Origin of the sequence: Pseudoalteromonas sp. BSi20429 (assembly GCF_000238895.1) — a bacterium.
GTDB classification, from domain to species: Bacteria; Pseudomonadota; Gammaproteobacteria; order Enterobacterales; family Alteromonadaceae; genus Pseudoalteromonas; species Pseudoalteromonas arctica.
In genome coordinates, this window is sequence record NZ_BADV01000075.1 from 1 (window position 1) to 57,671 (window position 57,671).

Annotated in this window: 48 protein-coding genes and 2 tRNA genes (1 of these 50 running past the window's edge); 23 read left to right on the top strand and 27 right to left on the bottom strand. The window is 39.8% G+C overall.

Features of this window, described 5'->3' with window-relative positions; translation table 11 throughout:
- Positions 1–45: 45 nt before the first annotated feature.
- Entirely contained in the window at positions 46–1,371 is a 1,326-nt protein-coding gene (gene pssA, locus P20429_RS05560; protein WP_007585102.1) for a CDP-diacylglycerol--serine O-phosphatidyltransferase, read from the bottom strand.
- A 287-nt stretch (positions 1,372–1,658) separates the two neighbouring features.
- Here pssA and trxB point away from each other — a divergent pair, with 287 nt between their 5' ends.
- The 4 genes from trxB (at position 1,659) to infA (ending at position 4,429) form a co-directional block, all read left to right on the top strand.
- Positions 1,659–2,609 (top strand): thioredoxin-disulfide reductase, encoded by a 951-nt coding sequence (gene trxB / locus P20429_RS05555; protein WP_007585104.1) that lies wholly within the window; start codon positions 1,659–1,661, stop codon positions 2,607–2,609.
- Positions 2,610–2,706: 97 nt separating this feature from the next.
- Positions 2,707–3,423, top strand: coding sequence for a leucyl/phenylalanyl-tRNA--protein transferase (gene aat / locus P20429_RS05550; RefSeq protein ID WP_007585106.1), 717 nt, complete (start codon positions 2,707–2,709; stop codon positions 3,421–3,423).
- Positions 3,416–4,120: an arginyltransferase gene (locus P20429_RS05545; RefSeq protein ID WP_010552618.1), complete on the top strand. Its 705-nt coding sequence runs from the start codon at positions 3,416–3,418 to the stop codon at positions 4,118–4,120. The genes aat and P20429_RS05545 overlap by 8 nt, the downstream gene beginning before the upstream one ends.
- A gap of 90 nt (positions 4,121–4,210) precedes the next feature.
- Entirely contained in the window at positions 4,211–4,429 is a 219-nt protein-coding gene (gene infA / locus P20429_RS05540; RefSeq protein ID WP_002962494.1) for a translation initiation factor IF-1, read from the top strand.
- Between the two features lie 214 nt (positions 4,430–4,643).
- Here infA and clpA read toward each other — a convergent pair whose 3' ends face one another.
- Both clpA and clpS read right to left on the bottom strand, forming a co-directional pair.
- Positions 4,644–6,905, bottom strand: coding sequence for an ATP-dependent Clp protease ATP-binding subunit ClpA (gene clpA / locus P20429_RS05535; protein WP_007585108.1), 2,262 nt, complete (start codon positions 6,903–6,905; stop codon positions 4,644–4,646).
- 230 nt (positions 6,906–7,135) lie between these two features.
- Positions 7,136–7,444 carry an ATP-dependent Clp protease adapter ClpS gene (gene clpS, locus P20429_RS05530; RefSeq protein WP_007585109.1) on the bottom strand — a complete coding sequence of 103 codons (309 nt, stop codon included), beginning with the start codon at positions 7,442–7,444 and terminating at the stop codon, positions 7,136–7,138.
- Between the two features lie 209 nt (positions 7,445–7,653).
- Here clpS and cspD point away from each other — a divergent pair, with 209 nt between their 5' ends.
- A complete protein-coding gene (gene cspD, locus P20429_RS05525) occupies positions 7,654–7,872 on the top strand; it encodes a cold shock domain-containing protein CspD (protein WP_002962500.1) in 219 nt (72 codons plus the stop codon).
- A gap of 525 nt (positions 7,873–8,397) precedes the next feature.
- Positions 8,398–10,620 (top strand): NADP-dependent isocitrate dehydrogenase, encoded by a 2,223-nt coding sequence (locus P20429_RS05520; protein ID WP_007585113.1) that lies wholly within the window; start codon positions 8,398–8,400, stop codon positions 10,618–10,620.
- Between the two features lie 289 nt (positions 10,621–10,909).
- Here P20429_RS05520 and P20429_RS05515 read toward each other — a convergent pair whose 3' ends face one another.
- From P20429_RS05515 to P20429_RS05500, 4 genes are all read right to left on the bottom strand, one after another.
- Positions 10,910–12,157 carry an amidohydrolase family protein gene (locus P20429_RS05515; RefSeq protein WP_007585114.1) on the bottom strand — a complete coding sequence of 416 codons (1,248 nt, stop codon included), beginning with the start codon at positions 12,155–12,157 and terminating at the stop codon, positions 10,910–10,912.
- 12 nt (positions 12,158–12,169) lie between these two features.
- The gene (locus P20429_RS05510; protein ID WP_007585115.1) at positions 12,170–13,552 is read right to left on the bottom strand and encodes an amidohydrolase; all 1,383 of its coding nucleotides are present in this window, start codon (positions 13,550–13,552) and stop codon (positions 12,170–12,172) included.
- Between the two features lie 100 nt (positions 13,553–13,652).
- Entirely contained in the window at positions 13,653–14,438 is a 786-nt protein-coding gene (locus P20429_RS05505; RefSeq protein WP_007585117.1) for a hypothetical protein, read from the bottom strand.
- A gap of 123 nt (positions 14,439–14,561) precedes the next feature.
- The gene (locus tag P20429_RS05500; protein WP_007585118.1) at positions 14,562–15,254 is read right to left on the bottom strand and encodes a hypothetical protein; all 693 of its coding nucleotides are present in this window, start codon (positions 15,252–15,254) and stop codon (positions 14,562–14,564) included.
- A 125-nt stretch (positions 15,255–15,379) separates the two neighbouring features.
- Between P20429_RS05500 and P20429_RS05495 the strand changes: the two genes are divergently transcribed.
- Both P20429_RS05495 and P20429_RS19775 read left to right on the top strand, forming a co-directional pair.
- Complete coding sequence (locus P20429_RS05495; protein WP_007585119.1) at positions 15,380–16,252, top strand: fructosamine kinase family protein; 873 nt, start codon at positions 15,380–15,382, stop codon at positions 16,250–16,252.
- 103 nt (positions 16,253–16,355) lie between these two features.
- Positions 16,356–16,559 carry a CPXCG motif-containing cysteine-rich protein gene (locus P20429_RS19775; RefSeq protein ID WP_008166246.1) on the top strand — a complete coding sequence of 68 codons (204 nt, stop codon included), beginning with the start codon at positions 16,356–16,358 and terminating at the stop codon, positions 16,557–16,559.
- Position 16,560: 1 nt separating this feature from the next.
- Here the strand turns inward: P20429_RS19775 and P20429_RS05490 are convergent, their stop codons facing one another.
- Positions 16,561–17,187, bottom strand: coding sequence for a riboflavin synthase (locus tag P20429_RS05490; RefSeq protein ID WP_007585130.1), 627 nt, complete (start codon positions 17,185–17,187; stop codon positions 16,561–16,563).
- A gap of 128 nt (positions 17,188–17,315) precedes the next feature.
- On the opposite strand from P20429_RS05490, the gene P20429_RS05485 reads away from it, so the two are divergent.
- From P20429_RS05485 to P20429_RS05470, 4 genes are all read left to right on the top strand, one after another.
- Positions 17,316–18,686: an MATE family efflux transporter gene (locus tag P20429_RS05485; RefSeq protein WP_007585131.1), complete on the top strand. Its 1,371-nt coding sequence runs from the start codon at positions 17,316–17,318 to the stop codon at positions 18,684–18,686.
- A complete protein-coding gene (locus P20429_RS05480; protein WP_033027001.1) occupies positions 18,649–19,713 on the top strand; it encodes a DUF3080 family protein in 1,065 nt (354 codons plus the stop codon). The genes P20429_RS05485 and P20429_RS05480 overlap by 38 nt, the downstream gene beginning before the upstream one ends.
- A gap of 113 nt (positions 19,714–19,826) precedes the next feature.
- Positions 19,827–19,903 (top strand) — tRNA-Val (locus tag P20429_RS05475).
- A 121-nt stretch (positions 19,904–20,024) separates the two neighbouring features.
- Positions 20,025–20,101: transfer RNA gene (locus P20429_RS05470), tRNA-Val, on the top strand.
- Positions 20,102–20,376: 275 nt separating this feature from the next.
- On the opposite strand, the gene P20429_RS05465 is transcribed toward P20429_RS05470, so the two are convergent.
- The 5 genes from P20429_RS05465 to P20429_RS05450 all read right to left on the bottom strand — a co-directional run bounded on the left by P20429_RS05465 (position 20,377) and on the right by P20429_RS05450 (position 25,417).
- Complete coding sequence (locus tag P20429_RS05465) at positions 20,377–21,414, bottom strand: N(5)-(carboxyethyl)ornithine synthase (protein WP_007585133.1); 1,038 nt, start codon at positions 21,412–21,414, stop codon at positions 20,377–20,379.
- 495 nt (positions 21,415–21,909) lie between these two features.
- Positions 21,910–22,221 (bottom strand): hypothetical protein, encoded by a 312-nt coding sequence (locus tag P20429_RS19780; RefSeq protein WP_202799306.1) that lies wholly within the window; start codon positions 22,219–22,221, stop codon positions 21,910–21,912.
- 77 nt (positions 22,222–22,298) lie between these two features.
- Positions 22,299–22,727 (bottom strand): hypothetical protein, encoded by a 429-nt coding sequence (locus tag P20429_RS05460; RefSeq protein ID WP_007585140.1) that lies wholly within the window; start codon positions 22,725–22,727, stop codon positions 22,299–22,301.
- Between the two features lie 186 nt (positions 22,728–22,913).
- Positions 22,914–24,317 (bottom strand): sugar porter family MFS transporter, encoded by a 1,404-nt coding sequence (locus tag P20429_RS05455; protein WP_370494142.1) that lies wholly within the window; start codon positions 24,315–24,317, stop codon positions 22,914–22,916.
- A gap of 59 nt (positions 24,318–24,376) precedes the next feature.
- On the bottom strand, positions 24,377–25,417 hold the full coding sequence (locus tag P20429_RS05450) for a LacI family DNA-binding transcriptional regulator (protein WP_007585144.1): 1,041 nt from the start codon (positions 25,415–25,417) through the stop codon (positions 24,377–24,379).
- Positions 25,418–25,627: 210 nt separating this feature from the next.
- Between P20429_RS05450 and P20429_RS05445 the strand changes: the two genes are divergently transcribed.
- Positions 25,628–27,238 (top strand): glycoside hydrolase family 43 protein, encoded by a 1,611-nt coding sequence (locus tag P20429_RS05445; protein ID WP_007585147.1) that lies wholly within the window; start codon positions 25,628–25,630, stop codon positions 27,236–27,238.
- A gap of 94 nt (positions 27,239–27,332) precedes the next feature.
- On the opposite strand, the gene P20429_RS05440 is transcribed toward P20429_RS05445, so the two are convergent.
- Positions 27,333–28,289, bottom strand: a complete 957-nt coding sequence (locus P20429_RS05440; RefSeq protein WP_007585149.1) for a Gfo/Idh/MocA family protein — start codon at positions 28,287–28,289, stop codon at positions 27,333–27,335.
- A gap of 162 nt (positions 28,290–28,451) precedes the next feature.
- On the opposite strand from P20429_RS05440, the gene xylB reads away from it, so the two are divergent.
- The 6 genes from xylB (at position 28,452) to P20429_RS05410 (ending at position 35,796) form a co-directional block, all read left to right on the top strand.
- Positions 28,452–29,909 (top strand): xylulokinase, encoded by a 1,458-nt coding sequence (xylB, locus tag P20429_RS05435; RefSeq protein WP_007585151.1) that lies wholly within the window; start codon positions 28,452–28,454, stop codon positions 29,907–29,909.
- A 30-nt stretch (positions 29,910–29,939) separates the two neighbouring features.
- Positions 29,940–31,259: a xylose isomerase gene (gene xylA, locus P20429_RS05430; protein ID WP_007585153.1), complete on the top strand. Its 1,320-nt coding sequence runs from the start codon at positions 29,940–29,942 to the stop codon at positions 31,257–31,259.
- Between the two features lie 39 nt (positions 31,260–31,298).
- Positions 31,299–32,237 carry a transaldolase gene (gene tal / locus P20429_RS05425; protein WP_007585154.1) on the top strand — a complete coding sequence of 313 codons (939 nt, stop codon included), beginning with the start codon at positions 31,299–31,301 and terminating at the stop codon, positions 32,235–32,237.
- 58 nt (positions 32,238–32,295) lie between these two features.
- Complete coding sequence (gene tkt / locus P20429_RS05420; RefSeq protein WP_007585157.1) at positions 32,296–34,314, top strand: transketolase; 2,019 nt, start codon at positions 32,296–32,298, stop codon at positions 34,312–34,314.
- Between the two features lie 107 nt (positions 34,315–34,421).
- Entirely contained in the window at positions 34,422–34,805 is a 384-nt protein-coding gene (locus P20429_RS05415) for a hypothetical protein (RefSeq protein ID WP_007585159.1), read from the top strand.
- 13 nt (positions 34,806–34,818) lie between these two features.
- Positions 34,819–35,796 (top strand): aldose epimerase family protein, encoded by a 978-nt coding sequence (locus tag P20429_RS05410; protein ID WP_007585161.1) that lies wholly within the window; start codon positions 34,819–34,821, stop codon positions 35,794–35,796.
- Positions 35,797–35,864: 68 nt separating this feature from the next.
- Here the strand turns inward: P20429_RS05410 and P20429_RS05405 are convergent, their stop codons facing one another.
- Entirely contained in the window at positions 35,865–37,004 is a 1,140-nt protein-coding gene (locus P20429_RS05405; RefSeq protein WP_007585163.1) for an endo-1,4-beta-xylanase, read from the bottom strand.
- A gap of 157 nt (positions 37,005–37,161) precedes the next feature.
- On the opposite strand from P20429_RS05405, the gene P20429_RS05400 reads away from it, so the two are divergent.
- Together P20429_RS05400 and P20429_RS05395 are read left to right on the top strand one after the other, a co-directional pair.
- Positions 37,162–39,009 carry a DUF5060 domain-containing protein gene (locus P20429_RS05400; protein WP_007585165.1) on the top strand — a complete coding sequence of 616 codons (1,848 nt, stop codon included), beginning with the start codon at positions 37,162–37,164 and terminating at the stop codon, positions 39,007–39,009.
- 14 nt (positions 39,010–39,023) lie between these two features.
- Positions 39,024–39,461, top strand: a complete 438-nt coding sequence (locus tag P20429_RS05395; protein ID WP_007585167.1) for a cupin domain-containing protein — start codon at positions 39,024–39,026, stop codon at positions 39,459–39,461.
- Positions 39,462–39,647: 186 nt separating this feature from the next.
- On the opposite strand, the gene P20429_RS05390 is transcribed toward P20429_RS05395, so the two are convergent.
- Together P20429_RS05390 and P20429_RS05385 are read right to left on the bottom strand one after the other, a co-directional pair.
- Positions 39,648–40,154 carry a hypothetical protein gene (locus tag P20429_RS05390; protein ID WP_007585168.1) on the bottom strand — a complete coding sequence of 169 codons (507 nt, stop codon included), beginning with the start codon at positions 40,152–40,154 and terminating at the stop codon, positions 39,648–39,650.
- 265 nt (positions 40,155–40,419) lie between these two features.
- A complete protein-coding gene (locus tag P20429_RS05385) occupies positions 40,420–41,553 on the bottom strand; it encodes an endo-1,4-beta-xylanase (protein WP_007585170.1) in 1,134 nt (377 codons plus the stop codon).
- Positions 41,554–41,668: 115 nt separating this feature from the next.
- Here P20429_RS05385 and P20429_RS05380 point away from each other — a divergent pair, with 115 nt between their 5' ends.
- The gene (locus P20429_RS05380; protein ID WP_007585175.1) at positions 41,669–42,643 is read left to right on the top strand and encodes an SMP-30/gluconolactonase/LRE family protein; all 975 of its coding nucleotides are present in this window, start codon (positions 41,669–41,671) and stop codon (positions 42,641–42,643) included.
- 153 nt (positions 42,644–42,796) lie between these two features.
- On the opposite strand, the gene P20429_RS05375 is transcribed toward P20429_RS05380, so the two are convergent.
- The 9 genes from P20429_RS05375 to P20429_RS05335 all read right to left on the bottom strand — a co-directional run bounded on the left by P20429_RS05375 (position 42,797) and on the right by P20429_RS05335 (position 55,249).
- Complete coding sequence (locus tag P20429_RS05375) at positions 42,797–44,077, bottom strand: glycosyl hydrolase family 8 (RefSeq protein ID WP_007585177.1); 1,281 nt, start codon at positions 44,075–44,077, stop codon at positions 42,797–42,799.
- A 243-nt stretch (positions 44,078–44,320) separates the two neighbouring features.
- Positions 44,321–45,142: a ThuA domain-containing protein gene (locus P20429_RS05370; RefSeq protein ID WP_007585178.1), complete on the bottom strand. Its 822-nt coding sequence runs from the start codon at positions 45,140–45,142 to the stop codon at positions 44,321–44,323.
- Between the two features lie 7 nt (positions 45,143–45,149).
- A complete protein-coding gene (locus P20429_RS05365) occupies positions 45,150–45,893 on the bottom strand; it encodes a DUF6445 family protein (RefSeq protein ID WP_007585179.1) in 744 nt (247 codons plus the stop codon).
- Between the two features lie 5 nt (positions 45,894–45,898).
- Entirely contained in the window at positions 45,899–47,383 is a 1,485-nt protein-coding gene (locus P20429_RS05360; RefSeq protein WP_007585180.1) for a tryptophan halogenase family protein, read from the bottom strand.
- Positions 47,384–47,405: 22 nt separating this feature from the next.
- Positions 47,406–48,416, bottom strand: coding sequence for a cupin-like domain-containing protein (locus P20429_RS05355; RefSeq protein ID WP_007585181.1), 1,011 nt, complete (start codon positions 48,414–48,416; stop codon positions 47,406–47,408).
- Between the two features lie 10 nt (positions 48,417–48,426).
- On the bottom strand, positions 48,427–49,170 hold the full coding sequence (locus P20429_RS05350) for a SapC family protein (protein WP_007585182.1): 744 nt from the start codon (positions 49,168–49,170) through the stop codon (positions 48,427–48,429).
- A gap of 176 nt (positions 49,171–49,346) precedes the next feature.
- Positions 49,347–52,376, bottom strand: coding sequence for a TonB-dependent receptor (locus P20429_RS05345; protein WP_007585183.1), 3,030 nt, complete (start codon positions 52,374–52,376; stop codon positions 49,347–49,349).
- A gap of 387 nt (positions 52,377–52,763) precedes the next feature.
- Positions 52,764–53,831, bottom strand: coding sequence for a glycoside hydrolase family 43 protein (locus P20429_RS05340; RefSeq protein ID WP_007585184.1), 1,068 nt, complete (start codon positions 53,829–53,831; stop codon positions 52,764–52,766).
- Between the two features lie 62 nt (positions 53,832–53,893).
- Positions 53,894–55,249, bottom strand: a complete 1,356-nt coding sequence (locus P20429_RS05335) for an MFS transporter (protein WP_007585185.1) — start codon at positions 55,247–55,249, stop codon at positions 53,894–53,896.
- A gap of 364 nt (positions 55,250–55,613) precedes the next feature.
- On the opposite strand from P20429_RS05335, the gene P20429_RS05330 reads away from it, so the two are divergent.
- Complete coding sequence (locus P20429_RS05330; RefSeq protein WP_007585186.1) at positions 55,614–56,342, top strand: NUDIX domain-containing protein; 729 nt, start codon at positions 55,614–55,616, stop codon at positions 56,340–56,342.
- A 90-nt stretch (positions 56,343–56,432) separates the two neighbouring features.
- On the opposite strand, the gene P20429_RS05325 is transcribed toward P20429_RS05330, so the two are convergent.
- Positions 56,433–57,671, bottom strand: partial view of a PilX N-terminal domain-containing pilus assembly protein gene (locus P20429_RS05325; RefSeq protein WP_007585187.1) — the 3' portion only. Its footprint extends 684 nt past the window's final position; 1,239 of the gene's 1,923 nt are visible here — the last part of the coding sequence; the start codon falls outside the window, past its right edge; the stop codon is at positions 56,433–56,435.

Genomic DNA, 57,671 nt, shown 5'->3' on the forward strand with positions numbered 1-57,671 from the left:
GTATTTAAATTTCAGATTTATATAAACTTATTTAGATAAACTGGTTTAGATAAAACGCTTAATTATAAAATCTACTTTTACGCGCTTAGCTTGGCCAAGTAGTTTTTTAACTGGCTGCGGGTAATCATCCATCGTTTCTAAATCATCTGGGCCTGTTAAACGTCGGCAGTGTTGTAAAATTTCCTGCTTTTCGTTATCAATAGCATCCATAATTGTTTGCTCTGGATCTTCTATTAAAATACCGTTTTCGATATCAAGACCCCATGCACGCGGATTTAAGTTATGCCCGCTCAGTAAATGCTTTGTTCTATCTGAACAAATACCTTTTAAATGAAACGAATTGCTTTCATCTTTCCACAGGTACACATTTAAATTACCGTTATCGATATGACGCTTTTGCGTTTTTACAAATTTATGCAAAATAGTTTCGTATAAATAAGGTAATGCCCCTATTTTACTAAACGGCTCGCTTGGCGGTAAATAAAAGTCATTTGCTGTTTTATCGCCTACAACAATAGTCACTTGCTTGCCTTGCTTTAATAATCGGCGCAGTGATCGCATAAGCGGTGCCGGAAAATTGAAGTATGGCGTATACAACACAAGCTCTTGCTCTGTTGTATCAAATAACGCTTTTATTAAACGATTTAACTCGTTATTACGACGCCCGAGTCCTAAAAACAAACGAATACCTAATGCTTGCGTATTTAGCTGCTCTGCTGCGTTATAACTTGCGACTTTTAAATCGCGCATTAACTGCTTTTGATCAAGCTTAAAGTCGTGCAAACGCTTAAGCGGTCGAGTGTCAATGCGTGGCACGGCCACTGATGAAAGTAGCTTTGTCTCAATAAAATCAACTACTGAGTCACACAGTTCGCTCTGCGTTATCAAAAAGTAACGATCGAGCCTGTAGCGCTCGTTGTATTGCAAGTACACGTTATTTAAGCTTGCGCCGCTGTAAAGTAAGGTGTCGTCAATTACAAAACCTTTTAAATGCAATACGCCAAATAATTCTTTAGCTTTTACAGGTACGCCATAAACTTGTACGCTCGATTTAAACTTTTCTAAATCGTCACAGTATAAACTTGCGTTACCGTCTGATTTATCAGCGCCAATTAATCCACGTTGCGCACGATGAAAATCCACCAGCACTTTGACCTCAAGTGCGGGGTTTGCCAATGACACACGATGCAGCGCTTCTAAAATTTCGCGACCTGCTTCGTCATCTTGTAAATACAACGCAGTAATATAAATTCGTTTTTTTGCGTTCGCTATCAAGCGTAGCAATTGCGTTCGGTAATCTTGCGCATTGGTTAAGACGTTAACGTCTTTTGAAGTCAACCCGAATGCGGGTTTTTCCTGCCAAAATAACATAGTTGCCTATTTGCTTAGGTCACATAATCTATCAGTGACAAATAAAATTAGGTAAAACATAACAAAAAAAATCAAAGGGGTCATGAAATAACGCTGTTTTGTTGCCTGTTAGTCTATTTATTGAGCTACTTAGGCATTTTAACTGTAAAAGCACAGAGCTCTAGTACACAATACTGCACAGCTTTTCGATTTGATAAAAAAAATAATCGCGGATTTTGTTTACATCTGCCTTGTTTTTCTTAGAATCGAGCGCATTAAAGACCGTATTAAACGTTTAGGAAAAAATAATGACTGAAGCAAAACATTGTAAGCTACTAATTTTAGGCTCTGGCCCAGCTGGTTATACTGCCGCAGTATATGCAGCACGTGCAAATTTAAACCCTGTTTTAATTACAGGCATTCAACAAGGTGGCCAATTAACAACCACAACTGAAGTTGAAAACTGGCCTGGTGATGCACACGGTTTAACAGGTCCTGCGTTAATGGATCGTATGAAAGAGCACGCTGAGCGCTTTGAAACTGAAATCATATTCGATCACATCAATAAAGTAGATGTATCTAAGCGCCCTTTCACACTAACTGGCGACCAAGGTACTTACACATGTGATGCATTAATCATTGCAACGGGTGCTTCTGCCAAATACTTAGGCCTAGAGTCTGAAATTAATTTCCAAGGCCGTGGTGTTTCGGCATGTGCTACGTGTGACGGTTTTTTCTATAAAGGTCAAAAAGTAGCGGTTGTTGGTGGTGGTAATACAGCGGTTGAAGAAGCGCTTTACTTATCTAACATTGCTGACGAAGTACATGTTATTCATCGTCGTGACAGTTTCCGCAGTGAAAAAATACTTGCTGACCGCCTTGCTGAAAAAGCAGCTAACGGTAACGTTGTAATGCATTACAACCGCACGCTGGACGAAGTATTAGGCGACCAAATGGGCGTAACCGGCGTTCGTATTAAAGATGCACACTCTGATGCAACTGAAGAGCTAGATTTAGCAGGCGTATTTATTGCTATTGGCCACAAGCCAAATACTGATATGTTTGTTGGTCAACTAGAAATGAAAGATGGCTACTTAGTTGTAGAGTCTGGTCTTCACGGTAACGCGACTCAAACAAGCGTAGAAGGCGTTTTTGCTGCAGGTGATGTGTCTGACCACATTTACCGTCAAGCAATCACATCTGCGGGTACAGGCTGTATGGCTGCCCTTGATGCAGAGCGTTTCTTAGATAATTTATAAGCAATTAAATAAATTATTATAGGGCTGATTATTCAGCCCTTTTTTTATGCCTAAAATATAGTTACACTTTTAAGATCAATTATAAAATAAGTACTGTATGAGAAATCAGCTATACCAATTAAGCGAAAACGATATAGCATTCCCCAATCCGGAATACGCATTAGAATCCCCTGATGGCTTGTTAGCAATTGGCGGAGATTTGAGTTTACCTCGCCTAAGTAATGCCTACAAAAGCGGAGTATTCCCTTGGTTTAGTGAAGATGAGCCTATTATGTGGTGGTCTCCCAGCGAGCGAGGCATTTTTGAGCTTAATGATTTTCATATAAGTAAGAGCCTGCGTAAGCATTTAAAAAAGCACCCTGTAAGAGTAACCATTAATAATGCCTTTGAAGAGGTGATAGAAGCCTGTCGCGATCAACGCCTTGATACCGATGGCACTTGGATCACCTCTGACATGCTCGACGCTTACGTTAATATACATAATGCTGGCATTGCACATAGTTTAGAGGTGTGGAGTAACGGAGAGCTTGCAGGTGGCTTATACGGCATTATGCAAAATGGTGTTTTTTGTGGCGAGTCGATGTTTCATCATCAAACCAATTGCTCTAAGCTTGCTATGTGGGCACTGGTAAATTGGCTTAAACGCCATAATGCACATTTTATTGATTGCCAGTTAGAAAACCCTTATTTAATGACCCTAGGTGCAAAAGTAATCCCCCGTTCCACATTTTTGACTAAACTAAAAGCTGCACATAACTATACTGTTAACCCTATTATGTGGGAGCCACAAGAACTTGACGCAATCTATGAATGAACAACTTCCTGCACGTGTTGGTTTAACCCAAGAGTTTGACTGTAGTTATTTACCCAACAGACAAGAGCAACTTTTAGTTATTCTTGATCCCAGTTGCTACAGCACCGATAAATTTGAGTCATTATTAGGCTTGGGATTTCGTCGCAGTGGTAACCAAATATACCGTCCGCACTGCCCAATATGCAGCGCATGCAGTTCTGTACGTGTATTAGCACAAGACTTTATGCCCTCAAAATCGCAAAAACGTAAACTAAACAAAGCAAAAACACAGTTTGAGGTAAAATATTCAACGCAAGAGCGACCTGAGTACTATCCGCTTTATAGCAAGTACATAACGATGCGTCATCAGGATGGAAGTATGTATCCTCCTGAAAAAGAACAGTTTCAAAGTTTTTTGCTTTGTAGTTGGCTCAAGATCACATTTATTGAACTGTGGCACCAAGATACTTTAGTCGCAGTTGCCGTAACTGATTGTATGAATAGCGCTATTTCTGCAATTTATACCTTTTTTGATCCCGACTTTGAACACTATAGTTTAGGCTCTGTGATGATATTAGAGCAGCTAAAGTTTGCTAAAGAGCAAAATAAGCAATACGTGTACTTGGGCTATCAAATTGATGAATGCGACAAAATGAAGTACAAAACTCAGTTTTTACCTGCTCAAAAACAGCTCAATGATGAGTGGGTGGCTATTTAATTTGCAAATATAGCCCCTGCGCCTTTACTTATTGGAGTATTTTGGGCAAAATCTGCAGCGTTTAACTATTAAAGAGGTGTTACGCTAAACATGGCGAAAGAAGACGTAATCGAAATGCAAGGGACAGTCCTTGATACTTTACCAAATACAATGTTCCGAGTTGAGCTAGAAAATGGTCACGTAGTTGTGGCTCATATTTCAGGCAAAATGCGCAAAAACTATATCCGTATTTTAACCGGCGATAAAGTAACGGTAGAAATGACTCCTTACGATTTATCAAAGGGTCGTATCGTATTCCGTGCTCGCTAAGTAAGTGCGTAAACGAGATTTAGTTTTTGGCTAGTGTTTTACTAGCTTTAAGCGTTTATTAAATGTAATTGATAGACATTGACTAGCAATTACATTTAATAAACAAAAAGCCCAGTTTTTGCTGGGTTTTTTGTTGCCTATAAAAAAAGCAAAAAAAATGGCCCGCTATTATGTAGCGGGCCATTTTATTTAACTAAATTATTTAATTAACGTTTTACGCTGGTGTTAAATTACTCTCGTAATCAAAGCGAATCTTCTTATCTTTAACCGATACTTTAACCGTACCGCCATCAACAAGTTCACCAAACAGTATTTCGTTAGCTAATTGCTTTTTAAGCTCTTCTTGAATAACACGTGCCATTGGACGTGCACCCATTGCTTTATCGTAGCCTTTATCTGCCAACCACTCACGTGCTTTAGACGTAAGCTCAAGGTTAACTGATTTTTTATCAAGCTGCGCTTGCAGTTCCACAATAAACTTATCAACCACCAGTAAAATAACTTCACGTTCAAGGTGATTAAACCAAATGATGTTATCTAAACGGTTTCTAAATTCTGGTGAAAATACTTTATTAATTGCACCCATTGCATCGTGCGTATGATCTTGCTCTGTAAAACCAATCGACTTACGCGTAGTTTCTTGTACGCCCGCATTGGTAGTCATTACAACCACTACATTTCTAAAGTCAGCTTTACGGCCGTTATTATCGGTCAACGTACCGTGATCCATAACCTGTAGCAAAATGTTGTAAATGTCTGGATGCGCTTTTTCAATCTCATCTAAAAGTACAACAGCATGTGGATTTTTAATAACTGCTTCTGTTAATAAACCACCTTGCTCAAAACCAACATACCCTGGTGGAGCACCAATTAATCGACTAATTGCATGGCGTTCTACATATTCCGACATATCAAAACGAATAAACTCAACACCCATACATTTAGCAAGTTGCTTAGTTACTTCTGTTTTACCCACACCGGTAGGCCCTGCAAACAAGAACGAACCCACTGGTTTTTCTTCGCTCGATAAACCAGAGCGAGATAAGCGAATAGCTGATGTAAGCGCATCAATAGATTGATCTTGCCCAAACACGAGCATTTTAAGGTTACGGTCTAAGTTTTTAAGCGTTTCTTTATCTGTCGACGAGACGCTTTGCGCTGGGATACGTGCCATTTTAGATATAATTAGTTCTATATCTGCCACGCCAATGGTTTTTTTACGTTTAGAGCTAGGTTGCAGACGCTGGCTTGCACCGGCTTCATCAATTACATCAATTGCTTTATCTGGCAAGTGGCGCTCATTAATGTATTTAGCACTGAGTTCTGCAGCTGCTTTTAGTGCTTTTTGAGTGTAACGAATGCCATGATGCTCTTCGTAACGCTCTTTTAAGCCGTTTAATATTTTAGTGGTATCGGCAACACTTGGCTCAAGTACATCAATTTTTTGAAAGCGACGTACTAATGCACGGTCTTTCTCAAAAATATTTTTATACTCGTTGTAAGTTGTTGAACCCATACAACGTAGCTTACCACTTGAAAGGAGTGGTTTAAGCAAGTTTGATGCGTCCATAACACCACCAGACGCCGCGCCGGCACCGATTATGGTATGTATTTCATCAATAAATAAAATAGAGCCTGGCTCAGCTTGCAGCTCTTTTAGTAAGCTTTTAAAGCGCTTTTCAAAGTCGCCGCGGTATTTAGTACCCGCAAGCAATGCCCCCATATCTAGCGAGTACACAACAGCATCTGCAATTACTTCTGGTACTTGCTTATTAACAATGCGATACGCTAAGCCTTCAGCAATGGCTGTTTTACCAACGCCCGCTTCACCTACAAGTAATGGGTTATTCTTTTTACGACGACACAATACTTGTACCGTGCGCTCTACTTCGCTGTCGCGTCCGATCAGTGGATCAATGTTACCTTCACGAGCTTGAACGTTTAAGTTAGTTGTAAAGCTGTCTAGCTTGCTTGCTTCTTCATTTTGAACTTCTTGCACTTCATCATGAATATCGTCGCTGTCGTTGCCTAATTCATCATCTGCTTTAGAAATACCATGCGAAATAAAGTTAACGATGTCTAAACGCGATACATCATGCTTTTTAAGTAAATATACAGCTTGGCTTTCTTGCTCAGAAAAAATAGCAACTAGCACATTCACGCCAGTGACTTCATTTTTACCTGACGATTGCACATGGAACACAGCGCGTTGTAATACACGTTGAAAGCCAAGTGTTGGCTGAGTTTCACGCTCTTCTTCTAAATCTGGAATGACGGGTGTTGTTTCGTCAATAAATTCTAATAATTCGGTTTTTAAACCAGAAATATTAACACCACACGCGTTTAGGGCTTCTCCTGCAGAAGGATTATCTAACAGCGCAAGTAAAAGGTGCTCTACGGTCATAAACTCATGACGGCGAGTGCGCGCTTCACGAAACGCGGCATTTAATGTGAGTTCTAAGTCTTTGTTTAGCATTGGCAACCCCTTACTGAGATAATAATTTATACCACAACAATCGGATGTTTGATCACCCTAATTGGTATTTATACCAATTGCATTAAATTCGTGGCCTATTATAGCGATGAGGAAATAACTTAGTAACAAGGCAAAAATTACAAATATAGTTGTTCTATATGAATAATTTTTAACGAAGTTAATAAGTAATTTAATCCGCTAAAATGATCATTTTTTAATAAAATTGGTATTTATTCCTGCTCACAACTACAAAGCAGTGGATGCTCGTTATCACGCGCGTAGCGGTTAACTTGTTCAGCTTTGGTGTGGGCTACGTCGGCGCTGTAAACACCACATATACCTTTACCTTTTTCATGAACCTGAAGCATCACGTCGGTTGCTCTATCGCTATCCATATTAAAAAACGTCGTTAAAACTTCTATTACAAAGTCCATCGGCGTGTAGTCGTCGTTATTTAAAACAACTTTATATTTTCGCGGCGGCTGTAGCTTTTGCTTTTCGCTGTCGCGAACTGTATCGATAACACCTGAATCTTTCATACCACTCATAATTAAATATAGTCTTGTCTTTGTAACTCAAGCAAACTTGAATAAAAAATAAATAAAATGTTAAAAAAATAACTCAAAACACTTGACTGGTTGGCTAAATAAACTACAGTCAAACGTAGATTGATTAAACCTTAGTCAGTCTAACAAATAATACAATTTAGAATAACTAAATTAGTCAACTTATTGAAGGATGTAGAAGTATGGCTTGCGGTAAAGTTAAATGGTTCAACAACGCTAAAGGTTTTGGTTTCATCGTAGAAGACGGCTGCGAGAATGATATTTTCGCTCATTACTCAACAATTGTAATGGACGGTTATAAAACGCTTAAAGCTGGTCAAGATGTAACATTCGAATTAGAACAAGGACCTAAAGGTCTACACGCTAAAAATATTGCCCCAGATGGTGACATTATTGAGTGACTATTGTTTTGTTCGACTAAAGCGAGTGACCTTTTAAGATCCTCGCTTAATTCCTTAAGCATACTAACTTATCTCTTCTCCCCTATTTATTGCCTCTTTTCATTCAAATTCAACCCTTTTCCTTGAATTTATTTTATATACCCCAATGTTCTAAGAGTTGATTGTTTAACTGCTTATTGGGCATGCTCAACCTCTAGCCCTTTTTATTTAAGCTTGTTACACTCTTGGTGCTAAAAATTGCGTATTAACGCAGCAACTAATCCAACTTGTCGCCTCTTTTATATGTACTAGGCTAAAGGCTGATTTATTTTTGTTAATTTTTTAGCTATAAATACAATTCCAGTTCGTCAGGTGTGACTATTCTGCTTTTATAAAAGAGCAACGCTGAGTACCAACACCTAACAAACTATTCATTACGAGCGTATGTATTCATTAACTTGTTTAATAATATGTACTCACTCATTAGTAATGATTTTCTTTGCATTGTTGAATAAGACCTTTTCGGTCTACTATCTAGGAATGATGATGACATCAAAAATTATCTATACAAAAACGGACGAAGCTCCGGCACTAGCAACTTACTCGTTGCTACCGATCATCCAAGCATATACAAATGCGGCCGGTGTTGAAGTTGAAACTCGCGATATCTCATTAGCAGGTCGTGTAATTGCTAGCTTCCCTGATTATTTAACACAAGAACAACGCATTGGTGATGCACTTGCTGAACTTGGCGAGCTTGCTAAAACACCAGAAGCAAACATCATCAAATTACCAAACATCAGTGCATCTGTACCACAGCTTCGCGCTGTAATTAAAGAGCTTCAAGCAAAAGGTTACGCTCTTCCAGAATACCCTGTTGAACCTAAAAATGATGAAGAAAAAGCAATTCAAGCTGCTTACGACAAAATCAAAGGCAGTGCAGTAAACCCAGTACTACGTGAAGGTAACTCAGATCGTCGCGCACCAGGTTCTGTAAAAGAATATGCACGTAACAACCCGCATTCAATGGGTGCGTGGAGCAAAGATTCAGAGTCTTATGTTGCAAGCATGAGCGAAGGCGACTTCTTTGGTTCAGAAAAGTCTGTAACTGTTGATACAGCCACTGATGTACGTATTGAACATGTTGCAACTAACGGCGACGTTTCTGTACTTAAACAAAGCACGCCTCTTTTAGCTGGCGAAGTTATTGATGCATCAAGCATCAGCGCTTCTAAACTTCAAGCTTTCTTAGCTGCTGAAATTGACGCTGCTAAAGAAAAAGGTGTTTTATTCTCGCTTCACATGAAAGCGACAATGATGAAAGTATCTGATCCAATTATCTTTGGTCACGCTGTAAAAGTATTCTACAAAGATGTATTTGCTAAACACGGTGAGCTTTTTGAAGAGCTAGGTGTTGATGTAAATAATGGTTTAGGCGATGTATATTCTAAAATTCAAACATTAGACGATGCTAAGCGCGAAGAAATTGAAGCGGACATTCAAGCTGTTTACGCTAGCCGCCCTGCTATTGCTATGGTTGATTCTGACCGTGGTATTACAAACCTACACGTACCAAGTGACGTGATCATCGATGCTTCTATGCCTGCTGCAATCCGTTCAAGCGGTCAAATGTGGAATAACGATGGTAAATTACAAGACACTAGCTTTGTAATTCCAGATCGTTGTTACTCAGGTATTTACCAAGCAACTATTGATTTTTGTAAAGTGAATGGTGCGTTTGATCCAACAACTATGGGTAGCGTACCTAACGTTGGCCTTATGGCTCAAAAAGCTGAAGAATACGGTTCACACGATAAAACGTTTGAAGCTAAAGCAGATGGTTCTATCCGTGTTGTTGATGCAAATGGTAATACATTACTTGAGCACAGTGTTGAGCAAGGCGATATTTGGCGCATGTGTCAGGTTAAAGACGCACCAATCCAAGATTGGGTTAAGCTTGCAGTAAATCGTGCACGCGCAACAGGCGTTCCAGCTATTTTCTGGTTAGACGAAAACCGTGCACATGATGCAGAGCTAATCAAAAAAGTAAATAAATACCTACCAGATCACGATACAGCTGGCCTAGATATTCAAATTTTAGCACCGCTTGAAGCAACATTGTTCTCACTAGCGCGTATTAAAGAAGGTAAAGACACTATTTCTGTAACAGGTAACGTTTTACGTGATTACCTTACAGATTTATTCCCAATTTTAGAGCTAGGTACGAGTGCTAAAATGCTTTCAATTGTTCCACTTATGAACGGTGGTGGATTATTTGAAACTGGCGCAGGTGGTTCTGCACCTAAGCATGTTCAACAATTCGAAAAAGAAAACCACTTACGTTGGGATTCTTTAGGTGAATTTTTAGCACTTGCTGCATCGCTTGAACACCTAAGCGTAACTACGGGTAACAACAAAGCACAAGTACTTGCTGATACACTTGATAAAGCGACAGGCACTTTCTTAGCAGAAAACAAGTCTCCTTCACGTAAAGTGAAAGAAATTGATAACCGTGGTTCTCATTTCTTCCTATCTTTATTCTGGGCACAAGAACTTGCTAAGCAAAATGATGACAGTGAACTTAAAGCACAGTTTACTCAAATTGCTAGCGACCTTGAGTCTAATAAAGAACAAATCGTAAGTGAACTTAACGATGCGCAAGGCCCTGCAGTTGATTTAGGCGGTTACTTCCAGCCTAACGATGATGCAGCCTTTAAAGCGATGCGTCCAAGCACTACATTTAACGATATTCTTGCTAAATTAGTATAAATATTAGTTTAAATTTAAAAGCCGCTTACTTGTAAAAGTAAGCGGCTTTTTTATGTCTAAATTTTACAAACAAAAAGGCCGCTATTTATAAAATAGCGGCCTTTGAATAATTAAATTTATTTATTTAATTAATTATTTAGTATCATACCAATTCGCTTAATTAAGTGATCAACTTTGAGGCAAGAAAATCTTGTCGATAACAAGGCAAAAATTTCGTTATTTAGTTGCTCTATATCAGAAATTTTTAACGCAGTTACCGTCAGATTTAATCCCTCAAATTGATTAAGTATTATTGCGGGTTGGTATAAGCCCGTGGCATTTTTGAATCTGTCGTATAACGGTCACGCAGTTTATCTTGGCGAGATTGTGTAGAAACCTCAACCCCATTGATAAACATTTTGCTCACGTGGCTGCTTAGTTCAAACGGGTCATTACTCCACATTACTACATCAGCAGCTTTACCTACTTCAAGACTACCTGCATTAATGCCAAATACATCAGCAACGTTTGATGTAACCGCTTTTAACGCACCTTCTTGGCTCATACCATACGATACTGCATTACCAGCATCAAAACGCAGCTGGTAAATGTTGTGGCTTGCATCACCACCTACCGTTAATAATACTTTAACGCCTGCTTTTTCTAGCACACCTGCATTATCTAAACTCGCATGAAGCGAATCAAAACTTGCTGGTAAGCTGTCCATTGCACTAATAATTACTGGGATATTTGCTTTAGCAACGCGCTCTTTAACTACAACAGCGTCTTGTGCGCCGTTAAGTACTAAGTTAATACCAAATTGCTCTTTTACTTTAATAAGCTCAATAATATCTGCCGCACGTGATACACCAACCACTAATGGCATTTCGCCACTAAGGACTTTCACCATTACTTTGTCTTCAGTACTTGGCTTGTCGTCATCTTTTTTAGCTTTTTTACCAGCTTTAGTTTTGTGCTCATCAAGTTTATTAATCAGTGTTTGCAAAGTAAAAGCACGAGAGCCTTTACTGCGCTCACCTAAGTAAACAATTAAAGCCGCTTGTTTTTGCATGTCGCTATCAAAACTACCACTTAAATCAACAACACTCGCAAGGCCTGAAAAAATGCTATCGCCGCCATGAGGGGTAATTACATCGCGTGTTACACCGCCTTTACGAGCGTAAGGGATTAAGCTTGAATGTGCGTTGTAAGCAAGACTTACGTCAAAATCAATACCGGCTTTTTCCTCGCCAGCATCGCGAGAGCCTGCAACTGCACTTACTTCAACTAAACCAAGTTGATTAATACTTGCAATAAAGCCAGGGGTTACAATTTGGCCCTTTGCATCAATAATTTGATCTACTTTAATTTCAGTTGGGTTAATCGCTGTGATTTTACCATCTGTCATTACAATGCTTGCCGCTTCTAATACACCTTGATCAGATGACGTATGCAATGTTGCATTAATAATTGCTAGCGATTGTGCGCTTACAGCACCAGATGCTAATAATCCTGCAGCAACCAGAGAAAGCGAAAACGAACGTGATAAATTTTTCATTCTGGGTGCTCCTTATTGTTGACCTAACATAAAATCACTTGTTGCTTGATACGCGCTGTCGTTTCTATCGTAAACTTTTGCACCATCAACAAACACTTGTTCAGCTTTAGCATAAACACTAAATGGGCTTTGATTCCAAATAACAACATCGCCCTGCTTACCTGCTTCTAGTGAACCTGTTTTGTCATCAATACCTAGCGATTTAGCAGCGTTAGCCGTGATCCATTTAATAGCGTGTTGCTCAGAAATATCAAAACCGTTTTCGTTAGCACGGTACATAACCTTGCCAGCTTCTTGGTTTAAGCGCTGAATAGTGGTATCTGAATCTGAGTGAACAACCGCACATGAATTTTTAACAGCATCAACAATAGCTACGTTTTCTTGAACCATGTCGTAGGCTTCCATTTTAAAGCCCCACCAGTCTGGCCAAAGTGCAGCACACGAGCCATTTTCGGCAAGTAGGTCAGCAATTTTATATGCTTCTACACCATGATGGAATGTACCCGCGTCGTAATTAAATTCTTTTGACAGGTCAATCATCATTGCCATTTCTTCAGCTTTATAACAATGATTATGAATACGTACTTCGCCCTCAAGCACACCACGAAGCGTATCGTGTTTAATATCACGTACTGGTGCTTCTGGGTTTAAACCTGCTTCATAATCGGCATCGTACTTATCCCACGCACGTTTGTATTCAGCGGCTTCAGCCCATGCCATACGATAACCTGCCATATTACCCATACGAGTTGAAGGCAATACACCTTGACGACCATAAACACGTTTAGGGTTTTCACCACACGCCATTTTTAAACCATACGGCGCCTCTGGAAATTTCATACCTTGCATAGTGTGTGCAGGGACGTTTTTAAGCGTAACGCCGCGTCCACCAAATAAGTTAGCTGAGCCTGGTAAAATTTGTAGAGAAGTAATGCCGCCTTCGCGTGCGCGATTAAAGCCAGGATCTTGTGGCCAAACAGAATGCTCAACCCACACTTCTGCAGTGTTAGGGCTGGTCATTTCGTTACCATCTTGATGCGACTCAACCGACGGGCTTGGGTATGCACCTAAATGTGAATGTACGTCAATAATACCCGGTGTTACCCATTTGCCTTGTGCATCAATTGTAATATCAGCAGTAGCAGTTAAGTCTTTACCAACTTGTTGTACTTTGCCGTCAACAAGTAATACATCAGCTTCATCTAAACGCTCACCAGTACCTGTAAGTACTGTTGCATTTGTAATAAGTGTGCTTGATGTAGAAACGGGCTGATAAGTGCTTGGGTAAGGATTTTTGTTGATTGTTATTTTATCGTCTTGCGGGCCGTTTTCTTGGCAACCTACAAGTGCAGCAGCTAAGCCAACTGCTAATAAAGAAGGTGCAAATTTTTGCATGTTGTTTGGATCTCCTGTTTTTTTGCTACTTTAGCGAAAGCTAAGGAATAAAGCCAAAAAAACAGGTGAAAACGCAGTTAATTAAGATGAATATCTGTAATTATTTCTTTATATAATTGTTATACAACTTTTCAAGCGCACCTTCGGTTGTAAGCGATGGATCTTTACTAATAAAGTGCTTAACCGTACGCGTTACAAAATCAGAGTTTTGCTTATGTAACTTAGAAAAATCTTTAATAATTGTATTACCGTCTTTAGCCGCTGTCACTTTGTCATGACGGTGACGATACTGGCTTAGCGCTTTATTAAAATCCCCTTGGTAGTCTTCAACCAAAATTTTATAAAAGTCACTTTTTTGTACGTTTAAATCATTAATGCAGTAATTTAGCGCCTCTTTAAAGTCGGTAAATATCATGCCTTCTACATCAAACTCTTTTGTTTTTTCACGTACTGCTACTTTGGCATCTTCTGTGGCATAGCTAAAACCAGTAAACGCTAAACGCTCAGCGGCTTCTTTTCCTAATTTCATACCCGCTTGAATACTATGCGCAAACTCATCGCTCATATCGCCAAGTTCGTTTTCTTCCCACATGTTATAAACACGCAGAGGTTTTGCGTATTTAGTGGCAAGCTTTTTCTTCATTTTAGTGAAACGCTCATCAATCGTCATCAGCCTTTCGTTATGTAAAAGTGCATGACACTCATAACACGCAGGAATAGATATAAAATCAGCTTCTTCACCTAAATCAACAATGCTTTGTAGCATATGCAGCGGCGGACAATGGTCGCGCTCTGTCGCTTCACAGCCACAATAAAAACACTGGTTAAAATGCTGCTGATCGCAAGCGTATGCTTGCTGATAATAACTGGCTAACGTTTTGCTCACCGTTGCTCCTAAAAAACACGACTAAATTATGGGGGCGATAATAACAGCCTGAAAAAATAAGTCAGCCGCAAAAAAGCATTTAATTTAATTATTTTACAGATATCACTTAACACAAAACAGCGCTTAAATAAGCGCTGCAATTAAACCAAATAAACCACCAAACACACCACCCCACACAACAAGCCAGCCTAAGTGCTCGCGGATCATGGTTTGAATAATCTCTTTAACCATTTTGGGGGTAAGCTCATCTAGGCGCTCATCAACTAATTTAAGTACTGTTTTATGTAGGCTCTCTGCACTATTACCTTGTGAAAGCGTTTGGGTTACTAATGCTTTAAAGTCGTCAGTTTGAGAAATCTCACTAAGCGACAATTGCATTTTTTCAATAAACTTTTCACGCATAGGCTCTATTGCTGCAGTGCCGCCAAACATACCTAACATGCTACCAAACTGAGATTCTTCAATAACGACAAGTAAATTGTCGAATGCAGGGTTTAGATCAACATTACTAATTATCGGCTCAAAATCGATATTGGGCTGCGCTTTATTAAGTAAATTATTAATTTTTTGCTCTGAAAAAAACTCCGTTAATATTAGGTTTCTTATAGCTACTTTAAAGCTTTCAAACTTAAGCGCTATAACGCCTGAGCCATATAAAAACGGGACTTTTTCGAACAACATATGAATAGCTAATAAATTAGTTACCGCGCCAGAAAGTGCAAATAAACCAACTGATAACACAATTGCTTGGTTAAACATAAAACCTACAACAACACATAAACCCGCTAGCAAATTGGTTATTAAACTTTTGTTCATTTTTACTCCATTACAGTAAGTGTAATTTTTATGCAATATAGTCGTTAATTTTACAACGTTTAGATTGTTAAATTAATACCTTTTTGCCATAGTTTAAGTATCTGTTTAAAAGGCGAGCAATTGTTATGTGGAAAACAGTAAATGAGCACATCAGCCAAGCCATTAATTTTGACTTTAAACACACCTATAAACGCCAATTACAAAGTACAAATAACGACAAACTATTTCATATTACCAATGGTACGCATAACTTCTTCGTTAAAATAGCATTAAAAAGCGAACTCGAGCGTTTAGAAAGTGAATTTATTGGCTTAAAGCTTTTAGCGCAAAATAGTAATTTTAAAGTCCCTGAATGTATTACAACCGGTGCAAATATAGAGTTTTCGTTTATTGTTTTACAGTGGCTTGTTTTGGATAAACAACCTCACGACACGTGGGCAACTATGGGAAGCAGCCTCGCTAAAATGCATCAAAAACACGACCAAGCCATGTTTGGTTTTGATGTAGACAACTACATAGCCACTACCATACAACCTAATCGCTGGCATAAAAAATGGGATGTATTTTACGCCGAAGAACGTATAGGGTGGCAATTACAGTTACTCGCTGAAAAAGGCATTAACTTTATTGAACCCGAGCGCTTAATTAATGCCGTTAAAGAACAGCTGCATAGTCATCAAGTTGAGCCCTCATTACTGCATGGCGATTTTTGGCGAGGAAATATGGGCTTTTTAAAAGCAGAGCCAACGGTATTTAACCCCGCTTGTTATTATGGTGATCGGGAAGTGGATATTGCAATGAGCGAACTATTTGCGCCACTGCCAAAAGACTTTTATAGCGCCTATAACCAGCACTACCCGCTTTCTCAAAATTACGAAAAACGTAAGTTAATATACCAGCTATACCCTATTTTAAATCACGCTAACATCTTTGCCGGTCACTATCTTACTGAAGCTAAACAACATATAGAAAAGCTGGTATTTGAAGGTATAAAATAAGTGTCATAAGCTGCATTTCAGCACTATATTTAATGAGTAAGTAGGCGTTCATCTGTAAGCGATTAAGTTGAATCTAACTTAATTATTTATAACTGGAGTGATTATGAAAGATTTTTTATCACAACGAATAACGTGCCCACACTGCGGACACCACATACATTTAGACTTAGACGCAAGCATGGGCGATCAAGACTACATAGAAGATTGCACTGCCTGCTGTAACCCAATTCATTTAAATATGCATATAGATCATGCTAACAATAAATTAGAGCTACACGTAGACAGCGACGACGAACAAATATTTTAACTTAAGCCTGATGGCGTAAGTAGTTTTCTACCGTATTTACAATAGTGTAAGTTTGCTGATCAACTTCAATATTAAACTTGTCACCCACTTGCGCTGCACCAATGTTTGTAATGGCGAGCGTTTCCGGAATTAGGTGTAACCAAAAACCTTGTTCATCAACTTCGCCCACGGTTAAGCTTGCGCCATTTATCGCAACAAACCCTTTATATAACACATACTTTTGCCACTCTTTTGGCAAGCTGAGTTGTATTTTGCAGTTATTCTCAAGCTTCACTATTTGAGAAATTTGTGACGTACAATGAATATGCCCAGACACTATATGCCCACCTAGCTCAGTACCAAACGTAACAGAGCGTTCGTAATTAACTAAACTACCTAACTCAAGCAGTCCTAAATTAGTTAACTTTAGGGTTTCGTCAATCACATCAAAATGCACTTGCGCTACCACATCGTGATTACTTAGCTCAACTTGCACAACTGTTAAACAACAGCCATTAATAGCAATACTTGCGCCTAAATCTAAATGCTTAACGTACTCATCGCTCACCGATACAACTAAGCGTAAAACACCGTCTGTTTGAGTCTTAGAGACCACCGTAGCTTGCGTTTGCACTATTCCTGTAAACATAAAATCACTTTAAATTATTACAAAGTGCTAGTTTAACGTATCAACTCATAAAATCATTCACTACTGTGATTTTTATTTAAACCCCAATAGATTACAATTACGCCCTATTTTATCAACTAGCTGTTTTTATGACCTTTTGCAATTGGGAAGCCAAGCGTTTACTTTCCCTCGCTTTACCTGTTTTTTTAGCGCAAGTTACACTTATTTTAATGTCGGTCGTCGACACAATTATGGCAGGTCAAGTTAGCCCTACTGACTTAGCTGCACTGTCTATTGCAACAGGAATATGGAACCCATTATTACTTGGCCTTCAAGGCATTTTATTAGCGCTTACCGGTATTATTGCGCAGTTTTCGGGTAGTGATGACCGCAAAGGCATTAGCCACTATTTTCAACAGGCGCTTTATTTAACCGCTATTTTGAGCTTTACAGGCTTTGGAATTGCCCATTTAGCAGATGCTATTATTTTTAAGCTCGATACAACGCCTGCAATTGCAAACCTTGCCATTGACTACATTCACTTTGTGAAATGGGGTGTATTTGGATTTTTAATTTTTACGGTATACAGAAACGTTACCGAAGGCATGGGAATGACCAAGCCCGCGTTTTACATAAGCCTATTAGGTTTAGCTGTTAATATTCCGGTAAATTATATTTTCATAAATGGCTTATTTGGTTTTCCTGCTTATGGCGGCGCAGGCTGTGGCATTGCCACTGCAATTGTTTTAACTGTTATGGCAATAGCGCAAGTCACTTACTGCCAAATGAGTAAAAAAGTAGATGCTAAAGGCCTGCTTTCATCATTCGAAAAACCTAATTTCACTACCATTGGTATTATTACTAAGTTAGGTATACCAATTTCACTCGCCACCTTTTTTGAAGTCACTTTATTTGCCTGTATACCGCTATTTATAGCGCATTTAGGTGCAGTAGCTATATCAGGGCATCAAATAGCAGCCAGTGTAACTACATTGCTGTTTATGATGCCGCTGAGCCTATCAATCGCTATCAGCATTCGTATAGGTAACTTATACGGCCAAAAGAACATGACTCAATTAAAAGTTGCGGTTTCTACCAGCTATATTTTAGCCATTGCTGTGGCGTTATTTTTAGCGCTTATTACGTTTGCCGGTCGTGATTTAATTAGCCAACTGTATACCGACAGCCCCGCTGTTATGGCATTGGCTTCATCAATTATGATTTTAGCGTGTATTTACCAATTACCTGATGCACTGCAAGTTGCAGCAAATGGCATACTTCGTGGGTTAAAATACACCACGCCTATATCGTATATTACGTTTATATCGTATTGGTTAATCGGCTTTTGTTTAGGTTACGTATTGGCAAGAACAGACATAATTGTGCCAGCTATGGGGCCACACGGTTTCTGGACTGGGATAATAGTAGGTCTTAGTGTCGCTGCTATTTTATTAATGCTAACGGTAAAAAAACGTCTAAAATATGAATTTCTTAAAATTGATGCACTCAATCAAAACTAATAAACTCAGCCTTAAAACATTACCAGCTGCTTTGCTGGTAATGTGTTTTTTAACACTTACTGGCTGCAACAAATCACAAAGTAGTATAAACGTTACTTATATTGAACGCTTAAGTAGTACAGTTGATACAAGCCCAACACAGCCTGCGCCACTCAAGCAACTCCCCTTACTGCAGCCTACCCCAATAGCACAAAGTGACTTAACACTGAGCATTGTTGAGCTTGCAGGCATTAGCCAATGTAAGCTTAACGTGCTTATAAGTGAGCACAATAACCAATTAGGAAAAACCGCCAGCGCTGCTGGGCAATTAAAATATCAAATAAACTTTATTAAAAGTGCACAGGTTTGCTTAAACACGCTTGATAAAAATAGTCCTAGTTACACAAAAATACTCGCAGCCAAAAACTACAAAGAAACACACCTAATGCACTTTTTTAACACCATGTTATTTAAAGAGCCTGAGCTAAATCGTACCTGGCAACTTACCTCAAACGAGCTTACCACTGAAACCGCTGGTTTTAGCGATACCGTACTTGCGCTAAAGCAACTTGTACTCATTAAGCAACAAATTAACGCTAAAGAATTTAGTGAAATTAATAGCGATTCTATTTTTAGTGCACTCGAGCAGCTTAATAAATTTCAATTTAACCAAGCACTCATTCAATCAGTCCGCAAGCAGGTAGTGTTAAATAACAACGCCACACAGTTTGTAAAAACACTAAACTTGAATACGTTGTGCCCTCAGGATAAAAATAATAAAAACGCAAAAATCATAAGCAACGTATTTCAAAAGTTTTACCTAAAAGAAATTCAGCCCTATCAAGCGCAATTAACTGGTTATCTAGAGGCACTACAACCGCTTTATAATGAGCTTTGGTTTAACGAAAGTATCTCAAGCCCTCAAATTAATAACTTAGTCAAAACGGACTCAGCAAGTAACTTACTGAACTTACTTAAAAGCTCAGCTAAAAAACATGTGGTTTGGTGGCAAGTATTTTATAAAACGTGTGAAATAAGCCCAATATGAATAAAAAAACGGCAAATAAACTCAAAAACAACAAACTTGCTTGATTCACCAACCGCCACGCTATATATTAGCCGCCGTTGTTAAGCAATTAACACCTACTTAAATAAAGTAATACGACTGTAGCTCAGTTGGTTAGAGCACTACCTTGACATGGTAGGGGTCGGTGGTTCGAATCCACTCAGTCGTACCAACATTAATGAAACGTATAATTGAAGGAAAGAGCACTACCTACTCTTGACCACCCGGTCCAAGGGTCAGTAGTTCTAATCCATTTAGTCGTACCAACATTTAAGTAAAACCTCAAAAATTGTACGACTGTAGCTCAGTTGGTTAGAGCACTACCTTGACATGGTAGGGGTCGGTGGTTCGAATCCACTCAGTCGTACCACTTCAAAGTAATCAAAAAAACTAAAAAAACCGAAGAAAAGCACTCCCTACTCTTGATCACCCAGTCCAAAGATCAGCAGTTCGAATCCACACAATTGTTAAGCATATCAGGTAGCCTTATAAATTGTGGGTGTTCGTTTTATCAAAACTTTTAAGATTTAAGTTCTCCAGTTTTACTATCAATCAACAAACACTTCGCCTTAAAATTGCTAGCATTAAGACGAAGTGCACACCCCTAATTAATCTAATGTAAAATTAGATTAGAGATAGATTTAATCATTGTGTTATTACGTTATAAGGGTAAATATTTTCGCGGTTTTGGAATGCCAAAATAGCCGTATTTTTAATTATTCCTTGCTCAATGTTTATTGCACGGCGAATGGTTTCATCTTTTTGCCACTGTAAAGCACCTTTAAGTATCGTTTGTAAATATACAATGAGCGCCGCAGAAATTGAACGCGTCGCGCTTTCCCATAAATAACTCGGTGTATGATCAACGCCATAATAATCCGTGTTGTTATATCGAAATAAAGGGTTTTTAAACGTTGTCGGCTTTGCAAAAAAGAATCCCATCCCCTCATCACAGCTAACGTCAATAATTAAGCTGTTTGGTTTTAAGCAGTCGGCTTCTGATTCAATTACAAAGTTAACCGGATGAGCTGTTTCTTGATAAGTCCCGTTCACGATAATATCGGCTTCGCTAATTAGATCGCCAAGAGGTCGATTAGTTCCATCATGCTCAACAACCATCATGCGAGCCTCTCCTTCAAGACCTTCTCGTACCTTAACATAATGACAATCTAATATTTCTTCACGCACTTCGTGATCAGGGCGCTGAATACAAATTGTAATATCTCTAAAACCATGCGCTTTAAGAGCGTAAATTGCGCCCCTACTCACTGCACCAAAACTAAATATAATCGTTTTACGTTGATCGCCATAATGACCATCAATACCCTTAAGTTGCAAAGCATGTATTACAGCGCAATACCCTGCCATTTCATTGTTTTTATAAAAAGTATGGCGCCCTGCATTTCCTTGTGGTGACCACACATACATATCTTCAAAAGCAATTAAGGTAAGTTTACGTTCAATTGCCACTTGTGTTATTTCATGCTGTTGAACGCAGTGGGCATAGCCCCAAATAGTGCCTCCTTCGCGCATTTCTTCTAAGTCAGCAAGTACAGGCTTTGCAATAATGGCCGTGCCAATATGGGTAAGTATTTCGCTGCGAGATGCAATGCCACCCGTTAACGTTGCAATATATTCATCGCTAACATTAAAAGCGGTGCCATAGCCTTGTTCAAACACCATTTGTTTTCTAAGATTTTCGGGAATTCGTAATAAATGCTCTGGGTGAATAGGATACCGTCTTTCATCTGTCTTGCGGGATGTTCCGATAACGCCGATAGTTAATTCACTCATGCTAAGTCCTGTTTATAAAGTAAGTACGCTTGAGTTCATCAACGAATCATCATACTTCGCCAATAAACTTAGGCGGTGTTTTTTCTGTACGTTTTTGGCTCGGATGAACCAATTCTATTTTACAAAGGTGTAATTTTGACAATAAATAATGAAGAGCAGTGAGTTAACTTGCATTGAGTTGCAAGCTGAAGACTATTACCTTTTGAGTAAAAGTGCTGACTGAGTATATCAGAAATAAGTATTACTAACTTGAGTATCTCAAACTGAAATAAAGGGAGTACTCGCTAATTACTGAGGTTTTACCCTAGTGATTTACTCTGTAGAGCAGGTTTAATCTGCTTTGTATTGGGTTAGCTGAACGTTTGGCTTTAACATCAACTCCGGCTATGTGCCATAAATGGACGGTGGGAACCTTATTCTCTTGTATGTGTACATTTGCGTTCGAGAAAAATCTACTTTCCAAATATCCAATTCGTATAAATTGCCTTGCTTATCTATATTTAACGATGCAGATACAGGAGTACCATCAAGGTCCTTGAATATATATTCAACTACCTCTTGACCAAGTTGACGATTCTCATAGTTATCACCGATAGCTAAGCTCCCCATTCCACCATCATTAATTGGATTGACAAGTAATAGAGAGATATCTATTTTCAACAACTTAGTCATTATTTCAATTTCAGTTGAGTTCAAATTCCGCATAAAAGATATACCTAACATTTACAATAAGCGGTTTGACAGCACTTTGTGGCAAATCCACCTTAATTTTTTTATCCTTCAGTTGCTGACCACTCGTCAAATCTTTTTTTCAAAATCGGTGATAATTTATCGAAAGCACTCCAACTGTCTTCGAAATGGTACAAAGTTTCTAGATCCTCGTCAGAGGTCGACTCGTAATCTTCATAAAACATACCGTCTTTGGATTCATAGTAATATTCAGCAAACCTATTACCAATAACGTTAAGGTCTTCATCAGTAAATTTTTCGTCGCAATTGTCAATGAACCATGTCGTTGGAGATACCTTTCTGGTTTTTAGCTGAGTAAGAGATTCTGGAAACTCTTCGGCATGAATTGAGCCTGCAAGATTATTCAATAAACACCACGAAACAAACATCGCCATGTGCGTTGCACCTTTTTCACAGGGCAAACCCTTTGGAAAGTCGCCGCCGTAGTGCCAAGATGCATCATCATATTTCATTACAGTTTCCTTGAAGGATAACAACTTACTCAGCCCCATTTGGGGGGTATAACACACCTAAACGGCGTATATTACATCCCTAATAATTTCATTAATAATTACCTTTGTAAACAGCTAAAAACCACAGCTTGTTATCTTGAGACAAAACTATTGCTTTAGTTGTGGCGCTTATTAAAGGGATAATATTTACCCTTTCATTTGTTCAAGCTCTTTGCCTTTGGTTTCGTGTAAAAACTTAAATACAAATATGACTGAAACAAACGCGCAAAATGCGTAAAAACCATAAGCCCCAGCTAAACCAATGCCTGTGAGCATAACAGGGAACGACCAGGTAATTAAAAAGTTAGCTATCCACTGGGCAAAGCCGGTAACTGCAAGGCCAGAGCCGCGAATTTGGTTAGGGAACATTTCACCTAGCATAACCCACATTACAGGGCCCCACGATAAGTTAAAAAAGAACACATACGCATTAGCGGCTATTAAAGCAACTATGCCCAGCTCTCCTAATTCTAAGTTGCCTGTTGAGCCAATATCTGCATTTAAAAAGGCATAAACGATAACCGAAAGCGTCACCGTCATACCAATTGAGCCTGTTAACAAAAAAGGTTTCCTGCCAATTTTGTCTATAAAACACATGGTAATAAACACCGCTAAAATACTTACAAAGCCGCTTATTATATTAATAAGTAACGCGTCAGATTCAGTAAAACCGGCTGCTTGCCAAAGTACCGCGCCGTAGTAAAAAACAACGTTAATGCCGACTAATTGCTGAAATGTAGCTAAGCCAATTCCTATCCAAACAATGGGGCGTAAACGTTTTTTAGGTTTATCAATAAGATCAGATAATTTAGGTTGGTGTTTATCGCCAGCAAGAGACTCTGCTATTTCATTTAATTTAAGAGCGGCAGTTTCAGCACCATATAATGACGATAAAACACGTGCAGCAGCGTCTTTTTTACCAGCCATAATTAGGTATCGCGGGCTTTCGGGGATAAAAAATAAAGCTATTAAAAACAAGCATGCAGGTAATAATTCAACCCAAAACATCCAACGCCATGTTTCAAAGTCGAGCCAAAATAAAGCCGTAGAACCGCCAGCCGTATTTGCTAAAAAGTAGTTACTCACAAATGCGCTAAATAAACCAAATATAATAGCCACTTGTTGCAGTGTAGAGAGCGTGCCTCTGTATCGTGCGGGGGCAATTTCGCTAATATAAGCTGGGGTCATAACCGATGCAGCCCCTACAGCTAAGCCGCCTAAAATGCGATAAATCACAAATTCAAACGATGTGACTGACACACCCGAGCCCCAAGCACTTATAATAAATAAAGCAGCGGCAAAAAGTAAAATTAGACGCCGACCAAATTTATCAGCCAATCGACCTGCGCAAAACGCACCAATGGCACAACCAATTAGCATGCTCGATACGTTAAATCCCGTACCCGCACTACTGGAGCCAAACGCCGTTTGGAGTCCATCAACAGTGCCGTTAATTACGCCGCTGTCAAAACCAAATAAAAAACCGCCAATGGTCGCAACAAAGCAAACCAGTACTATTAAAAGTACATTTTCTTTCTCGTTCATAAGTATCCATATTGTGTGTTGTTGTTATTTTATATAGATTTTGAAGCTCAAAAGGGTGTGCTTATTTAGTTGTTTTTATTCGTTGAGCTTGATTCTCTTTCTATTAATTCAAAATCTAAAATATGTCTTAAGTCTAAGCTTTTTACATTGCTTAAATCGTTATACTGACCCGATGCAAGTAAAGTAATCGCAAGCTCAGCCATTTCATTAATGGGCTGTTTTACCGTAGAAATATTTGGCCAAACTATGGTTGCAAGTTGCGTGTCATCAAAGCCAACTACCGACAGTTCGCTTGGAATATTAATACCTTGTTTTTGAGCTATTGAGATTACAGCGGCTGCCATATCATCGTTAGCTGCAAAAATAGCTGTTGGTTTATCATCAAGCGAAAGTAATTTTATTGCCGCTTCCATTCCCGATTGATAGGTAAAACTGCCCTGCTCTATATACTCAGGTGGCGTTATTATTTTATTAGAGCGCAGCGCATCTAAATAACCTTGGTAACGCAAACGGCTTACACCTTGTTTAGTGTCGCCAATAATATGTGCAATTTTGCTATGCCCTTGATTTATTAAATGCTCTGTAACATCAAACGCCGCTTGATAATCGTCCATGCATATATAAGGGGAGCGATTTAATTTTGTATCTGGCGTTATTCTTACAAATGGCACTTGAGCTTTAGTAAGCACATCTAAAACCTGTTCGTTATCGCACATAGGAGGCAGTAAAATCATGCCATCAACCTGTGTAACATCAATAAGTTGCTTTACCGATTCAATTGTTTTGTCAATATCGGTATGCGCTTCGTCAACAACAAGGTGGTAGCCCAGTGCGCGGCATTTTTTAAGCGCTGCCAATAAAAATTGGCTTATGTAAGAGTCACTTGGGTTATCGTATAAAAGTCCTAAAAAGAATGACTTAGTACTAGCAAGGCGCCTAGCAGACACATTTGGCCTGTAATTTAATTGCTCAACAACCGCCATTACTTTTTCGCGGGTTTTGTCGCTTACTTTTTTGTCTTGGTTGAGCACGCGCGAAACCGTCATCATTGATACACCAGCCTGCTCGGCTACATCTTGTATTCTTGCTCTTTTAGGATCGGCCATTACTGTTATTACCTACTCACAATCAGTGGATTGTTATAATTAACTTTCTTAATTTTCATTATACATAATTGTAAAGCTTGATATTGTTTACAGCGCGTTTTAAATGATTACTTATTGACAAAGTCTTATACTACACTGAAAATGTTAGCGCTAACAACAAATTTATAATATTCACACCCAATAATATAAAAACTTAAAAAGGCCTATATTATGAGCATGCTGCAAAACCCAATTCTAAGAGGCTTTAACCCAGACCCAAACATTGTCAGAGTTAATAACGACTACTACATAGCCACTTCAACATTTGAATGGTTTGGCGGTGTGCAAATTCACCACTCTACCGATTTAGTAAATTGGCGAGTTATAGGCCAAGCACTTAACACCGTAGAGCGACTCGATATCCGAGGAGTGCCCGACTCTTGCGGCGTATGGGCACCGCAACTTAGTTACAATAATGGCCGTTTTTATTTGGTATATACCAATGTAAAAAGCTTTGATGGCCCTTACAAAGACACACCAAACTATTTTGTATCAACCACTGATATTACCGGTAACTGGTCACAAGCGACTTACTTAAACTCTAGCGGTTTTGATCCGTCTATTTTTCACGATGATGACGGTAAAAGCTATTTGCTAAACATGCTGGTTGATCACCGCAACAACGCACTATTTGGTGGCATAGTAATGCAAGAGCTTTGCCTAAAAACCAATAAATTAATAGGCGATGTTAAACCTATATTTTCAGGCACAAAACTTGGTTGCACTGAAGGCCCACATATTTTAAAACGCGGCGCTTACTACTATTTAATTACCGCTGAAGGTGGCACTGGGTATGAACACTGCATTAGTGTAGCGCGTGCTAAAAACGTATTTGGCCCTTACCAAGTACACCCGCACAACCCCGTTATTACAGCAGCCTACGAGCCGAGTAATACGCTACAAAAATGTGGCCATGGAGATTTTTTTCAAACACAAACCGGTGATTGGTACACGGTATTTTTAACATCAAGACCGCTGTCTGAGCGTGGCCGCTGCATTACAGGGCGTGAAACAGGGATTGAGCAAATAATCTGGAAAGATGATGGCTGGCCTTATGCAAAACACACAAATAAAGCCCCCAGAATAAACGTACCCGTTGAAGGTTTAATGCTAAACCCACAGCCTCAACCCTCAACACATATTGATTTTAGTAAAGATGATCTGACTGTTGATTTTCAGTCATTGCGTATACCCATTTGCAAAAGCTGGGTGTATAAAAATACTCAAAAAGCATCGCTCACCCTAGTGGGAAAAGAGTCTTTAAGCTCATTGCATCAGCAAAGTTTTATTGCCAGGCGTGTACAGGCTCATCATACTGTTAGCAGCACATGCGTTGACTTTGCGCCAAGCAGTTTTCAACAAATGGCGGGGCTAGTATGTTATTACAACACCGCGCATTACTACTATTTGCATATAAGCGGCGGCGATGTAGGCGATGAAACCACACCGCGTTATTTAAATATAATAAACTGCGATAAATACCAAACAAGTACGCCTGTTGCACCGCTTTTGCTTAAAACAAACAAACCTGTTTACTTAAAAGCTGATTTTAATGGCGCTCAGCTGCAGTTTTACTACGCTACCGAGAAAAACTGCTGGATAAAGTTTGGTCCAGTGCTCGATGGCAGCATTTTATCTGATGATTATGTGCAGCAATCACCGCAAGGGTATCGCCCGTGTTTTACCGGCGCTTTTGTTGGTATGGCCTGCCAAGACTTATCGGGACAAAATAAAGAAGCTCACTATTCATTTTTTAATTATGACGAACCTAGCGGCGAATAAATCGCCGCCAGTTAAGTTTACTAGTTGATTGAAAGCTTTTTGAAACTGCTTTAAAGCTCATTCAAAACTCTTTTAAAGTTCTCTTAAAACTATTTTAAAACAGGGCTTTAATACGCTCCATTTGCGATTGTAAAAGTAAACTTTGAGAGTGGCTCATAATGTCACTCTCTCGTTTATTTTCGCTCAGTAAGCGCCCTACTTCTTGGGCTTCAAAGCTATAACCTTGTGACTGCCTGCCATCTTCAAAATGCTCAATTAAATCATCAAGCTCATACAAAAAGCACTCATAAGCTCTAAATGCATCGGGTATTTTTATATAGCCTTTGTCGCCAATAATATACGCGTCATTCCCTAACCGGCATTGAAATGACGTTGCTAAGCTCACCATTACATCGCCACAATTAGCAGTAATAAGTACATCGTCTTCCACGCCTTTATAGCGAATATTTGCTCTTACGTGTAAGTTTTCAAGGTCGTTATTTAAAAAGTAATTGGCAATGGCAAGCGGATAAATTCCCATATCAAGTAAACAACCGCCCGCTAAATCTGGGTTGTATTCACGCCCGTCGGGGTTAAAAGGCACAGGGTAACCAAAGTCAGCTTTAACATGTTTAATAGTGCCAATTCGCCCTTGCTCTACCCATTGTTTTGCTTTTTGTATTGCAGGTAAAAAGTACGTCCACATGGCTTCCATTAAAAATACGTCGTGCTTTTTAGCCAGTAAAGACAACTGCTTACACTCTTCAGCCGAAACCGTAATGGGCTTTTCGCACAATACATGCTTACCTGCTTTAATAGCATCGCTGGCATTTTTAAAGTGAAAGTTATGCGGGGTCGCAATGTAAACTACATCAACGTTTTTATCGTCAAATAATGCTTGGTACCCTTCGTAGGCATTTGCCGCACCATACTTGCTCGCAAAAGCGGTTGCATCTTCCCCACTTCTTGCTGCAACTGCGTACGCAACACCATTATTTGTATGTGCTAAGTCTTCACAAAATTGTGCAGCAATTCGTCCACAACCAACAATACCCCAGTTTATTTTTTTCATAGTGTTTCCTTATGATCTTAAAAAGAAATTTAAGTGAACTCCAACAACCAAGCAATAAACTTGCAAATTAATTGTTAAACATAGTTTAAAACTAGCTTGACTTAACAATATCAAATCATTAATGTTAGCGCTAACACTAAAACAACATTAAGTATCACATTTATGTTCCTTGGTATCGATTTAGGCACTTCAGGTGTAAAAGTAATTATTTTAGACGAGCAAGACCAATTGCTTGCTCAAGCAAGTGGATCTTTAAGCGTTTCACGCCCAGCACCACTTTTTTCTGAGCAAAACCCTTCAGATTGGTGGCTTGCTACCTGTAGTGCAATCGAGGAGCTTAAAAATACTCACCCTGCATTACTAAAATCGGTAAAGGCTGTGGGCCTTTCTGGGCAAATGCATGGCGCAACGCTGCTTGATAAAAACAATAATATTATTCGCCCAGCCATTTTATGGAACGACGGGCGCAGTGCTGCACAATGTGTAGAGCTTGAAAAACGCGAACCTAACTCTCGTAATATTACCGGCAACATAGTAATGCCTGGTTTTACTGCGCCTAAATTGGTGTGTTTAAAAGAGTTTGAGCCAGCAAATTTTGCAAAAGTAGCCAAAGTATTATTACCAAAAGACTACCTACGCTTTTTAATGACCGGTGATTTTGCATCAGACATGTCTGACTCAGCAGGCACATTATGGCTGGACGTAGAAAAAAGAGCATGGTCGCAAAAAATGCTTAGCGCTTGCGACTTAACAGAGCAACACATGCCCACCCTTTTTGAGGGCACACAAATTACTGGCAAATTAACAGCCCAAGTTGCTGCTAAATGGGGTATGGAGCAAGTGCCTGTTGTTGCAGGTGGTGGCGATAATGCCGCAGGCGCTGCTGGTGTTGGCGTAGTAAGGCCTAAACAAGCGTTTTTGTCATTAGGTACTTCGGGCGTTTACTTTGTAGCTAACGATAAATACCTGCCTAACCCAGAAGGTGCTGTACATACTTTTTGTCATTGCATTGAAAACACCTGGCACCAAATGTCAGTGGTGTTAAGCGCAGCAAGCTGTTTAACCTGGGTCACTAAATTAACCGGTTTTAAAAACGAAAGCGCATTGCTTGAACAAGTAAGTAAATGCGATTTTAGCAAACCAAGCTCAGTCATATTTTTACCTTATTTAACTGGCGAGCGTACGCCGCATAATAACCCCGATGCCAAAGGCGTATTTTTTGGTTTAGACAGCGATACCGATGCAGCAGCTCTTGGCCGTGCAGTACTCGAGGGCGTTGCTTTTGCCTTTGCCGATGGCCAACAAGTACTGCTTGATGCTGGCGCACAAATTGACGATGTAACCGTTATTGGTGGTGGCGCTAAAAGCCCACTGTGGGGAAAAATCATCGCAAGTGTACTCAACCGCCCCCTAATTTACCGAGAAGGCTCAGAGGTTGGCCCCGCATTTGGCGCAGCAAGACTTGCCCGAATAGCAGTAACACAACTCCCTGCACAACAAGTGTGTGTTAACGGCAAAGTAACGCAAACAATTGAGCCAGACCCAGTCATGCAAGACTTTTACGCACAGCAATACACTACATACAAAGCACTTTACCAAAGTGTAAAAACATACTTTTAATACACTATTATAAAATTAACGGAGCACATTATGAGCGAACAATTTTTTACAAACGTTGAAAAAATCAAATTTGAGGGTAAAAACTCTAAAAACCCATTTGCATTTCGTTATTACGACGAAAACCAAGTAGTGCTTGGCAAAACAATGAAAGAACATTTACGTTTTGCAGCCTGTTACTGGCATAACTTTTGTTCTACAGGGTTTGATATTTTTGGTGAAGGTACGTTTGACCGTCCTTGGATCCAACCTGTAGGCAATCAATTAGAACTTGCTGAACAAAAAGTAAAAGTAGCCTTTGAATTTTATGAAAAATTAGGCGTTCCTTACTTTTGTTTTCATGATGTTGATATTGCCCCTGAAGGCAAAACACTACAAGAAAGCCACGATAACGTAACGCACATAGCTAACATTATCGAAAAAGAAATGCAGCGCACAGGTGTAAAACTACTGTGGGGTACTGCTAACTTATTCTCAAATCAGCGTTTTTGTGCCGGTGGTGCAACAAACCCTAATCCTAATACGTATGCATATGCAGCAGCACAAGTTAAACATGCAATGGAAATTACGCATCGTTTAGGCGGCGAAAACTACGTACTTTGGGGTGGTCGTGAAGGTTACGACACGCTACTAAATACAGACCTTGCACAAGAAAGCGAACAGTACGCACGCTTTTTGAAAATGGTTGTAGAGCACAAGAAAAAAATTGGTTTTAAAGGCACATTATTAATTGAGCCAAAACCACAAGAGCCAACTAAGCACCAGTACGATTACGATACAGCAACGGTTGCAGGCTTTTTATACAAGCACGGCTTACAAGACGAAATTAAAGTAAACATTGAAGCAAACCACGCAACACTTGCGGGTCATAGCTTCCACCACGAAATTGCAGTTGCTTGCGCAGAAGGCATTATGGGTAGTATTGATGCTAACCGTGGCGACATGCAAAACGGTTGGGATACTGACCAATTTCCTAACGACGTAGCTGAGTGCACACTTGTTGTTTACGAAATTTTAAAAATGGGTGGTTTTACAACGGGCGGCTTTAACTTTGACACTAAACTTCGTCGTCAATCGTGTGAGCGTGATGACTTATTCATTGGTCACATTGGCGGTATGGATACGATGGCTAAAGCATTACTCAATGCAGCAGCAATGATTGAAGGCGGCGAGCTGACTGATTTTGTTGAAAAACGTTACGCTGGTTGGAAAGAAGACCTAGGTCAAAGCATTCTAAATGGTGAGCAATCGCTTGAGAGCCTTTCAGCGTTAGTACACGAGAACAACATCGATCCTAAGCAAGTTTCTGGTCGCCAAGAACTGCTTGAGAATATTGTTAACCGCTACGTATAAGGACATCGCCTCGGTTATAAAGCCGAGGCGTACATCATTATGAACTTGTTAGAACAACTCAAAAAAGTAACCACGGTCGTTGCCGACAGTGGCGATGTAGAGTCAATCAAAGCCCTACAACCGGTTGATGCAACAACCAACCCTTCGTTAATTTTACAAGCTGCAAAATTACCTCAATATAAACATTTAATTGAAGACGCTATAAATAAAGCTGGCAACAACGTTGACGCTATATGCGACCAACTTATTGTTAACTTTGGCTGTGAAATACTAAAAGTAATACCTGGGCGTATATCGACCGAAGTAGATGCGCGTTTATCGTTTGATACCCAAGCAAGTATTGCCAAAGGGCGTAAGCTTATTTCACTTTACGAGCAAGCGGGTATTTCAAAAGACCGCGTACTTATTAAACTTGCTTCAACATGGGAAGGCATTAAAGCCGCCGAGCAGTTAGAAAAAGAAGGCATTAAGTGTAACTTAACGCTGCTTTTTTCGATGGCTCAAGCCATTGCCTGCGCACAAGCTAACGTAACGCTTATATCTCCGTTTGTTGGTCGTATTCTTGATTGGTACAAAGCCCGCGATAATAAAGAATACACCCCAAGCGAAGATCCTGGTGTGCAGTCGGTTACAGGTATTTATCAGTACTATAAAAAGTACGATTATAAAACCGTGGTAATGGGCGCAAGCTTTAGAAACATTCAGGAAATAATCGAACTTGCTGGCTGCGATTTACTGACTATCTCGCCATCACTACTCAATTATTTACAAAGCCAAGAAGGTGAACTGGTTACAAAGCTTGACGCTGCAAACATTGCCAAAGCACCGCAAAGTGACTTAACCCCACTCACCCACGAGCAATTTTTATGGCAGCACAACGAAGATCCAATGGCCAGCGAAAAGCTCGGTGAAGGTATTCGTAACTTTGCCAAAGATCAGCGTATTTTGGCTAAATTGGTTGAAGACTTACTAAACTAATTTCCCTCAAGCCTGCCACATTACGTGCGGGCTTTTTTAATTTTATTTGAGGTAATACATGACGCAACTTTCTTCTCGTGCGCCTTTTGCTAATGCCATTCGTGCACTCAGTATGGATGCGGTACAGCAAGCAAACTCAGGGCATCCGGGCGCACCTATGGGTATGGCCGATATAGCCGAAGTACTGTGGAACGATTTTTTAAACCACAATCCAACCGATCCAAATTGGCCAAACCGAGACCGCTTTGTACTTAGTAACGGTCACGGCTCTATGCTTATTTATTCTTTATTGCATTTAAGCGGGTACGATCTACCACTTAGCGAGCTTAAACAATTTAGACAAATGCATTCAAAAACCCCAGGTCACCCTGAATACGGTTATACCCCAGGTGTTGAAACAACCACAGGTCCGCTTGGCGCAGGTTTATCAAATGCCGTAGGCATGGCCATTGCCGAAAAAGCCCTAGCAGCGCAATTTAACAAAGAGAGTTTTGATATTGTTGATCATTACACTTACTGTTTTATGGGCGATGGCTGTTTAATGGAAGGTATATCGCACGAAGCATGTTCGCTTGCAGGCACATTAGGCCTGGGTAAACTTATTGCTTTTTGGGATGATAACGGCATATCTATCGACGGACACGTTGAGGGCTGGTTTACCGACGACACCGCTAAACGCTTTGACGCTTACGGCTGGCATGTAATAACAGATATAGACGGTCACGACCCAGAACAAATTGCCAACGCCATTGCACAAGCAAAACAAGTGAGCGATAAACCTACTCTACTTTGTTGTAAAACCGTGATTGGTTTTGGTTCGCCAAATAAATCAGGCTCGCACGACTGCCATGGCTCGCCATTAGGTAATGACGAAATAACTGTTGCACGCAAATTTTTAAACCTACCAAATGAAGCATTTAGTATCAGTGATGATATTTACGCCCATTGGGACGCTAAACAAAGCGGTGATAAAAAACAAAAACAATGGCAGCAACTGTTTAGCGACTACACCAAAAGCCACCCTGAGCTTGCCAAAGAATTTGAACGCCGCGTAATTAAACGTACCCTGCCTGACAACTTTGAAGCTATTGCAAACAACTATATTGCACAGTGCAACAATGACGCCGCTAACATTGCCAGCCGAAAAGCCTCGCAAAACACCATTGAAGCCTTTGCCCCGCATTTACCAGAGTTACTGGGTGGCTCTGCCGATTTAGCCGGTTCTAACTTAACGCTGTGGTCTGGCTCTAAAGGCATAAGCGCAGATGACGCCAGCGGTAATTACCTGTTTTATGGCGTGCGCGAGTTTGGTATGAGCGGCATTATGAATGGCATATCACTGCACAGTGGTTTTATTAATTACGGTGCTACATTTTTAATGTTTATGGAATACGCCCGTAACGCAGTAAGAATGTCAGCACTTATGGGTATTCAAAATATATTTGTGTATACCCACGACTCTATTGGCCAAGGTGAAGACGGCCCGACTCATCAACCTATTGAGCAACTAGCCAACCTACGTATGACGCCAAACCTAGTAACATGGCGCCCGTGTGATGCAGTAGAAACTGCAGTGTCGTGGAAAAACGCGATACAAAATCAGCAGCAACCTACTGCGCTTATTTTTAGTCGCCAAGGGCTCAACCACCAGCCACGCAGCGCTCAGCAAATTAGCGACATAGAAAAAGGCGGCTATATTCTTAGCGATAGCAATAAAGTGCCTGAGCTTATTTTAATTGCAACGGGTTCTGAAGTTGACTTAGCAATGCAAGCCGCAAAAGAGCTTACAGCACAAGGTGTTGCAGTGCGTGTGGTATCAATGCCAAGCACCACATTGTTTGATCTACAATCAGACGATTACAAGCAAAGTGTATTGCCAAACTCGGTAGCAAACCGTATTGCAATTGAAACATCACACCAAGATTACTGGCTTAAATATGTTGGCTTACAAGGCAAAGTAATTGGTATGAGCACTTTTGGTGAGTCGGCGCCAGGTAACGTGTTATTAGAGCATTTTGGCTTTACCACCAAAAATGTAGTGAGCACCGCGCAGGCGTTAATTAAAGCCAACACTTAATATATTTAGTACGCGTAATGCGCTAAATAATCCAAACTTTATCCAATTAATGCGCTAAGCCTTTCAAAGCTCGGCGCATTTTTATAATTAACTAACAAAGGTGAACTATGAAATACTTACTATTAATTATGCTTTTTAGTGCAAGTACTAGTTTTAACGCATGGGCAAGTGACGAGCAAAATGATGAACTAATGCTAACGATTTTTTTAAAGCACGACCAATCAAAAAACCTCTCTGAAATAAAAGAAATACTCAACAACGCTAACTTTTACAAACACTTCCCGCCAGAAGGCGCAACAGTAGAATCTTGGAAAGTAATGATGGGTATAGGGCAAGTAGTTACCTTGCGCTTTCCGGCAGCGTTATTACCAAAAGTAAATTTATCGATTGAACGTTATGGTTGGAAAGCCTACAGCACTGAGTTTTATCCAACATACGATCTGTACCCAATCGTAAAAGAAGAAATTAAAAAAGCTAGAACGAACAATTAAAAGAGTAACCAACATGACAACTTCAATTGTTCAATACACACTAAGTAATGAAGCAAACGACACTATTTCTATTATTAACTACGGTGCCCGGCTTACCAGCTGGGTTACCCATGTTGATAATAAAAAACGAAATATTATACTTGGCTATTCTAATATTAATGACTATTTAAACGACACGTTTTACTTAGGCGCTGTAGCCGGCCCTTATGCAAACAGGCTAAGTAACGCCCAAATAAACATTGATGATAAAGCCTATGCACTTAATAAAAACGAAGGAGTAAACCAACTTCACGGCGGCCAAAAAGCATTAAGCGACTTATTTTGGCAGCTCGATTATCATCAAAAAAATGCGCTAAGTTTAAGTATTACCCTGCCTGATGGATACAACGGCTACCCCGGTAAAACTATATTTAACGTGCTGTATACCTTTACCACTAACAGTAAAAACCAAAGTAATCTTGATATTAAATTTACGATTACCAGTAATAAAAAAACCATTGCAGGGCCAACAGCGCACCCATATTTTAATTTAAATGGCATTACTAACAGCGCACAAGGGCATACATTAAAACTGGCTGCCGCGCATTATACCCCCGTAGATACAAACGCCATTCCCACAGGTTTACTAGCCCCAGTAGCAAATACCACTTTTGATTACACAAATGCGCGGGTGCTTAATAAAACCGATAAACTCGATCATAACTTTGTAACCGAGCAAGTGCTTAATCTGCAAGCCAATAAGCAACACGCAGAGCTTACTAGCGCCGATGAAAAAGTAATGCTGAGTGTGCTTTCTAACTACCCTGCCATTCAGGTGTATACAGGGCAGCATTTAAAAAGCCCGTTTAACCAATTTGACGGTATTTGCCTAGAGCCACAATTTTGCCCCGACAGCCCTAATAACCCACACTTCCCATTTAGCTATTTAACACCACAAGTGCCTTTGCAAACGCATATTAGTTACTGCTTAACTAAAACCAATAAAAAATAGCTATTTTATAAACCAAAAAAGGATCGCTATTAAGCGATCCTTTACGGGAGATTAAATGTTTAGTGCGATTATAAATCGCTTACAAAGCTTTTAAGTTTTAGCTCACGGTCAATTAATAATGGGTAATCGGTGCGCCCTTGCATTGGCCAATCGTTGCGCCAAGTACGTGCATCGCTTATACCCCAAAAAGTAACACGGCTTACTTTATCGTCATGTTTTTTAAGTATGTCGAACACAGCTTTGTAGCGCTCGCCTAACTGGGTGTTTACTTCACTAGGTAAAGCATTCGGGTATGGGTTAAATCGCTCTTGCAGCGCAATATCTAACGAAATATCAGCCCCTTGTTCTTCACCTTCAGGGAACGGTAATACCGAAATATCAAGCTCGGTTATCATCACATCAATACCCGTTGCAGCGTATGCCACAATAGAGTCTTCCATTAACGAAAGCTCTGGGTTATCAAGCGAATAATGCGCTTGCATACCAATACCATCTATTTCAATGCCTTTGCTTTGTAAATTTTTAATAAGCGCAATTGCACCGGCTCTTTTTTCTGGCTTATATAAGTTGTAATCGTTGTAGTATAGCTTGGCATTAGGCGCTGCCTGCTTAGCGTATTTAAACGCATATTCTATAAAGTCGTCACCAATAATGGTGCTCCATTTAGATTCACGCAGTGTGCCGTCTTCGTTAAGTGCTTCGTTTACCACGTCCCATGCAAAAATACGGTTTTTATAGCGCCCTGCAACTGCATTAATATGGTTTTGCATGCGCTTAAGTAATGCATCGCGGGTTAGCGGCTCGCCTTGTTCGTCTTCAAAAACCCAGTCAGGAGTTTGCGAATGCCACACTAATGTGTGCCCAACTAATTCTTGGTTGTTCTCTTGTGCGTACTGAACTAACGCATCAGCGGCTTCAAAATCATAGGTTTCAAGCTCTGGGTGTATACGCTCCCACTTCATTGAGTTCTCTGGCGTAAAGGTATTAAATTGCGCTTTAGCCACATTTAAATCTTCAGGCAAAGCCCCTAATATTTGGTCTCGGCTAATCGCTGTACCTATCTTAAAGTGGTCTTTAAATTGCGCTTTAAGCGTTAATTGCTCCGGCGCTTTTAATGTTGGTTTACTTTGCTCTGCTGAGCCATTACAGCCAAGTGCAAGGCTCGACATTCCTAATAAAATAGCAATAGTAAGTTTATTTTTATGCATGATGTACCTGTTGTGTGTTTTTTAGTGTGCAATGTAAACTTAACACCATATAGTCTTTTTGACAACAACGTTTCATTAAAATAGACTGAACAAAAATAACACAGTACACATTCCTTAATCACACACTTTACTAGCAACAAAATTAGCAAGGATACACATGAAAAAAATAACAATAAAACGGCTTCTGTTAATTAGCGCATTTTTCGCCTCATTTATTTTCAGCGCCCTAATTCGAGCAGATCAAACCAGCACTCACGTGCCTATTTGGCATAAATTAAGCTTAACCCTTGAAGGCCCGCACACCAGCGAGCTTGCCACGCCTAACCCTTTTACCGATTACCGCTTAGACGCCACATTTACCAGCCCCACTAATAAGCAATATACAGTACCTGGATATTATGCAGCCGATGCAAACACTGCTCAAACACATGCAACAGCAGGCAACAAATGGCAGGTTTTGTTTTCGCCCAACGAGCTTGGCAAATGGCGCTATACACTCTCATTTGTTAAAGGCAGTAATATCGCAAGCGTGCCATTAAATATTGTTACAAATGAGCAATCAGCCGGATTTTTTGATAAACAAACAGGCGAGTTTAATGCTACCGCCGCCACTAAATCATCCAGCAGTAAAGACTTTAAAAGCAAAGGTAAGCTTGAATACATTAATAAACCCTATTTGCAGTTTAATGGCTCAAAAGAGTACTTTTTAAAAGCCGGTGCTAACAGCCCCGAAGTGCTGCTTGGCTTTTCAGGGTTTGATGCCACTCCCACAAAGCGTAACTACCAAGCGCACATAAAGCATTGGCAAAATAGCGACCCTACATGGCAAACAACCAATACAGAGACTGATAATAGTAGTCATCAATCTTCTAAAGGCATTATTGGGCTAATAAATTATTTAGCGTCGCTTAACATTAACGCGTATTACTTTTTAACCATGAACGCCTACGGCGATGGCGACCAAGTTTGGCCATGGCTTAGCAAAACCCAAACCACACGCTACGATGTATCTAAATTAGCTCAGTGGGATATTGTATTTAGCCACATGCAGCAAAAAGGCATAATGACTCACTTTGTAATGAGCGAAACCGAAAACGAGTCACTGTTTGAATGGAACGAAAGCCAGCTTAAAAACGACTTTGCTGTTAGTCGTAAAATTTACTATCGCGAGTTATTTGCCCGCTTTGGCTATCATTTAGCAACCACGTGGAATATAGGCGAAGAAAACGGCTGGCAAGATCCAAGCGGCGACGATAAACAACAAAAAGCTAATACCACCAAACAAAGAAAGCAATTTGCCGATTACTTTCAATCACTCACCTACTACCCAGAACATATTGTTGTACACAATGGCCCGTCGCTCGACTACCACATTTACGATAAACCAAACGACAACATTTTGGGCTACCCCGCCTACACAGGGGCAAGCTTACAAGGTGAACTTAAAACTAACACCACTTACGGCGATGTTTTAAAGTACCGCCAGCTTACTCAAAGCAACCCTCACCCGTGGGTGATCACCATGGACGAGGCCTATATTTACGAGTATGCAAACAATGTTGATACGTGGCGTAACAGCAATGTGTGGGCCACATTTATGGCAGGTGGCGCAGGTATTGAGTTTTATTTAGGCGGTGGCGGCGACCTTGTTGAACAAGATTTAACGCCATACAAAGATTACTATTTAGCGATGACCAACGCCGTTGCGTTTTTTCAAAAATACGTGCCTTTTACAAAGCTTAAACCAACCCCAGAGCTTACAAAAACAGGCTGGGCGTTAAGTGATAACTCAGCGTTTTACTTATTTTATTTTAGTAACGCAAGCCAAGCTCAGGTCACATTACCAAATGCCTGCTATACACTCGACTGGTTTAACCCACGAACTAACAACTACATAAACGGCAAACGCTTTTGTGTAAATACCGCAACGAGTACACAACTGGCAACACCACCCAACACACCTAACAACGACTGGGTTTATTTAATTAACCTAAGCGCTAAATAATAAGGATAACAACCATGAATCATTTAACAGTTAAACATTGTGTAACCGGCGTATTACTTACAACCGCAGCCACCATAGCATTGCCTGTAAACGCAGCAGATAAACCCACACAACTTACATCAGCTATTGTGAGTCAAAAAGACGCGCACATTACTCATTACGAAGGCGGCGATTTTCATGCTTACTTTTACGGCGATACACCATTGACCAAAGGCGCTATTACAGGCGTTGCCGTTATTAAACCTAATAACGAAATACACCCCGCCCACCAGCATCCTGATGAAGAATACCTAATGATTCTCGAGGGCTCTGGCACGTGGACGCTTAATGGCAAAAGCCAGCCAGCTCATACTGGAGATATTTTATTTGCAGCCCCTAATGACGTACACGGCATTTATAACAACGGCGATGCGCCGCTTAAGTTTGTAGTAGTGAGGTATCAGGCTAAGTAGTTTTTTAGTGAAATAGACTAAGTGAATTATGCACAAAGAGGTTAAGAGGCGCTTCGCTTTTAGAGGAAAACAAAACAGCCTGATGTTGGATCAGAACACAGGCTATTTTGAGTAAGAGAAAAAATAACCATTCCTAAATAAGGTTATATAAGCCCCCTCAAAGAATAAATGTATCTTGGCAACTTCTTATTTGTTCTTCCAATTAGTTAACGCATGTTCCCATTCTGTAATTATTGGTAACAAACACTTTAGCTTTATTTCCTTATTATTTGATAATGCGAATAAAAGGTTCGATAGTTGATAACTATTACTATTGGAAATGACTAGAACGTTATTTACAGTTGTAGCATTTGAATTTTTAATTATATCCAAATCAACCCACCATTCTGCTTCATGTTTCCACCAATCAGCGGCAGAGTTTATTGCTGCTACATAAGCAATTCCAGAACGGTGACGAGGACCTAATTTATATGCTTTTTTATTTTTACCTAAACCTGAAAAAATAACTGTTTCGACTAAGTATTGCTGCGCAGCAACAAAACCAAGACCAACATAATATTCTGACTGATCAAATAAGCCATCTGAATCAGGGTCTGCTGAACTTTGAATCGCTAAATCTATTTCGGATAATTTTGCATCAAGCATCAAAAAAAGCTCTTCTAATCTAGCAAAATTTCCTAAAATATTAATCATTCAATAAAATTCCCAATTAGAGATTCAAATAAAAGCTCAATCAAAAATTCTTTTCACTTTATGATTACAGCATGCTCTTTAACTACATTAGTACCAAATACTATAACCTATTGCTAGTTATAAACTTTAAGCTCTTTTTTCTTATCATGATGCTTTAAAGTCATGGGGCACGTCTCATTTTCTTCTCATTCTTTTCTCTTTGTGAAAATTCCCCAAAAAAAAGCCGAGTATTTAAAAATACTCGGCTTTGACTACACAATGCGGTTTACTGAACTACATCAGCAATGGTTTTAATAACTGGCTTAGGGTTTAAATTACGATCCCATAGTAATGGGTAGTTTGTTCTGTTTGGGATTGGGTAGTCGTTTTTCCACGACATACCATCGTGTAATCCCCAAAAGGTTACGCGGTCTATTTTGTCGCGTTTTGCATAAAACAGTTCAAACAAGGCTTTATAACGGGCGTTTAATTGCGCTTTTACGTCGCTCGGCAAGCCATTTTTGTATGGGTCGAGGTAGTTTTCAAACTCTTCTAACTGAAACTGTGGTTTCATCATATCGATGCCGGTAATCTGCCCTTCTTTTGTTAAAGGCAGCACGTCTATATCAAACTCAGTGATCATCACTTTTATACCCAGCGCAGCGTAGGCGTCAATGGCTTGTTCAATGTATTGCATTTTAGGAAAGTTAAGCCCCCAATGCGCTTGTATGCCAATGCCATCGATTCGAATACCTTCTTTTTGCAGCATTTTGATCATACGTATAATGCCGTCTCTTTTTTCTGGTCGCCATGCATTAAAGTCATTGTAGTAAAGCTCGGTATTAGGTGAATACTGCTGGGCGTATTTAAATGCGGCTTTTACCATGGTATCGCCATCACCTACGCGGTTAACCCACACAGTTGGGCGATAAGAGCCGTCATCAGCAATCACTTCGTTAACTACATCCCACGCATCTACTTTGTTTTTATAGCGCCCTGCTACAAGCTCTATGTGTTTGCGCATTTGCTCAAGCTGCTGTGCTGGGGTATTTGGCTCATTTTTGCTATTTGTAAAAAACCAGTCGGGCGTTTGGTTATGCCACACTAAGGTATGGGCTACGGTAAACATATTATTTTGCTTGGCAAAATCTATAAACGCATCTGCACCACTAAAATCGACCTTACCTTGCTGCGGGTAAATTACTTCTGCTTTCATGGCGTTTTCTAGGGTGACTGTATTAAATTGCTTAGCAATAATTGACTGCGCGGCTGCGTTTTTACCTGTCACTATATCTTGATTTACAGCAACCCCCATTTTGAATGAGTCTGCAAAGGTGTTTTTAAGGCCTTGGTCTTGTGCAGCGTTTACGCTTAATGACCCTGCAAGTAAAAGCAGGCTGAGTGTGTGTTTTTTATGCATGTGTGTGCTCCGTTGAATCGTTATTATTTTCGATAAATATCATACAACGAAAAAAATAAATGATATAGTCAAAATGACCATTAATTATAAATTAAACAAACCTGAGTAAACGTCTATGCTAAAAACACACAAAAAAACGCTAAGCTTAGTTGTATTCATGCTCTGTTTTAATAAAGCAGCGCTGGCACAACAACCTGAAAATACACCTTTGTTAAACACTGTAAACAGCCAAAGCAATGAGCCGTCGCCATTAATAAAGGGCGCAACACCCACACTTGTTAGTGACAATTTATTATTTTTAGAAGGCCCAACGTGGTCAAACCAAGACAATGCGTTTTATTTTTCAGAAATGAACTTTGCTAGCTCGCAAGCACTTGGCCCTGATTCGACCATTTATAAATTAGTGCTGCCCAATACCCTCACCACTTATTTAAAACACAGTGGTACAAACGGCTTGTATGCCAAAGGAGAGAGCCTCTATACGCTTAACCATAAAACTCAGTCACTTTCTAAAATTAATATAAAAAGTAAGACCAATACCGTAATAGTTAATAAGTTTGATGGGCTAAGCTTTAGCTCGCCAAACGATATGACTATGCATAAAAATGGCGATATATTTTTTACCGATCCTAACTGGCAACTCGGCGAACGCAGTCAGCAAATGCCTTATACCGGTGTGTATAAGTTAAGCAATACAGGCACACTTAGTTTAATTGACGCTACGCTTGAAAAGCCCAATGGTGTTGCGCTCTCACCTGATCAACGTACCCTTTATGTTGGCGACTTTAGCAACCGCGTAAGCAAATACACTATTGATGAAAACGGTGATATTTCACCGCGCGAAGACTTTATTAAAGTAACCTCGCCCGATGGCATAAAAGTAGACTCTGCTGGCAATATTTACGTAAGCAGTCACAAAAAAGGCGTTATTAATATTTACACGCCACGCGGCTCACTTATCGATAAAATTGAACTTGGCCCTAATGTAACCAACCTTGCCTTTGGTGGTAAAAATCGCAAAACCTTATTAATAACCACCGCAAAGGGCTTGTTTACGCTTGATGTAAAAGTAGCGGGTTTGGCTAATTAGCTAAATTAGTTAAGCAACGTATTAAAGAGAAAGTTAAGCTCACTCGTTAAGCACAAAAACCGGTGTAACTTAGTTACACCGGTTTTTTATTATTTAAGTTATTGCTACCTAAGCTTTTGCCGCTTAGGTTTTTGCTACTTAGGCACCGGTATTTTAATTAAACGTGTTGTTATAAAACTTAAAATTGCCCGATACATGCAGCATAGCTAACATATATAACGAACCATTGTAGTAACGGTAGCTACCTGTTGGTTGCGATAAAGACCAAAATTCGTTAAAAAACTCATTTGCTTGCCCAGCGTTTGTTGAAGCAAGTAACGCTACTGCATTCGCGGCTTTTTGACCTTCGCCTGCACAGCCTTTATTTTGCGCTCCACCGTACGAATACACTTGCTCGTAGCAGTTTTTACTGTTGTTTGTTTTTGCATAACTTAAAAAGCCCAGTGCTTTATTTACTGCGCTTTTATGCCACGCTTGAGCACCCATTAAATGCGCGTCTAAACCCACATTCATAATTACGCGCCATGCATCAAATTCATACCATTGACCTGGGTTTGCTTGGTCGTTAAAAATGTAGCCAATAACAGGGCTGCCATCTAAGCGCGATAAAAATGTAGGTAAGTTCCAATGCGGGCTACCACTTACTTTTGTAAAATGGTTTTTAAGTAAGGTTCTACTTTTTGTGGCTACTTGTCGCCAGTAAGTTTTGTCTGCTTGGTTAGTTACGTTATTTGCAAAGTAGTCATAAAACGCAGGTATGTGATAAGAAGGGTCTGTTAGGTTATCAATGTAAGGTGAAAAGCGGATTATTTGGTTTTCCATCAGCTTATTTTTAATTGTGTTTAACATGGTAATGGCATCGTTGTAGTAGTTAAACTCACCAGAATTCCCCCAACGAGCAGAAGCATTAAGTAGTGCAAACGCAAAGTACTCTTCACCATCGGGAGCGGGGCCCTCATCCACTTTATAAACAAAGCCGTTTTGATTAAGCTTTAGTTTCCACGCGTAAACGCCTTGTTTTTTTACATCAGGGTGATTGTCTGGATTTTTTTGATACGCTTTTGCAAAGCGCCATAGGTTATCAAATTCTTCTTGTTTATAAAGCATGACAGCGGCGGTCATTCCCCACGATTGCCCTTCTGTTCTTATATCGTCGCCTTCGTCTGGGTTAATTGCTTTTATGTAGTGTGCTTTATAAACACCGTTTTCGGTGTACGGGTAGTAAAGTTGTTGTGTGTTGTTATAGCCAAACATATTGTCAAAAGTACTATTCACTTTTTGCTGTATATTTGTTTTACCCATTTCTTGTGCGAGGTTACGGTATGCTCCTGAACTGTCGGCGCCTACACTCGATGGGTTATTATTAAATGCAGCAAGTGATTGATAGCTTATTAGCGTTAACAATAAAGTTGTTATTTTAAAAAATACTTTCATGTTTATCCTCTTTATTTGAATTATATCAGCGTGTAAATTTAATATAGTCTTTTTGACCATTTGATCAAGGAATTCTCAAAATTATTTGTTTGTTTTATAAACTAAGTGAAATGTGTGAAGGTGTTTAATAAGTGCTTAAAAAATATAAAAGGCCGCTTAAAAAATATAAAAGGCCGCTTAAAAAAGCAGCCTAAATCGACATAAATAGTGTTAAAAGCGTATTTATTGGTTATTTATTAATTGCTACTTTTTTAACCCTTTACCCGTTGCAGCCCAATAAATTCCGCCATAAATATGCTCTGTTAAAAACTCACTTTTATACACAGCATTAGTATGTCCAAGGGCTGTATAAAACGAGCGTCCGCCATCGTAATTGTGATACCACGAAATAGGATGAAACGCCCCCATACCTGAGCCTGTTTTGTTATTACCCCAATCGGCAGTTGGGTTGTAACTTTGCTCATCAACTGTGAGTAAGTAGTTTAACTTAGTTAGCTCGGGCCCAAATTCGTACCACTCGTCGGTCCAAAGCATTTCCTGCGGCATATGGTTTAAGCCAATAAAGCGAGTATTAGGCACTTTACTTAGTACGCCAGTTTGAATAACAGGATGAATGTTAAAGGTGCGCCCCACCAACTTTTGATACCACGGCCAGTCGTATTCGGTATCTGATGCGCTATGAATGCCAACAAAGCCTTTACCTGCTTTTATAAATCGCTCAAGCGCGGCTTGCTCTTTTGGGTTTAAAATATCGCCCGTGGTTGATAAAAATACCACTACATCAACATTTTTTAAGTAATCGTCGTTAAAATAATGGCTTTCTTCGTGCCAAATTAAGTTAAAAAAGTGCTCATCGGCTAAGCCTTCTAGCGCTTTAACGCCTTCGGTTTGCGACTTATGGTGCCACCCTGCGGTTTTTGTAAATAGCAGCACATTAAATTGCTTTTTAGGGAGGGTATCAAACCCTGTAGCATGACTTTTTTGCACTGTTGCCATACTCAGTGCCAATACAACAAAGCTTAATAGCCAACCCTTATATGCGAATCTAGATAAAGAAAAAGACATAGTATTCCTATTTAAAATGAACAAACATATTAGCCGTTAGCCGCCCTGTTTGTGGACACGGTGAAATATCGGTAGACGTGTTAAGTAAACTGGTGTGCAGCAAATACCCAGGAAACACAATAAGCCTATTTGGCTTATATTCTATGTGCTTGTAGCACTCAAACTCACTGTGCTGCGTGGTGCAGTAACTAGGCTTTACCTTACTGTGTTCAAGGATGTGTTGAGCATGCATGAAATACGTGTTTTTGCGCTTTGTGCTTATTGTTTCAAACCCTGTTTTTTTATGCCTAAAAAAACCAGTGCCACCATGCTCGCCTTCGCCAAGGTAATGAATAATGGCAATTAAGTTAGGATCGTTTGTATCAAAGTGTGGCAAGGTTTGTATTGGTGATAGCTGCTTCTGCGTTTTAGTAATTAACGATAAGGTATTATCTTTTGGGTATGGGGTAAGTGTTTGCCCAATATTAAATACGTTATAAAACCCCTGTATAAGAGGCTTTAGGTAATCAACCACACATTGCTTTGGAAGCGGCATTCGTAAACCTGGGTATTGAGTGAGTTCGTCAGGTTTAAACTCGCCATTATTTTGCGCATGATTTTCATCACTTGGGGCAGCACTTTCATCAGCACTTTGCGCTAAGTTTATAAGTTTTTGCGGCTCACTCAGGTAGTTGTCAATTATAATAATTGGCGTTTGCTCTTGCCCTATAAACTCATATTGCGGCTGTAAGTTATTGCCAAGTGTTAGCATAATACTTACTTAGCGTTGCAATAATGATTAATAAAATCAATGTGACTCGGTAAGCTATTTGCTTTTTTAGCCACATTATTTTTTATTGATTCTAAAAATCGTTTAAGCTCATCATCGCTCATACTGTCTACAATGGGGTGATAATTTCGCGGCACTAGCCCTTGCCCTAACATCACTTGTAACCACGATGCTTCGCCAAATAACTCTTGCTCTGCTTTATAAACATGCCCACTTTGCTTAAATAGCTCAATGCGTTTGGCAAGCGACTCTGGAATTGGCATGTTTTTACAGTAACGCCAAAAGTCGCTGTCGGTGCGCTGTGTTACATGGTAATGCAGCACAATAAAGTCGCGAATATTTTCGGCTTCAAAGCGCATTTTGTTATTAAAGTCATCTTGATAGCACGACTCGATTGCTTTGGTTGGCATGTTTTGCATTAATCTTATAATGCTTTGCTGAATTAAATGAATACTGGTTGATTCAAGCGGCTCAATAAAACCACTTGCTAAGCCAATAGCTACACAGTTTTTGTTCCAATGTTTACGCCGTGTACCGGTGCGGTATTTAATAACGCGCGGCTCATTAATCGGTTTGCCTTCTACGTTATTGAGTAGCGCTGTTTTGGCCTCATCATCGCTCATGTATTTACTACAAAACACTAAGCCATTACCACGACGGCTTTGCAGCGGTATTTGCCACTGCCAACCACATTTATGTGCCATTGCACGCGTATATGGCACTATTGGGCTTACTAATTCGGTTTGTACTGCTACTGCGCTGTCGCACGGGAGCCAATGGCTCCAATCTTCGTATCCGGTGTGTAGCGCTTGCTCTATTAATAAACCTTTAAAGCCGGTGCAATCTATAAATAAATCACCCTCAATAATTTGCCCGTCACCTAAAGTAAGCGATTTTATAAAGCCATTGGTGGGCTCTAAATTAACTTTGCTTATCATGCCTTCTATACGTTTAGCGCCGTTTTGCTGTGCAAAATTTCGTAAAAATTTAGCGTACAAACCGGCATCTAACTGATAAGCATGGTTACGGTCTTGATTCGGTACTACGGCAAATTTACCCAAGCGACTCGCTACGTGCTCTGTGCAATAATCACCAATATCGGCTGCTACACCTTGTTGCATCCCTTTTAGCCAAAAGTGCTGAAAACCTGCAGCCCAACAACCTTGCCCCACATAACCAAATGAGTGAAAGTAGCTTTGCTGGTTTTGTTTCCAACCTTCAAACGATATGCCTAATTTAAACGTGGCATTAGTGGCTGCCATAAATTCTGATTCGCTGATTTTTAGCAAATCATGAAATATATGCAGCGTAGGAATAGTAGACTCCCCAACCCCTACGGTAGGAATTAAATCGGATTCAACTAAGCACACTTCAATATTTTTACCTAGTAGCTTTGCCATTGCAGCGCTGCACATCCAACCGGCGGTGCCGCCACCTGCTATTACGATTTTTTTAATTGCATTTTGATTCATAATTCAAACCTTACAAGTACGCTTAGCGTCTTAATTTATTTTGTAATTCGGCTCTTAATTTACGCGCTGTTAGCTCATCCATTGGCTTTGTTAAAATAGCCTGTGCGGGCTCTGGTATGTGGGTAAATTCGTTATCAGCAAATACGTAGTAATTAAACAAACGTTGCCATGCGGCGCGCTCATGCTTTGGTAAGTTACGTATATTTAAAATTGCGTGGTGCAACGCATTAGTCGGCTGCCCATACACCGCTGGCGTATTTTTAAACCAATAATTAAACAGTATATTTAAACTGCCAAGCCCCTCTACTTGGTGCCACCACATGCTGGGTAATATAAGCGCATCGCCTGCTTCAAGATCAACGGTAATTGCCGCTTTTATTGCCTGCTCAAACTTAGGGTATTGCGTGAAGTTGGGCGCAGTTGTGGTAGTTAAGCTTATTGGCTGACCACCGGGTGCTTTATCAAGCGGGCCTATGTATAAATTATCTATTTGATCGGGGGCAAATAAAGTAAAACGCCTTTTACCTGCAACGCAACATGCTAAATTTTGTGCTACGTCGTAATGTGCTGGTACGGTAACCTTTCCGCCTGCCCATACATTAAATAAACAGCCTTCGTTTAATGCGTTAACGTGGCAGTGATTAACCAAACCAGGTAAGCACTGTGCAATGCTAGTAGAGCCAATGTATAAAGTGTCGGCTTGCGGGTTATTTGCACTTTGCGCTATTTGCTCAAGCGCATTAATAAATGCCGCTTGCTGATTAGTAAAATTAAAACCGCTCATATCGGGGTTATACCCTATAACCCCGCTTTGACTGGCGGGTATTGTGCAAGTATTAACTAAAAAACCTTCGTAAAACGGCGCTAAATAATCAATCGCTGCACTGTCTGACTTTTTAGCAGCAATAACGAGGGGCCAATCGGTCACAAACCCTTTTAGTACAATAGGCACAGACGAGTTTAAAAGCTCTTTGGGCAACGTGCTGGGAGTTAAGCCATTAAGCGTTTGAATTTTATTTGCTAAATTTTCCATAGCGAAATACTTACACAGCGTGCTTTTGTAGCATAAGTTGCTCGTTTTTAAGCGCCACTAAATCACGCACATGTACTTGCGATGCAATGATCATGTATATACACGCTAAATACCCTTGTGAATGCAGCTCTGCAATTGCATCGCTACTTAGCTGGTTAAGCGAGTCTTCGTTTATGGTATAAAAACCAAGTAAGTTGTGTTTAAGCCCGTTTACTAAATCAAGCTCTAGCGATACCGATTCAAGCAAACCATGTTTAATCAAAGTTTTAATAAATGGCTGATTTTCTTGCAAACCATGATGCAGGTTATCAAGCACATTTATTATGTTTTCGAGGTAATCGCTATTCCCGCCGTGTTCTAAAAATAAGTTAATACCCTGCTTTGTTGACACTTTTGGCGAGTCTAAATCAATGCTAAGCATGCGCTCTTGCGTTGCCACACCGTTTTGCATTGTATTTTGAGTCGCTATAGCAAAAGGCAGTCGCTGCATACTTAGCGGAATGTAGTTTGCTTGCCATTGCTGGTTTACTAAAAATAAGTTTTCGTCTTTATTTATGCCGTACAAACACACCGGCGAAAATGTATTTGTTGTATCGTCTTTGGTAAAAAATATTGGGTAATGTGCTTGAGCGACTCTAAATTCGCTCACAAATGTTTCGCTATACCAAACCCCGTCACCTAAGTGTGTGCTGCGTGCGGGGTTTATTTTTAAATGCTGATGTTCAACATTATTTAATAATGCATGATTGGCCATGGATTGTGTGCTCCAATTGTTGTTGTGTGCCTTTACCTATTGCTACACACTAAATGTAACCAACAAGTTAAATTCATATTGACTATAACAGCTGGATATTATTATTACTAGGTTAATTTAGGCAAATAAAAAGCCGCAAAATGCGGCTTTTATAAGGTTACTACAAGTGTAATTTATTAAAAATTATAACGAACACCTAAACCGTAACGAGAGCCTGTTTGAGTGATGTTATAAATCAGCTCTTGCTTACGCCCGTACGATGTTACGTACTCGTCAGTAATGTTTATACCTTCAATAAATACGGTAAGTCCCTCTACTGCGGGTACTTCGTAACTTACGTTAAAGTCTATTTGGTAATACTCATCGGTGTAAATTGGTGCGGTTAAATCGCCATTTACACGACGCTCATTTAAAAACGAGTCGCGCCAGTTATACGCAATACGTGCTTGTAAGCCTTCTTTATCGTAAAAGAATACCACGTTTGCCGTGTCACTTAACCCGACAAGTGCTTCTGTATCCTCAAGTGAGTCATTGTCATATTCAAGACCCGAGTCAACCATGGTGTAGTTAAAAATACCACCAAAGCCTGACTCACCAAATAAGTGCTGAATATTAAATTCAAAGCCATCAATGGTATATTCTTGGTCGCCATTTACAGGCACGTTTATTCTAAAGTTAATTGGATCATCTGTTTCTGGGTCACCAACAATTGTGCCGCCGTCTAATTCACCATCTTCATCAAACTTAGGTTGCACATTTGGATCATCAGCAAAGTTTTCAAATATGTAATTTCTGATGTCTTCGTTAGATGCATTACCACCTAGTGCGCTTGATGCGGCTCTAAATTTTTCACCATTTAATGGGTCATATAAGTTAAATATATTTGAGTCGATAGTGCCTGTAGTTATCCAGTTTGTTACGTCTTTTTTAAAGTAACCAAACGAAATATAGCTTCCTTCGCCGTAATACCATTCACTAGATAAGTCGTAGTTAATTGATTCAAGCGGTTTAAGTCCTGGGTTACCAGAGCCACCCGAATAACCACTTAAGCTACCACCGGTATTAATAGTTGTACCGCCTTGTAGTTGGCCGTAACCCGCTCTTGAAATAGTTTTGCTCGCTGCTGCACGAATCATTACATCTTCAACAATTTCGATATTAAAGTTAATATTTGGCAGGAACTGGCTGTAATCTGCAGATTGGCTTAGCGTTTCAATACCGGTAACACCCGTTACTGATGTGGCTGTATCTTCGTTCCACTCTACGCGGCTGTAACCGGGTGCAGTTGCTTTAGAAAATACGTCTGTTTTTTCGTAGCGCAAGCCAATTTGCAGGTCGAAGAACATGCCACTCAATTCGCCTTTGTAATTTACTTGTGCAAAAGCAGACTGCGTTTTTTCTTCTGTAAAGCGGTTTGTTGCTGCATCCCAGTCGGTTGAGGCACAAAATTGTCCCTCGCCGTTTGGTCCTGCTGCTGCGCCGTCGGCTGCTTTACAATCACCGTAAAGGTTATCTACGTTGGCAATCGGATCTGCGTACTCTGCTGCATTTACAATCGCATCAAAGTCGGCAAAAAAGATTGTATTAAATAAATCGTATTCGCCTTGTGTTGCAGTGCCTTCAAAGTTGCCCGCCTTAGCTTGAAACTTATCTAAAATAGTATCTTGGCGCCAATCAATATCAGCAAAGTCGCCCTCAACACCAACTCCACCCCAATCTGGGCGCTGTACTTGCGTATGACGATAATGGTTATTTACTTTATTAACCGCAACACCAAAATCAATACTTAAACTGTCGTCAAAGAAGTACTTACCTGAGATTTGTGTTTGATCGATTTCTGAATCGTATTTATCGTTTGCAAACCAGCTACCCGATAAACGCATGGTGCTCGGGTTAAAGTTTTCAATGTTACCAATAGCAATGCCGGGTAAGTCGCCGGTTAAATCAAGCCCGGTGCGTGAACGTGTGTACGACGGTAACTGAATATTATTACGTGTACCGTGGCGTGGATCAGTTGCTTTCATTGATGCTTTTGAACTGTGATGATCAAACTCTAGATTAAGTTGATCCGATACCGCCCATTCTAGGTTAAAGCCTAATGAATCTGTTTTTTCTTCGCGACCCCAAGAACCTACCGTAAGCGACGTATCGCGGTAATCGGCATCACTTTGGATGTCATAAATTTCTGAGTAAATAAGTGGGTACGCGTTAGGCTCGCCCGCCCAAACAGATTCACTTCTGTCGCCAGCGTAGTTAAACCAAACTGAGGCATCAGTGTGCTGCTCTTCAACGGTTGTTTTAAAGCCTGTGTAATCAAGGGTTGCTGTAATGTTTTCAACAGGTTGATATTGAAATACCAACTGACCATTTACACGTTCACGTTGACGCTCTTCAAACACATAACGTGGTTGTTGCGGGTTTGAGTAAATGCCTGATGTAGGTCTGTTTGTTCCGCCTTCTGCGCCTGCAGGTACGCCGCCCCATCCTGTATTTGTGTAATCAGATGCTCTGTAGCCTTGATCTTGAATAAACTGCTGCATACCGCTTTCACGGTCTTGGTAGCTACCTGAAATCGAAATACCAAACTTGTCACCCCCAAATGTTTGCGAATATAAACCGCTTACCTCTGGTGTAATGCTACCCTCGTCGGTTGATTGATCGTCTACAGCTTTAACGCCAAACGATGCTTTTATACCTGGGCTATTTAAAGGTCTGTTGGTTGTTAAGTTTATAGTTGCGCCAATGCCACCTGAGGTAACACTTGCGTCTGATGTTTTATAAACTTGCACGCCCGATACGCTTTCAGATGCAACATTTGCAAAATCAAATGTACGGTCACCTGTTGTATTTGGAAGTTGGCGGCCATTAATAGTAATTAAGTTATTAGCAGGTCCAAATCCACGTACTGTTACGCGGCTACCTTCACCGCCCGCTCTATCAATTGATACGCCGGTAATACGTTGTAGCGATTCAGCAAGATTGGTATCAGGAAATTTTCCCATATCCTCAGCCGAAATTGCATCGACAATACCAGAAGAATCGCGTTTAACATCCATAGAGCGCTGCAATGAACCTCTAATGCCTGTTACTTGTATTATTTCTACATCTTCGTCAACAATGGTTTCTGCAGCGTAGCTTTGGTGAGGAAGCGTAACGGTACCCATTGCAGCGAGTATGGCTGTTGAAATTATCTTTTTCTTAAACATCATGATGCCTTTTTCTTATTTAATTATTATTGACGTACTGCAAGACTTTAAGAATTACTCGAAACATAATTGTAAACTATTTGTTTCATTTTACGGTCAATAAATAATTATTGTGTGTGTATGTTTTAAACGTTTTACAAAGACCACAACCAGTTTTAAACATGTGCTACTTAACTAAAAACCGTTAAATAACAGGATGTTTATGCTAATTCTTTGTGCTAATTTTTTGCTTTAAAATATTTTCATTTTGTCATATGTCCTCAGCTTCCTCTTATTTAGACCATTAACAAAATAAATCAATGGTCATTTTGACTATATCTTTTTTGTGCAAATAAAAGCTTAAGCGGTGCTTACGCAGATAATTTGCATTGTTTATAACTATTTTTGTTAAGCGTGTTCATATGGGCTTATTGTTTGAATTTTTCCGTTTGAGTCGTGTTCGAGCTTAGCCATTTTCATACTGCGTAAATGGGTTTGCCCGCCCGACAACGTACTGTCGTGATAAAATAAAAACCAACCATCATTGTGCTTAACAATTGAGTGATGCGTAGTCCAACCAAGTACTGGGTTTAAAATAACGCCCTGATAGGTAAATGGTCCGTATGGATTATCGCCCGTTGCGTATACAATTTTGTGTGTATCGCCCGTTGAGTACGAAAAGTAATAAACACCGTTGTGTTTGTGTACCCAAGGGCCTTCAAAAAAGCGGCGGTTGTTATCGCATACTGTAATTGGCGAGCCGCTTTCATCTAGTACAACAACCTCTTTTACGTCTTCGCTTAGGCTGATCATATCTTCCGATAATTTTGCAACGCGCGCAGGAATTGCAGGTTCACCATTTTTTGGATACGTGCTTTGTTCATTAAATTCGCTGGTTTGCCAATTTTGTAATTGGCCGCCCCACAAACCGCCAAAATATAAATAATGGCTTGAGTCATCATCTTCAAATACAGCAGGGTCAATACTAAACGTCCCTTGAATGTAATCATCTTCGGCTTTAAATGGACCTGTTGGACTATCACTTTTTGCAACGCCAATTCTAAAAATACCTTGCTGATCGCGCGCCGGAAAATAAAGGTAATACTGACCAAGTTTATGCGCAGCATCGGGTGCCCACATTTGCTTACTTGCCCATTTTACGTCATCTACACAAAGTGCTACGCCATGGTCTATGGCTTTGCCTGAGCTTTCGTCAAGCGAAAAAACATGGTAGTCGCGCATTGCAAAGTGGTCGCCGTTATCATTAATTTCATTTTTTGATTCAATGTCATGCGATGGATAAATATACACTTTGCCATTAAACACATGCGCAGAAGGATCGGCGGTATACATGTGATCAACTAATACATTATGATTTTGTATTAACGAGTTGGCTCGTTGTAAGTCTTTTAACTGTTTAAGTTCAGCGTCACTTAATCCATTAGATGGGGGTGCTGCTTGTGCTGTATTTTGCATTTTTACTCCTAGTATTGCCTGCCCACTTTGCACTTTAAAAAGGTGTAAAATGGGCTGCTAAATTAGTTTATGGTTTTGTTATCAGCCAGCTGCGTTTGAATGCGCTTTACCTCAGGCTCGGTAAGTTTGTAACGTGTTATAAAAATTAAACATGCCACGGTACAAATTACTGGAATACCAGCAAAGGCGAGTAAAATGCCTGATAACGTGTGTTCTGATTGCTCTTGATTAGGCACGTATGCATAGCCAGATAATATCCACCCTGCAATAGCACCGCCAATTGCAAAGCCTAGTTTTATTGCCAATAAATGACCCGAAAACGTAACAGCGGTTAATCTGCGACCAATTTTTAATGCCCCGTAGTCAACCGTATCTGCCACCATCGAAAACATAATTGGGGTAATTATCATGTGGGCAAAGTTAGCAATAAAGTAGACAATAAAAATGGTGACTATGGCGTCGCTCTCAAGTACGTAAAACATGCTATGAGAAATAATTACGACCACTAAAGCGACTATAAATAGCGTTTTCTTTTCAATAAATTTGGTTAAAAAGTTGGTAGACACAGCGCCTAGTACTGAGCCAATTGCTGAGAGTGTTAAAAAGTTAGAAGTAAGTGAGGCTTCTCCTACGTAGTACTTAATATAATGCGGTGCTACTGAGGCTCTAACGCCAATTAATATTAATGTTGCTAGGCTTATAACGGCTATAACAACCCATTGATCGTTTTTAAATAAGCTTAAAAACTCAAGAAAGGCATTCTTTTTACTTTGCGCGGGTTTAACTTGTTTGGTTTCTTTGGTCATTTTAAAACACAGTAAAAAACAAGCCGCTGCAAGTCCGCCTAAAAACACCATGGCTAGCGGGTAACCTACTACATCGTCGCCGTCGCCAAAAAAAGCAACTAGCTTAGGCAGTGCCCATACAATTACAAGCAGTGCAGCCATTGCCATTGCAAACCGATATGACTGAAGCGATGCTCGCTCTTTAGGGTCGTTTGTCATTACTGCGCCAAGTGCGCCGTACGGTATATTAATGGCGGTATAACACGTCATTAATAGCCCGTAAGTAAAGTAGGCATATATAAGCTTGCCCGTAGAATCAAAATCTGGAGTTATGAATGCTAAGCAAGCAAACACACCGTAAGGCACGGCTAAAAATAATATATATGGGCGGTAAGAGCCCCAACGGCTGCGCGTTCTATCGGCAATACTGCCCATTATTGGGTCGGTAATACCATCAAATAAACGAACCGCTAATAATAAGGTACCCGCAGCGGCTGCAGATAAGCCGTAAACATCGGTATAAAATATCAACATAAAGTTAGCGACCATTTGAAATACAATATTACTGGCTGTATCACCAAGGCCGTACCCTATTTTTTCTTTAATTGTGAGTGTGTGTTTTGTGTTGTTCATGTGTGCTCAATTTTCAATGCAAATCGATATAGTCAAAAATACTATATGCATTTTTAGCGCGTGTAAACATTTATGTTACATTTTTAATTTGCTGGTAATGTATTTAATACACGACGCTAATTAGCCGTTAAATTTACTAACATACAAAGGTATTATTCGTTCAATAAAAAACCAATACCAAACCAAAGTCGAATATCGGCGTTAACGCGTAAAAACAGGTACAGTGTATAAAGTGATTAATTAAATAGATGTGATTGTTTTAAATAGGAATTATAAAAGCTTTTTATTTGCGCTTTACCCACCTTTTATATACCCTTAATAGTCTTTATAACAATATCTTCGTATAGCTTTGGCTGAGTAATTTATGCACTATAAAACATCAAACATTTCTAACAACATCGACGAAGAATCGATTCCTGATGACTGCATTAGTAATCTAACCGTAGATAATATTGTATTTGCTATTCATGAAGGTAAGTTAAAGGTGTTGCTGGTTAAATATAACCGCGGCCTTGCAACAAGCCAGTGGGGTTTAATTGGTCATTGGGTTCGTAAAGATGAAAACTTAGACCTTGCAGCTTTACGTGTTGTTAAAAGTACGACCGGTGTTGAAAACCTGTACTTAGATCAGTTAGGTGCTTTTGGTAACGTAGACCGCTACCCTGCTAGACGCATTATTACTATTGTTTATTATTCGCTCGTTCGCTTTGAAGAAACCAACCTTGTGAGCGGCGATAATGCTCTAGAGTGTGAATGGTTTGATGTAAATAGTGTACCCGCTTTAATGTTTGACCATGCCGATATTTTAAAAAGCGGCCTTGATTACTTACGCTATAAAGTAAGGCACGAGCCTATTGGTTTTAGCTTACTCCCAGAAAAATTTACCCTGCTTGAGCTACAAGGAATTTACGAGTCGATTTTAAATAAATCACTCGATAAACCTAACTTTAGACGTAAGTTTCAAAAAATGAACTTATTAATAAACTGCAAAGAAAAACAAACCAACGTAGCTCACAGAGCCGCAACGCTTTATCGTTTTGACATAAACGTGTACGAAAAATTAAGAGAGTTTGGTTTTACGTTTGAGTTTTAAATAAGCAAATCTTGAGCAAAGTAATTAATTTAATAATCCTGATAGATTCCCTTATAGAATTGAGCTTTGAATAACGACCTAATAGCTTTGTTATTCATTGCTTTTTTCAACGGGGGTAAAGCGCCATCCTTTGAAAACTAACTTGCTTGCAGATCCATTACCACCAGATGAAGAACCACCAAAACTGGCTTCATTTAACGCCGTGTCAAAGTGAATACCACCGGCGCCGCTTACAATAACAGTATCTCCTAAAATAGACCCTTTAAAACCAACTGCTGAAGTAACTTTAACTTGTGAAAGTGGTGCGTATATAACAGCATAAAGCTCTCGTGTACCACCTGAAAACTCTATTCCAGTATCATTTCCACTGTAAGAACTATAAATACTAAAAACGGGCCTGCCTTCATTTGTAATCCCATTGTCAGGTGCGTAAACTTGTGCCCCATTTCCTATCTTAAGCTTTCCTTTAATTATGATAGTTAAGCTGCTGTTATCAGGGATTGTTAGCGAACTTGCGCCATTCATTGTAAAATCGCCATCTACAAACATAACTGCATTATGATTACTTTTTACCTGCATTCGGCCTTTAATTGTTACATCATCAAAATAAAATATTTGAGCTGCTGAATCAAGGAAAGTTGCAGCTTTAGCAGTGATGGTACCATCTGGAGTGCTTCCAAAGTCTACTAAAAAGTTAGCCGTGTTAGTTTCTAACTCGAGTAAGTCACCAGCTCTGCTATTGTTATTTATAAAAAGGTCAGGGCTTGTCGTATTAACTGACACGCTATCAATTGCTGTTGCAATATCAAGTGGATCACACGCAGTTAACCCTCTATTATTTTCACTTTCTGGTGTTATTTTTTCAACTGGCTCAATAGTTGGTATTGATATAGCTGTACTTGATACTTTATAAGGTGAAAAAGCATACTCTGGTGTGTCGTCCTTAAAAGAGCCATTACCTGCGTATCTAAGGTCTTTACTATCAATAGTACTGCCCCACTGTTTAAGCGTCACATTACCTTGAACACGCACTCCACCGTATACACTTCCCCCTGTTTGCTCATAATTCCCGGAGGTATAAACGCCGTGCCGTATTGTTGTTTGATTAAGAGCGACTAAATCATATGAACGAATTGTTCCTTGGACTGCATTACCTGTAATAGAAATTGGACCTGATGAACTAATATCACCACCAACTGGAGTTTGCTTTACTGATATAGATTGGTTTGCTGAAATACTACCTGAAACAGTACCACTACTTTGTGTGAAACTTAGATATGCCGATGCATCCCCTCCAACGACCACGCCACCAGAGAGTATTAAATTTCC

What these genes read in the sequence shown, in the direction of transcription:
- xylB (WP_007585151.1), top strand. Translation starts at nt 28,452, where the DNA reads ATGTTCCTTGGTATCGATTTAGGCACTTCAGGTGTAAAAGTAATTATT.
- P20429_RS05515 (WP_007585114.1), bottom strand. Translation starts at nt 12,157, where the DNA reads ATGAAAAATTTATCACGTTCGTTTTCGCTTTCTCTGGTTGCTGCAGGA.
- P20429_RS05385 (WP_007585170.1), bottom strand. Translation starts at nt 41,553, where the DNA reads ATGCATAAAAAACACACACTCAGCCTGCTTTTACTTGCAGGGTCATTA.
- P20429_RS05330 (WP_007585186.1), top strand. Translation starts at nt 55,614, where the DNA reads ATGCACTATAAAACATCAAACATTTCTAACAACATCGACGAAGAATCG.
- P20429_RS05370 (WP_007585178.1), bottom strand. Translation starts at nt 45,142, where the DNA reads ATGTCTTTTTCTTTATCTAGATTCGCATATAAGGGTTGGCTATTAAGC.
- P20429_RS05460 (WP_007585140.1), bottom strand. Translation starts at nt 22,727, where the DNA reads ATGAAATATGATGATGCATCTTGGCACTACGGCGGCGACTTTCCAAAG.
- tkt (WP_007585157.1), top strand. Translation starts at nt 32,296, where the DNA reads ATGACGCAACTTTCTTCTCGTGCGCCTTTTGCTAATGCCATTCGTGCA.
- P20429_RS05510 (WP_007585115.1), bottom strand. Translation starts at nt 13,552, where the DNA reads ATGCAAAAATTTGCACCTTCTTTATTAGCAGTTGGCTTAGCTGCTGCA.
- P20429_RS05375 (WP_007585177.1), bottom strand. Translation starts at nt 44,077, where the DNA reads ATGAAAGTATTTTTTAAAATAACAACTTTATTGTTAACGCTAATAAGC.
- P20429_RS05545 (WP_010552618.1), top strand. Translation starts at nt 3,416, where the DNA reads ATGAATGAACAACTTCCTGCACGTGTTGGTTTAACCCAAGAGTTTGAC.
- P20429_RS05355 (WP_007585181.1), bottom strand. Translation starts at nt 48,416, where the DNA reads ATGGAAAATTTAGCAAATAAAATTCAAACGCTTAATGGCTTAACTCCC.
- aat (WP_007585106.1), top strand. Translation starts at nt 2,707, where the DNA reads ATGAGAAATCAGCTATACCAATTAAGCGAAAACGATATAGCATTCCCC.
- cspD (WP_002962500.1), top strand. Translation starts at nt 7,654, where the DNA reads ATGGCTTGCGGTAAAGTTAAATGGTTCAACAACGCTAAAGGTTTTGGT.
- P20429_RS05340 (WP_007585184.1), bottom strand. Translation starts at nt 53,831, where the DNA reads ATGCAAAATACAGCACAAGCAGCACCCCCATCTAATGGATTAAGTGAC.
- P20429_RS05395 (WP_007585167.1), top strand. Translation starts at nt 39,024, where the DNA reads ATGAATCATTTAACAGTTAAACATTGTGTAACCGGCGTATTACTTACA.
- P20429_RS05485 (WP_007585131.1), top strand. Translation starts at nt 17,316, where the DNA reads ATGACCTTTTGCAATTGGGAAGCCAAGCGTTTACTTTCCCTCGCTTTA.
- P20429_RS05345 (WP_007585183.1), bottom strand. Translation starts at nt 52,376, where the DNA reads ATGTTTAAGAAAAAGATAATTTCAACAGCCATACTCGCTGCAATGGGT.
- P20429_RS05450 (WP_007585144.1), bottom strand. Translation starts at nt 25,417, where the DNA reads ATGGCCGATCCTAAAAGAGCAAGAATACAAGATGTAGCCGAGCAGGCT.
- P20429_RS05495 (WP_007585119.1), top strand. Translation starts at nt 15,380, where the DNA reads ATGTGGAAAACAGTAAATGAGCACATCAGCCAAGCCATTAATTTTGAC.
- P20429_RS05360 (WP_007585180.1), bottom strand. Translation starts at nt 47,383, where the DNA reads ATGAATCAAAATGCAATTAAAAAAATCGTAATAGCAGGTGGCGGCACC.
- P20429_RS05365 (WP_007585179.1), bottom strand. Translation starts at nt 45,893, where the DNA reads ATGCTAACACTTGGCAATAACTTACAGCCGCAATATGAGTTTATAGGG.
- infA (WP_002962494.1), top strand. Translation starts at nt 4,211, where the DNA reads ATGGCGAAAGAAGACGTAATCGAAATGCAAGGGACAGTCCTTGATACT.
- P20429_RS05390 (WP_007585168.1), bottom strand. Translation starts at nt 40,154, where the DNA reads ATGATTAATATTTTAGGAAATTTTGCTAGATTAGAAGAGCTTTTTTTG.
- xylA (WP_007585153.1), top strand. Translation starts at nt 29,940, where the DNA reads ATGAGCGAACAATTTTTTACAAACGTTGAAAAAATCAAATTTGAGGGT.
- P20429_RS05410 (WP_007585161.1), top strand. Translation starts at nt 34,819, where the DNA reads ATGACAACTTCAATTGTTCAATACACACTAAGTAATGAAGCAAACGAC.
- P20429_RS05520 (WP_007585113.1), top strand. Translation starts at nt 8,398, where the DNA reads ATGACATCAAAAATTATCTATACAAAAACGGACGAAGCTCCGGCACTA.
- clpA (WP_007585108.1), bottom strand. Translation starts at nt 6,905, where the DNA reads ATGCTAAACAAAGACTTAGAACTCACATTAAATGCCGCGTTTCGTGAA.
- P20429_RS05445 (WP_007585147.1), top strand. Translation starts at nt 25,628, where the DNA reads ATGAGCATGCTGCAAAACCCAATTCTAAGAGGCTTTAACCCAGACCCA.
- P20429_RS19775 (WP_008166246.1), top strand. Translation starts at nt 16,356, where the DNA reads ATGAAAGATTTTTTATCACAACGAATAACGTGCCCACACTGCGGACAC.
- P20429_RS05350 (WP_007585182.1), bottom strand. Translation starts at nt 49,170, where the DNA reads ATGGCCAATCATGCATTATTAAATAATGTTGAACATCAGCATTTAAAA.
- P20429_RS05500 (WP_007585118.1), bottom strand. Translation starts at nt 15,254, where the DNA reads ATGAACAAAAGTTTAATAACCAATTTGCTAGCGGGTTTATGTGTTGTT.
- P20429_RS05480 (WP_033027001.1), top strand. Translation starts at nt 18,649, where the DNA reads ATGAATTTCTTAAAATTGATGCACTCAATCAAAACTAATAAACTCAGC.
- clpS (WP_007585109.1), bottom strand. Translation starts at nt 7,444, where the DNA reads ATGAAAGATTCAGGTGTTATCGATACAGTTCGCGACAGCGAAAAGCAA.
- P20429_RS05405 (WP_007585163.1), bottom strand. Translation starts at nt 37,004, where the DNA reads ATGCATAAAAATAAACTTACTATTGCTATTTTATTAGGAATGTCGAGC.
- P20429_RS05490 (WP_007585130.1), bottom strand. Translation starts at nt 17,187, where the DNA reads ATGTTTACAGGAATAGTGCAAACGCAAGCTACGGTGGTCTCTAAGACT.
- P20429_RS05400 (WP_007585165.1), top strand. Translation starts at nt 37,162, where the DNA reads ATGAAAAAAATAACAATAAAACGGCTTCTGTTAATTAGCGCATTTTTC.
- P20429_RS05415 (WP_007585159.1), top strand. Translation starts at nt 34,422, where the DNA reads ATGAAATACTTACTATTAATTATGCTTTTTAGTGCAAGTACTAGTTTT.
- P20429_RS05335 (WP_007585185.1), bottom strand. Translation starts at nt 55,249, where the DNA reads ATGAACAACACAAAACACACACTCACAATTAAAGAAAAAATAGGGTAC.
- P20429_RS05380 (WP_007585175.1), top strand. Translation starts at nt 41,669, where the DNA reads ATGCTAAAAACACACAAAAAAACGCTAAGCTTAGTTGTATTCATGCTC.
- trxB (WP_007585104.1), top strand. Translation starts at nt 1,659, where the DNA reads ATGACTGAAGCAAAACATTGTAAGCTACTAATTTTAGGCTCTGGCCCA.
- pssA (WP_007585102.1), bottom strand. Translation starts at nt 1,371, where the DNA reads ATGTTATTTTGGCAGGAAAAACCCGCATTCGGGTTGACTTCAAAAGAC.
- tal (WP_007585154.1), top strand. Translation starts at nt 31,299, where the DNA reads ATGAACTTGTTAGAACAACTCAAAAAAGTAACCACGGTCGTTGCCGAC.
- P20429_RS05440 (WP_007585149.1), bottom strand. Translation starts at nt 28,289, where the DNA reads ATGAAAAAAATAAACTGGGGTATTGTTGGTTGTGGACGAATTGCTGCA.
- P20429_RS05465 (WP_007585133.1), bottom strand. Translation starts at nt 21,414, where the DNA reads ATGGTGTTTGAACAAGGCTATGGCACCGCTTTTAATGTTAGCGATGAA.